This window comes from Arthrobacter terricola (genome assembly GCF_004354015.1).
Lineage (GTDB): Bacteria > Actinomycetota > Actinomycetes > Actinomycetales > Micrococcaceae > Arthrobacter > Arthrobacter terricola.
This window is the reverse complement of the sequence record NZ_SMRU01000033.1, coordinates 1-52,184: the sequence shown is the minus strand read 5'-3', so window position 1 is coordinate 52,184 and position 52,184 is coordinate 1. Positions and strand designations below refer to the sequence as shown.

The following is a 52,184-nucleotide window of genomic DNA, read 5'->3' as shown; positions in this document are numbered from 1 at the left end:
GACACGTGCAGCAGCCTCCTTCCGGGACGTCCCGGAGGACCGTAACCGGAAGAACTCCTCACGCCCCGGGTGAGGGCCGGCTCCCCGTTTTCCCCGGCCTTTCAACCCGGCCTTCCGGACCCAGGATGCTCCGGTCACCGGATTGATCCCGCATTCCCTCGCGGCCGCCGTCGTATTCTGCAAACGATCAAACACCGCGAAGAAAGCAGCCTTCTCTTCCAGCCCATAACGGCTTGAACGAACCACGGTCGTTGCAACTCCCAAAAATCAGGGTGTTGCAACGACCGCTAGAACCCGCCCGTTTTAAGGGGGCTCACCTGTACACAAACTCCGTCGCTGGGCTGCCTCCCCGGCCTTCGGGGTCACTTGTTGCGAAGAGTGCGGGCAGCCCAGCGGGCGGAGGGGTTCTTGGGTAGGGCTGTTCAGGCGGCTACGAGTTCTTCCTTGGTGGCTTCTTCGCGGGCTTCGGTCAGGTAGCGGGCGTAGGCCGGGATGGTCAGGAAGGTGGGGAATTCCGCGGCGAGGGTGACTTCCTCGAAGATGCTGCGGGCATCGTTGAAGCGGTCGTCGTCAAAGCGTTCAAGGCGGGCGAATTCCTCGTCCAGCAGTTCGTTGATCCATTCCCGGGTGATGATGTCGCCGTGCTCGGTGATGGCGTGCGCGTGGATCCACTGCCACAGCTGCGAGCGGGAGATCTCCGCGGTGGCCGCGTCTTCCATGAGGTTGTGGATGGCCACTGCACCGTTGCCCCGCAGCCAGGATTCGATGTAGCGGATGCCCACCTCGATGTTGTTCCGGATGCCCTGTTCGGTGATGGTGCCCGTGGTGGAAGCGACGTCGATCAGCGCACGGTCGTCGGGAACGACGTCCTCGCGTGAGCGGTCCAGTTGGTTCGGGCGGTCGCCGAGTACGCCGTCGAACACCTCGCGGCAGACCGGGACCAGGTCCGGGTGCGCCACCCAGGAACCGTCGAAACCGTCGCCGGCTTCACGGGTCTTGTCCGCGCGGACCTTCTCGAATGCTGCCGTGTTGGCGGCCTCGTCCTTGCGGTTCGGGACAGCCGCGGCCATGCCGCCGATCGCCATGGCGCCGCGGCGGTGGCAGGCCCGGACCAACTGCTCGGTGTAGGAACGCATGAACGGCTGGGTCATGGACACCTGGGCGCGGTCAGGGAGCACGAAACGCGGACCGCGGGTGCGGAAGTTCTTGATGACCGAGAAGATGTAGTCCCAGCGTCCGGCGTTCAGGCCAGCGGCGTGGTCCCGCAGCTCGAACAAGATCTCCTCCATCTCGAACGCGGCCGTGATGGTCTCGATCAGCACCGTGGCGCGGATGGTTCCCTGCGGGATTCCGAGCAGGTCCTGCGCCAGGACGAAGATGTCGTTCCACAGCCGTGCCTCGAGGTGGTTCTCGATCTTGGGCAGGTAGAAGTACGGGCCCTTGCCCTGTGCCAGCAGGCGGCGGGCGTTGTGGAAGAAGAACAAGCCGAAGTCCACCACGCCGCCGGCCACGGGCTTGCCGTCGATGAGCATGTGCTTCTCAGGCAGGTGCCAACCCCGGGGCCGAACCACGATGGTGGGCAGTTCCTCGGCGGCCTTGAGCTTGTATTCCTTGCCCTCAGGCGAAGTGAAGTCGATCCGGCGCTCCAGCGCATCCGTCAGGTTCAACTGCCCCTGGATCACGTTGCGCCAGGTCGGGGTCGAGGAGTCTTCCATGTCGGCCAGCCACACCTTGGCGCCCGAATTGAGCGCGTTGATGGTCATCTTCCGGTCAACCGGCCCGGTGATCTCCACCCGGCGGTCCTCCAAACCCGGAGCCGGGGGAGCGACGCGCCAGCTCGGGTCATTGCGGATGTCCGCCGTCTCCGGGAGGAACCGCGGATCCTGCCCGGACGCGATCTGGTTGCGGCGCCCGTGCCGGGCCTGCATGAGCTCCTGGCGGCGCTCCGCCGTCGCGCGGTGCAGCTTCGCTACGAAATCGAGTGCGTCCGGAGTCAAAACCTCGTTCTGCCGGTGAATAGGTTGTGCGGTCAGCGTGATGCCATTGATCGTGTAATTGTCAGTGAAGCTGTTCATGTCAATCTCTCCTCAAGAGAAGCAAAGGTTCGACGGCGGGCTGCGGCTAGGTGCCTGATGGGCCGAGGGTGCGGGTGCCGGGTTGGGTGCCGGACAAGGCAATCCTCCGCGTGCTATCCCCATCTCCGTCCTAAGGCCTCGCAAAGCTCGGCCGAGGACGGTGACAGGGCCCCTTTACGCACGCTTCCGGATCACCTTGCCCGGCTGCCGGAAAGGCGCCTTACGCTCGAGGCCGGAAGGCCGGTATTGCGGCAGCCTGCGTAAAGGGGCCCTGTGCCCACCCTCGACCGAGTTCTACGAGGTCATGGGGTGGGCATGGGGATAGCAGGCAGAGCATTGCCGGTCCGCAGGCCGGCGGTGACCAGGGTCGGTGGTGACCAGACCGCTGGTGACCAGACCGCTGGTGAAGCCCGGTCCGCCGTCGGAAGTGGGTTAGTGGAATTGGCCTTCTTCGGTGGATCCCACCAGGGCCAGGGTGGATGCGTTCGGGTTGAGCGCAGTGGCGATGTCGTCGAAGTAGCCGGTGCCGACTTCGCGCTGGTGCTTGGTTGCGGTGTAGCCGCGGGATTCGGAGGCGAATTCCTTTTCCTGGAGTTCGACGTAGGCGCTCATGCCTTCGCGGGCGTAGCCGTGGGCGAGGTCGAACATCGAGTAGTTCAGAGCGTGGAAGCCGGCCAGGGTGATGAACTGGAACGTGAAGCCCATGGCGCCGAGTTCGCGCTGGAACTTGGCAATCGTGGCGTCGTCGAGGTGCTTCTTCCAGTTGAAGGACGGCGAGCAGTTGTAGGAAAGCATCTGGTCCGGGAAATCGGCCTTGACGGATTCGGCGAACTTGCGGGCCAGTTCCAGGTCCGGGGTGCCCGTTTCCATCCAGATGAGGTCGGAGTACGGGGCGTAGGCCTTGGCGCGGGCGATGCAGGGTTCGATGCCGTTGCGGACCTTGTAGAAACCTTCAGCGGTGCGTTCGCCGGTGATGAACTGCTGGTCCCGCTCGTCGACGTCGGAGGTGATCAGCGTTGCTGCCTCGGCGTCGGTGCGGGCGATGACGACGGTCGGGGTGCCGGCGACGTCGGCTGCCAGGCGGGCGGCGTTCAGCGTGCGGATGTGCTGCTGCGTGGGGATGAGGACCTTGCCGCCGAGGTGGCCGCACTTCTTTTCCGAGGCGAGCTGGTCTTCCCAGTGCACGCCCGCGGCGCCGGCCTGGATCATGGATTTCATGAGTTCGTAGGCGTTCAGCGGGCCGCCGAAACCTGCTTCGGCGTCGGCGACGATCGGGACCAGCCAGTCCCCGACACTCTGGATGCCCTCGGAAAACTCGATCTGGTCCGCGCGCAGCAGGGCGTTGTTGATGCGGCGGACAACGGTGGGGACCGAGTTGGCCGGGTAGAGCGACTGGTCCGGGTAGGTGTGGCCGGAGTTGTTCGCATCGGCCGCGACCTGCCAGCCGGAAAGGTAGATGGCGCGCAGGCCGGCCTTGACCTGCTGGACGGCCTGGTTTCCGGTGAGGGCGCCGAGCGCGTTGGTGTATCCGCCTGTGGGTGCTTCCTCGGTGAGCTGCTTCCAGAGCTTTTCGGAACCGCGGCGGGCCAGGGTGTGTTCTTCGGAGACGCGGCCGCGGAGGCGGACGACGTCGGTGGCCGAGTAATCGCGGGTGACGCCTTCCCAACGCGGGTTGGCAGCCCATTCGAGTTCCAGCGCGGCGGCCTGCTCGGTTGCGGTCTGCTGAGCGGACGTGGGCTGCGCTGGTTCAAATGCTGCGGTCATTGTTCTGTCTCCTTCGACGCTGCTGATGCGTGTTTTCTGGTTTGTCACCCCGGCCGGACGTCGCTGCGCCTTTGCAACGGGTCCGGTCGGGGTTTCCGTGGTTATTACTTTTCAGCACTTCCAAAGGTCTTTCTAGAGGAAAACCATGGAAAGAAATGCACTTCTTCGCGTATTCTCAAGAAATGTCACCTGTGAGCTGGAACCGCGAAGTACCACCGCCGTCGCCGGCGTCCACCGCCGAACTGGACGTCATCAGCCTGGGCCGCCGCGTGCGCCATCTCCGCAAGCAGGCGGGACTGACGCTCGACGACTTGAGTGCCGCCGTCGGGACCGCTCCCAGCCAGTTGAGCCTCATCGAGAACGGCAAGCGCGAACCGAAACTCGGCTTGCTGAAACAGCTCGCCGCCGCATTGAACGTGGGCATCGACCAGTTGCTCGGGGCCGAGCCGCCCAGCCGCCGCGCCGCCCTCGAAATCGAGTTGGAACGGTACCAGCGCGGACCCCTGTATGAGTCGCTGAACCTGCCCAAAATCCGCATCAGTTCGCGGCTTCCGCTCGACGTGCTGGAGTCGCAAGTGGGGCTCCTGCAGGAGCTTGAACGCAAGCTCAACGAGCAGGTCGCGACGCCGGAAGAAGCCCGGCGTGCGAACGGCGAGTTGCGTGCCATGATGCGTGAGCGCGGCAACTATTTCCCCGAGTATGAGGCCGAGGCGCAGAAGGTGCTCAAGGGCGTCGGCTACACCTCCGGACCGTTGAGCCAGCACGTCATCGCGGACATCGCCGAGAACCTCGGATTCACGCTGCACCATGTGGGTGATTTGCCCCATTCCACGCGTTCAGTGACCGATTTGAAGAATCGCAGAATTTATCTCACGCAGAGCCAGCGGCAGGACCATGACCCCCGTTCGGTGCTCCTGCAGGCCTTGGGCCACTACGTCCTGGGCCACGAGACGCCGCGCAACTACGGCGATTTCCTGGCGCAGCGCGTGGCCACCAACTACTTCGCCGCGGCGCTGCTCCTGCCCGAGCATGCCACCGTCGAGTTCCTCCAAAAGGCGAAAGCGGCCAAGGAAATCGCCGTCGAGGACATCCGGGACGCCTTCGCGGTGTCCTACGAAACCGCGGCTCACCGCTTCACGAACCTCGCCACGAAGCACCTGGGGATCACCACGCACTTCCAGAAAACCCACCAGAGCGGGATCATCTACAAGGCCTACGAGAACGACGGCGTGGCGTTCCCCCAGGACCACACGGGCGCCATCGAGGGACAGCCTTCGTGCAGGGCATGGACATCGCGGGCCGTGTTCGACGTCCCGGACAAGTTCAGCGCCTACAGCCAATACACGGACACGGTGTCCGGCACGTATTGGTGCACGGCACGCACGGAGCGCTCGGCGGCGGGGGAGTTCTCGCTCAGCATCGGGGTCCCGTACCAGCACGTGAAGTGGTTCCGCGGGAGGGAGACGACGGCGCGGGCTACTTCGACGTGCCCCGACCCGAACTGCTGCAAGCGCCCGCCGGCGTCGTTGGCTTCTTCGTGGGCCGGCAACGCCTGGCCGTCCGCGCGGGCCCATTCGCACCTTCTCGCCGCCATGCCTCCGGGCGCCTTCCCCGGCGTGGACGAGACCGAGGTGTACGCGTTTTTGGAGGCGCACTCGCGGTAGCAGCCGGTGCGCTACCGGCCGACCGACATCGCCCATGACAGGGCAGCGTCGCGGCGAGGTTCCGCCGGATCGATGAGCCTGATCCTCGCAACCAGTTCGGAAGGAACGATGAGCGATGATTCGATGAGGGCCACGACGAAGGCGTGGTCGGTCGGCCGTCCGGCAATGAGTTTCGCGGCGCAGAGATCGTACGGATCGAGGCAAAGTCCGGTGCTGTTGCGGGTCCGTTCGCTGCGCACCCCTACCAGCCGGTAGTCCCAGTCCGCCGGGAGCACAGCCGTTTCCCTTTCGGCGGCTTGGATGTAGAAGCCGAACTCCTTATGGAACGGGGACCATTCGCCCAGGGCGGCATCGATGCTGTCCGCCAGGGAGCCCGCCTCGTCATCGGAAAACGGGGCGATGTCCACGGCGTCGGACGTGACAATCGATGCGGGCAGTTGCTCCTCGGTGTAGGAACCAAGAATGGATTGGCTGCCAAGCACGATCACCCGGTCCTCATGAATTACTTCGGCGGCAGCCCGGATCGCGTGTTCAAGGTCATCGCGGCGCATGGCTGTACCGTACGCCCGCGCACGACGATTGTCAGTAGTGGCCAGCTCAGGCCCAGTAGCTGGGTTCGCGCTTCTTGATCCAACCGATCACCAACGATGTCACCGGAACCAGGACGTATTGCACCGCGACCTTGTAGACGAAGCCGACCAGGACGTAATTGACGAAGCCGGCGAAGTCCGTGATGCCGATGACCGAAGCCGCAATGCTGCAGAAGATGAGGGTGTCGACGAATTCGCCCACTCCGGAGGAACCCATGAGCCGGGCCCACAGCGTTTTTTCGCCGGAGCGGGCTTTCATCTTGACCAGGATCAGGGAATTGATGGTCTGTCCGGCGAGGAACGCGAGCAAGGATGCGAGGACGATTTGCGGAACCGGTCCGAGCGCACCTTCGATGGCGGCCTGCTTGGCGGTGCCGTAATCGTCGGTGAAGCCGGGCAGAGCGATGATGATCCAGTAGCACAGCGAGGCAAACGCGGAGAGTGCGAACGAGGTGATGATGGCCTTGCGGGCAACCTTGAAGCCGTAGATCTCGCTCATGACGTCGCCGAGGATGTAGGCGAGCGGGAAGAGGAAGAAGCCGCCGTCAGTAATGATGGGACCGAACGCCACGCCCTTTGACGCGCCGATATTGGACAGGATCAACACCACGGCCATGATGGCCAGCATGATGCCGAAATAGGGCGAGCCGATCGAGGCGAAACGGGGCGCGGGTTTCGTCGCGGTTTGGGGTTCTAGGGGCGAGGTCATCGGTTGTCCATTCGTAGTGGTTCGCGCAGGCGCCGGAGTGATCACGATGCCCCGCTGTATTAGCACTGGAGGGTGGACCCGCTGGGAAACCGCGGAGCCTCACCAATTCTTGCACCGATGGCGCGGGCGTCGGCCCACGAGTCCCATGGGAATCGCAAGGAAGTCCGGTAGTTTCGAACCATGAGCCCGAGGACTGCCGTGTTGACGGCCGAGAATCTTGTTGCAGGTTATGGCGAGCACGCAGTATGCGGCCCGCTCGACGTCGAAGTTTTCCCCGGCCAAGTGCTCGGGATGGTGGGGGAAAACGGCGCCGGAAAATCAACCCTGCTCCGAACGATGATCGGCGCCCAGGCCGCGGTCGACGGCGATTCCCACGTTTTGGGGTTGTTGCCCGACGACCGCTCGGCCCTGTTCCGTCGTCGGGTTTCGGTGCTGTTGGACGAGGACGCCTACTTCGACTCGCTCACGGTCCGCGAGCACCTCTCGCTCGTGGCGCGCGGGCACGGACTGGCCAACCCGGACAAAGCTGTGGAGGGAGAGATCGATTTCTTCGAGCTCCATCCCGTGGCAGACGCCTTTCCGGACCAGCTTTCCTCCGGCCAACGCCGCAAGCTCCTCTTGGCTTCAGCATTTATCCGGCCGTTCGATCTCCTTGTCCTGGACGAACCCGAGCAGCGGCTCGACACCCGCATGCGCGGCTTGCTCGCGCAGCGGATCGCCCGCACCGCGAAGGCGGGTGCCGCCGTCGTACTGGTCACCCATGATGCCGACGTCGCCCGGGCGTCCTGCACCTCAGCGGTCATAGTCGACGACGGCGGTGCGCGCCTGGTCGATACCGACGCCGCAGTTGCGAGGATCCGCCAGTGAGCATGTCCAGCGCAGCCGTGGCTTCCTTGGAGACAGTGAGCTTCGACCCCGAGCGTGCCACGCGACGGGTCATCCGCCCGCGTGGTCAATCGCTGTGGTCACGGCTCGGCGAACTCTATGTGCAGTTCCTGACATTCGGCGTTGCCCTGATCTACGCGACCGGTTTGCTCAACGGTCTTACCGCTGCCGCGAACCACGGCTTTGGAGGCCATCTTCTCCGCGAGGGTTACGGAGTAGTTCCGGTTGAATACGGCCTTGGGGCCACGTTCGCGCTCCTCGGCCTCGCAGCGTTCTGGGTCGCCGGACGACTCGGGCCTTTGGCCATTACGGCGAACCAACGCCATTGGTGGTACTCACTCGCGATTGACCGCGAACCTCTCTTGGCCCGGGGCCTGCGTCGGGCGATGGGCGCCGCGGCTGTGGTCGGTGGCCTTGCAACCGTGCCGGTCGCGATTGTGCGTGGTTCGAGCGCAGGAGTGCTCGCCGGACAGATTTTCGCGGGTGCGCTCACCGGTGCCGCGATCCTTTCCTTGGCCGCGTTCGCGCAGTCCCGTTTGTCGGCGTTGCCAGCCCGCACGCCCGGTCGGCAGCAAGGCCGAGCCATCACAACCGTCGCAGCGGTGCTCGCGGCCGGACTTGGCGCCTTGCTGTTCGGAACGCTCGAAGGATCGTGGCTTTTTGCCATTGCCCCTGCAGCGGTCCTGATCGCGACAGCCGTGGGCATGCGAAACAAGCTGTCCAATGTTCGGACCTCGTCGCTGCTCAAGGCCGGGGCTGCCAGGGGACATGTCCAAGCTGCGCTGACCCTGATGGACACAGGCGAGTTGAGTGCGTCCCTCTCCAGCGGTGGCAAACGCAGCAGGGCCAAGCTCCCCGGAGTGCCCACCACACCGGCCGGCGCGTTGTTGCACGCCGAAGCGACGGTCCTCGTACGACAGCCCGCAAGGTTGTGGCGCTGGGTCCTGGGTCTCGCCGTCGTTCCATTGGTCGGGTTGGTCCGGACCTTTGGTTCGCCCATTGTCTTGCTCCCGGTATTGCTGGCCGCGGCGGTCTTCTCCTCCACAGCGATCGCGGGCCCGCTGTGGCAGTTGCGCATGGCCCCGAGCCTCGACGCCCTCCTGCCCATCTCCAGGACGACCTCGCGCTGGATCCACGCCACGCTCCCGGTGGTGCTCATGGGGATATGGACGACGGCGGCTGCCGGATTTTTCGTGCTGGCTGGCGGTTTCCATGCCGAACTCATGGTCCTGGGCGCTGCCGCAGGTGGTGGCCTCGGAGCGGGAATGCTGCGCCGTGCCTTCCGTCAACAGGAAGACCTGACCAAGCTCGTGTACCTCATGCAGCTGGGCAGGAGCGGCCCCGCGATGTTGGGCACGAGGATCCGAGGCTACGTTTTGTGCCTCTCCGCCTTGGTTCCCTTGGCCCTGGGAATGCTGTTCAATGCCCCGGAGCCCTTGGTGATGCCGGCGGTGGTCCTGAACCTGGTGCTCTTGGTGATCGGCGTGACCACCGCGGACCGCCCCTGAGGGCTTCGCAGGCGCGAGTTCGCTGGAATGGTGCCGGCTCGCCCGAACCTTTCGGCGACCCGGGCGCATTCCAGCGATTTCGACGGCGGTGGTCTATCGACGGAGCGCATTCAGCACTCGGTTCTTGAATTCCTGCTCGCGAAAGAGTTGCTTCCACTCCACACGGACGAAACGCCAACCGTCCTCGATAAGGGCCTTCTCCCGGCGTCGCTCCTCGAAGATCACCTTGGCGGTTGGCTTGAAATCGAAGTACTTGGTTTCGCCATCGAATTCCAATGCGACCTTTGCCTCCCGCCAGGCAAAGTCCATCCGATGCCGACCTGCCCGGCTCAGCACCTTGACTTGCGGTTCAGGCATGGGCAACTTCAGCCGCGAGATGAGTTCGCGGCACAAGGTTTCGCCGGCCGACTCGGATCGCGGATCGGCGTTGAGCAAGGCTTTTCGAAGGTACCTGACGCCGCGTCGGCCATCCAACGCGTCAGCCATGGCCTGCAATAGCCCACGATCAGCGCCAAGCCTGAGCGCATGGTCCATGAGCACCAGCGCGTGCTTGTAGCTCAGCAGCATGCCGCAATCCACTGCCGTCCGCTCCAAGGACGTGACCCGTAAGCTCCCGATTGTCACGATGTCCGTCTCGTCGAAAGGCCTGGTGTGTCCGCGAACGTCCTTGCCAAGGCGCTCGCTGGACGGCCGGACCCGCAGCAGGATGTGGATGAGGTCGTCAACATTCCAGAGGAAGAGGCGGTGGAGCCGCGCTGCCGAGGTGTGGCTATATGCGAAGTCTCCCGCCGACGTCGTGAGCGTTCCGTGCGCATGCGCGTGTATCAGCTGCCTGCTGCGGACCGACGCGGATTGCTTCTCCCAGATCGTGCCGCGGATGTAGCAGCCGTATCGTAGCCGGACAAGCTTGCCGTGACGCACCAGCAGCAGGATTGCACGGGAATTGAGGCCGTATGCGTGGAGTTGATCGGTGCGCCAGAGGTCTCCCTTTTCAGGGAGCGAAGGTGGCTGGGAAGGCGTCATTGATCCAGCCTCGCTGGTGACCTAGGGCCGCGGAAGCCACTTGCTCGCCTATGTGGAAAACCCGAGTTCGCCGGAACGACGCCAGATCGCCCGAAGGCTCCGGCGAACGGGCACCGTTCCAGCGATTTCGACGGGGAGCTACGAGTAGTACCGCCCCAGGGTCTCGGCCTTGAGCTCGAAGAAGTCCCCGGACTCAATAGCCAAGCGGGCGTCGTCCACCATCTTCACCACGAAGCGTTCGTTGTGGATGGAAATGAGCGTGGCCGAGACTATTTCGTGGGCTTTGTACAAGTGGTGGATGTAAGCCCGCGAATAGTTGGCGCATGTGTAGCAATCGCAACCGTCATAGAGTGGCCCGAAGTCGGACTTGTAGCGCGCTCCGGAGAGGTTGAACCGGCCGGAGGGAGTGTAGAACGCGGAGTTTCGGGCAACCCGGGTGGGTGAGACGCAATCGAAGGTGTCGGCCCCGTTTTCGATGGCCGTGAAGATGTCGTCCGGCTCGGAGATGCCCAGGAGGTGCCGAGGCTTGTTCTCGGGGAGCTCTTCGTTGCACCACCGCACAATCGTGCCAAGGTTCTCCTTCTCCAGCGCCCCGCCGATGCCGAACCCGTCGAACGGCATCCCGCCGAGGTCGCGGCAGGCTTTGCGTCGTAGGTCCTCGTACTGGGCGCCTTGGATGACCCCAAAAAGGGCCTGGTACGGCTTCCCCACGCGGGACGCGGTCAGGCGTTCATGCTCGACGACGCAGCGCTCGGCCCAGCGTCGCGTCCGCTCGAGGGATTCCTCTTGGTAGCCGCGCGAGTTTTGCAGCGTGGTCAATTCGTCGAAGGCGAACATGATGTCCGCCCCGATCTGATGCTGCACCCGCATGGAGATTTCCGGCGAAAACCGGTGACGGTCGCCGTTGAGGTGCGATTTGAACCAGACCCCCTCCTCGTCCACGTGCGCGAGCCGCTCCTTGCCGGGAGCCACGGCGTCGTCCGGCCCGGAGGTGTCCACCGAAGTCATATCGATGACCTTCTTGAATCCCGAGCCAAGGCTCATCACTTGGAAACCGCCGGAATCGGTGAAGGTGGGGCCGTCCCAGTTCATGAACGCGCCGAGCCCGCCCGCCGCGTCGAGGATTTCGGGTCCGGGCTGAAGGTACAAGTGGTAGGCGTTCGCCAGCAGGGCTTGCGCGCCGAGTTCCTTCAAGGACTCAGGCAGCACGGCCTTGACGGTCGCTTTGGTCCCGACGGCGATGAACGCGGGCGTCTGGATGGTGCCGTGCGGCGTATTGATGGTTCCCGTGCGGCCGAGGAAGTCGCCCCCGTTGGCGTCCACGAGTGCGGACGACGGCGGACACGTTTCAGTGAGCCGCGTGCCCACCTCGAACGAAAACCCGGCCGATGGAAGGCCGGCATCGAGGCGGGGCGGCATGGAATCGTACGGGCTGGAATCGGGCGTGAACGTATCGGCTGGCACCGTTACAGTCTGCCAGCCCTAAAGCCCGGATCCAGCCGTAAAGCCCGGGTCGTCAGTGCGAAGGCACCTCCGCGGGGGAGTTCTCGGCTTTCCAGCTGGCCCAGTGGCTGCGGATGGATTCCAGGTCCGCGGCACCCAGGTCGTAGGTCGTAGCGATTATCATGGTGCCGCCGTCGGGCCTTTTCTCTGGAATCACGGGCTGGTCCGCCACGATCAGGAGCCCGTCTCCGTGCTCCGCGTAGCTGTGCACCGTGAGGCCCACCTGGTGGTTGCTCCGGCACCAGACCTTGCCCGAAATCGTCTCACCGGTCGTCAAGGTCAACGAGTATTCCTCCCCGGGAGCGGGCAGCTCCGACAGGCCGAGCTTCTGGATCCCGGACCCGCCGCCGGGCACGGAAACAAAATGCGTGCGCCGGTGGCCATGCGGATGGTGTTCAAGGGTGAAACGGAGCTGGTGAAGGAATGTCAGCCAGCCCTGGGTGATGTCCTCGTCCCAGGCGGCCCATTCGGAATCGTGGTCCAGGGCGGCACGCGTCACCCGGACTTCCGTGCCGCCGCTGACGGGGGTGAGCTCGAAAACGTCCCCGCCATTCACGGTGAGGCTTGTGTGGTCGGGGCCTTCGACAACGTCGTTGCTGAAGTAGATTTGGTTGATTTCGTCGCCCAGTTCATCGGTTTCCCAACCGTGCCATTGGGCCACGAGCGACGGTTCGCGCAGCATCGTCCAAACTTGCTGCGCGTCTGCATTAATCACAACGCTCAGATTGTTCGTCATGGGCACGAATCTACCGCCGTTGGGACGGGCAGGACAGAGCTATCCGCGGACTGCCTCGAGTTCGTTGTGGATCCGGTTGTCGAGTTCGTCAAGGCTGATGGTGTCCGAACCGCCGTGCGAGCGCAGGAACATGAGGGCTTCCAGCCGGAGAAGGCGCCATTCGCGTTCGGCGTCGCGGTTGCCGTTGTCGATGGAGCGGAAGATTTCCTTGTCGTAAAGGTTCGGTTCGTTCAGCCCGCGTTGACGGACTTTCGCGGCAATCCGGGCCTTGAACGGATCGGTCTCGAGTCCTTCGGGTGCCCGCAGGAGCTGGTCGTAGACGTCGCCGCGATCGGTCTGGCCGAGTTCCCGGCAGATCAAACTGGAGAGCGCGAGCGACCGTTCGACGGACATCCACCGGTCGCGGTTCCCGTCGAACGGGAGGACGTTGAGGATGTCGGCGAGGGCCAGGGCGTTTTCCGGGTCCCGCAACTCGATGAAGAGGTCGTGCGCGAGGTCGCTGAGATCCCGTAGGCAACTGCCGGATTTCGTGTTGATTCCCTTAACGAGCCTTTCGCTCAGCACCGCCACGCCGTTGCGTCCCGGGTGTGCCGTGGCCGCCGCCGCGACGAGGTTCTCGGGCGTATTGCCGGGTTCGGGAATGAGGGCAAGTTGCTCGGCGGTGGGCCCTGCGGACGGGCTGACGGTCGGCGCCGTCGCGGGCAGCGGTGGTACGACGACGGCGGGAACCGGCTCGGCGGAGTCGTCGCCGTCGTCGGGGGTAACGTCGTCGAAGACCGGATTCAGAGGAACGACGGCCGCATCCCCGACCGGCACTATGGAACCGACCCCGATCCGCACGCTCGCGCCGTCCACCGTGGTCGCGACGACGAGGGCCGGCACGTCGAAATCGTCGTGTTCGAACTCGATGTGCGCGATTTCCTCTGCCGGCCCCTCACCGGGGAGGTACAGGAAGTCCCCGATTTGCAGGGCCCCAGCCTGCAGTTCACGGTATTGCTGGTGGGCTGGGCTGTGAGTCATCGGAAATCCTTTGGTTCTCTTGGGGTCCGCCCAACAGTCTATGCAACCCCGCGCCGCAAGTGGGGGATGCCGACGCCCCTATCGCCCTATTGTCCGACGCCGGCGAACGCCAGGGCTTGCCGTACCAGGTTGCCGCGACCCCCGGTGAATTCTTGCTGGACGTCGTCGCTGAGGATTTCCTGCGGGGTCATCCAGGTCAGCTCGAGGGCGTCTTGGCGAGGATCGCACTCGCCCGTCACGGGAATGACGTAGACGAGGGACACGGCGTGTTGGCGGTCGTCGGTGAAGCCGGTCTGCGACGGCGCCGGGAAGTATTCTGCCACCGTGAACGGCACGGGGCTGACCGGGAGCTGGGGGAACGCCAGAGGGCCGAGGTCTTTTTCCATGTGGCGCAACAAGGCGGCGCGGATGGTTTCGCGGTAGAGCACCCGACCCGAGACGAAGGAACGAACCATGCTGCCGTCGGCGTCGCCTTGCAGCAGCGTACCTACCTCGTTGACGAAGCCGAGCGGATCCAGGCGGACGGGAACGGCTTCAACGTAGACCATGGGGAGTCGGCCACGGGCTTCGAAGAGATCTTCGTCGGAAAGCCAGCCGGAGTAGGGGTCGGGGGTTCGCACATTCATGGTTAAGTTCTACCGCATCCGTTGCGGTTCCACGCTTTTGGCGACTGTATCTGAGCGGGCGTTCGTGGAATGGCCGTCATAGCTGAGCGGGCGTCGGGCGCGGGACAGCCACGCTGATGCTGGCTCCTCCCGGTGCCGGGACTCTGATCGACTCGCCGTTCCGGGCAGCGGTGAGGCCCGCGGCGGCGAGCCGGGCCTCGAGTGCTGCGGGGTCGCCGTCGTACTCGAAAGCGAGCGGACCGGAAGCGGTGGTGCCGGACTGGCGCACCTGAATGATGCCGCCGTTCTTGCACGTAAAGTCCGCCTCATCGGTGGACATGTTCCGTGCCCGCGCCCCGATGTTGCGCATGTCCCGTGCGGCTTGCGGCACGTCCGGGGCAAGCCAGGTCCCGACGACGGCGAGCGCCGGATCCGCGTCAGGGCTCGTTGTGCGGCTGGTCGCCTTGTCCGCGAGGAACGTGAAGTCGTCGTGCGCGGTGATGCGGACGGCCTGGCCGTGGTCGGCATCTATCAGCTCGGCGCGGGTTCCGTCGGCCACGGTGCGCCGGGCGAACTCGGCCAGGTCGCCGACCTCGACACCGAAAACAGCGGCGTCGGGCGATCCTGTGGGGGAATGGTGGAGCGCGACCCTGCCCGAACCGGCGTCGAACTCCATCCAGCCGCCCTGGTCTTGGACGCACACGAGGCCGAGGGCTTCGAGGAAGTGTTTCCAGGCGGAGATGTCAGCGGTGAAAAGGATGGGGCGCACGCGCAGCATGGAACCTCCGGCGGTCAGAGAGGGACTTTCGTCCCAGCCTAGCGGGAGCCAGAATGGGGCAATGGCTGTTGAACTCGAAGAATTGATCGTCAAGGACGCGGCGGAATGGCGGACGTGGCTCGAAAAGAACGGTGCCGACAGTCCGGGTGTGTGGCTCGTGCTGCACAAGAAGGGCGGCAACGTGACGGAGTTGGACTACGCGGCCGCCTTGGATGAGTGCTTGTGCTTCGGGTGGATCGACGGCCAGGGCAGGAGGCGCGACGACGAGAGCGTCTTCCAACGCATGACCCGCCGCGGTCCGAGGAGCCCATGGTCCAGGCGGAACGTGGGGCACATCGCCCGCTTGGAAGCGGAGGGGAGGATGACCCCGGCGGGACGAGCCGCCGTCGAGAGCGCCAAGGCGGACGGCCGCTGGGAGGCCGCCTATGTTGGCCAGGCGGACGCGGAGGTTCCGGCGGATCTTGCCGCGGCGATTGCTGCTGATCCGGATGCCCAGGCGATGTTCGACGTTTTGACGTCGGTCAACCGTTATGCCCTGATCTACCGCACGAATTCGGTGAAAAGGCCGGAGACCCGGGCCAAGAAGATCGCGGGTTTCGTTGAGATGCTGGCCCGCCAGGAAACGCCGCATCCGCAGAAGAAGAAGCCGTCTGTGGAGGGATAGTGTGCCTATTCAGGCTTCTCCCGGGACAACGCGACGATCCAGTCAGGAGTCGTTTCGCCGAGCCGCTGGTCTAGCGTGATCCTCGCCTTGGCCGCGGCGATCTGGACCCTGTGGTCCTCCGGGGCAGGAGGGCCTGGCGGGGCAGCAGGCCCAGGCGGTTGGACGGTCCGCGGTGCCGGGGCCGCCGCGGCTGCCTCGAGCGCGTCTTCGGTCCCGACCCTGAGGAGGGCGAGTTCCTCGTGGCTCGCGAGTTCGCTCCGGCCAAGGATGTCGATGGCCCTTTGCCCCATTTCGGCCTCGGAGCGGCTGCGGGACAGGCAAGCGTCCAGGGCCCATTGGGCGCGCCGCCACCATTCGGACCGGTTGTCCGACCTCGCCTTTTGCCGCAGCGTCAGGAGGCCGACGGAGGCCGCGACGATTGCGGCGACCAGGACTGCCAGTGGGCTGAGCGCGCTAACGATTTGCCACCACTCCGGGGGCGCGGCCACCACCGTCACGGGAATCGGACTTGGCACAGGGTTCACGGAATAAGAGTAGGCCTCATTCGATCCGCGCCGCGGCTTCCAGCACCATCCACGCCTGCAGTTGCGTTGAGAGTTCGACGGCGGTGCCCGGCGGATATGTTTCGATGGCCGGCCGCTGTGGTTCCATCGAGAAAACGGTCCACTCGCCGTCGTCGTACCGCCCGGTCCACAGCGCTTCGGCGGTCCCGAACACCAACTGCCGGGAGGTGTCCCGGGACGGCTCTGGAAGGCGTGGGTCTGCGGCGGCTAGCGCGAGGTAGCGGACAAGGATCCCGGTGAAGAGGCCGCGGTCGCCCGTTCCTTCCCCGCGGAGGACATGTCCATCGCCCGCCAAATGGGTGGCGATCGACGCGATCAACCCGGCCGCCCGGTCAAGGTTCGCGTCCCCGCCCAGCTCCAGCAAGACGCCGAGCACAGGTCCTTGGTTATAGGTGTAGATCTCGGGAGCGATCACAAGCTTGCCGCCTTGCATGCGGGCGCCGTCGAGGTATAGCCCGCTGGCGGGGTCGATGAGCGTCGCGTTGAGCCAGTCCAGCAAGCCTTGCGCCCGTTCGGGGTTTCCGGTCCGGGCGAAGTGCAAAGCTACCGGCGCTGTGGCCGGGGTGTTCTTGAAGTCGCGCGCGGTGCTCCAGAAGGTTCCTCCGCCGAGGTCGTCCGTGGAGGCTGATTCGAATTGCGGAGTGAGGATTTCCTGGATGCGGGCGTTGCGGCGGCGGCCCGGTTTGCCTGCCTTCGCGGCGAGCGCGTCCAGACGGAGCACGGCGAGGGCGAGCCAGGCCATGTCGTCGTAGTAGCTGTTGACGTAGCGCAGTCCGTTGCGGAGCCGGATGCTGGTGACCAGGCGGGAAGCGAGGCGTCCCGCGCTCGGCCGGCTGCCGCCGTCGAACGCTGCACCGGAGGCGAGTTCGCGCGAGTCGGCGTCGACGAGGCAATCGACGTAATGCGCTTGCCACCAGTAGTTCCAGGGCGCGAACGGCGAGGGAAACGGCCGGAGCGGCGCGGCAATGTGCGTTCCCGGAAGCCAGAGGAGGCGGTGCCCGAAATGCCGCGTGACGGAACGGGCAGCCTGGTTGGCGCGTCCTGCCCAGTCCGGATTTCCGGAGGCGCCTGGAGGGACTTCGGGGCCGGCCATGCTGCCAGCCTACCGTGCACAATCGATGTGTTTCAGTTAACATGCATTAACGGATTTGGTTCCACGCTGAGTACGAAGTTCTGCATCAAGGAGGATGGATGGACATCAAGGGCACAGTGGCATTGATTACGGGAGGGGCTTCCGGGCTCGGTGCCGCGACGGCCAGAAGATTGCTCGACGCCGGTGCCTCCGTGGTGCTGCTCGACCTCCCCTCGTCCCACGGAGAGGCCTTCGCCGCCGAACTGAATTCCTTGGGAGCCGCCGGGAAAGCGGTCTTCGTCCCGGCCGACGTCACCAACGAGGAACATGTCCAGGACGCCGTCGACGCAGCCGTCGCCATGGGGCCCCTGCGGATCTTGGTCAACTGCGCAGGCATCGCGACCCCGGGCAAGGTGCTTGGAAGGGACGGAGTCCTGCCCTTGGAGGACTTCAACAGGGTCATCCAGATCAACCTCGTGGGGACCTTCAACGTGATCCGCCTCGCGGCGGCCGCCATGATCCAGACGGAGCCGGCAACCACGGAAATCGGGGGAGCGGAGCGCGGAGTCATCATCAACACGGCTTCCGTTGCGGCCTTCGATGGCCAGATCGGCCAGCCAGCCTATGCCGCCTCCAAGGGAGCCGTGGCAGCGATGACCCTGCCCTTGGCGCGCGAACTTGCGCGCTCGCTGGTGCGGGTGGTGGCCATCGCCCCCGGAATCTTCGAAACCCCCATGCTCGCGGGCCTGCCGCAGGAAGCGCAGGATTCGCTCGGCCGGCAAGTGCCGCACCCCGCCCGCCTCGGCCGCCCCGCCGAATACGCGAACCTCGTGGCGCACATCGTGGAAAACGCCATGCTCAACGGCGAAACCATCCGCCTCGACGGCGCCATCCGGATGGCGCCGAAGTGAGCGCACTGCGTGACTCTTTGGCCGACTCTTTGCCGGGGGCAGATTTCTTCGATTTCGAGTCCCTCCTCAGCGTCCAGGAACAACGCAAGCTCAACGAGCTCCGGGAATTCCTCGCCACGGAGATCGCCCCCTACGCCAAGGATTGGTGGGACAAGGCCGAATTCCCATCGCATATCCTGCCGAAACTCGCCGCGCTTCGCCTGAGCACCCCGACCCACCGTGGGTACAGCAACCTGTTCGCCGGGCTCGTGATCGCCGAGATGACCCGGGTGGACACCTCCATCGCAACGTTCTTCATGGTCCACCACGACCTCTTTGTCGAAGCACTGTACGAGTTCGGCTCCAAGGAGCAGCAGGACCGCTACCTTGACGACGCCTCCAACCTGCGGACCACCGGCGCTTTCGCGCTGACCGAACCTGATCACGGTTCAGATGTGGCCGGCGGCCTCCAGACGGTGGCTCGGCGCGTGGCCGGAGGAGCCGACGACGGAGGCGACCACTGGGTGCTCAACGGCGCCAAGCGCTGGATCGGCAACGGGACGTTCTGCGACCACATGCTTGTCTGGGCCAAGGACGAAGCCAACGGCTTAATCCGGGGGTTCATCGTGGACGCGAGCCTGCCCGGAGTGACCCGGACCAAGATCGAGAACAAGATCGCCCTGCGCACTGTCCAAAACGCCAACATCGTGTTGAAGGACGTGAAGATCGCGGAGTCGGACCGCTTTGCCGGTATCGACAGTTTCACCGACACCAACCACTTGCTGCGCGGCTCCCGGCTCATGGTCGCGTGGCAGAGCGTCGGCCAACAACTGGCAGCGTTCGACGTCGCACGGCAATACGCGCTCGAACGGACGCAGTTCGGCCGTCCCTTGGCGAAGTTCCAGCTTATCCAGCAGCAACTGGTGGACATGCTCGGAAACGCCGTGGCCAGCATGGGCATGATGGTGCGGATCGCGCAGTTGCAGGAAGACTTGTACACGGACAGCAACGGCGTGCGGCACAGGGGTGCCAATATGGCCCAAGTGGCACTGGCCAAGTCCTATTGCAGCGCCCGGATGCGCGAGACCGTAGCGATGGGCAGGTCCATCCTGGGCGGAAACGGGATCGTGACCGACTACAGGATGGCCAAGATCTTCGCCGATTCCGAGGCGATCTACACCTACGAAGGCTCCTACGAAATCAACTCGCTCATCGTCGGCCGGGCCGTGACGGGGGTTTCGGCGATCGTTTAACCGGCTCCCGAACTACACGATCCGCCCGACCGGCAGCTTCTCCCCGGCCTCAACCGCAACGTCGATCGAATTGCCCGCTACCGGCATGGGGCATGTGCCGTACGGGGTGAAGGCGCTGGGGTAGTTGATGGCACGGTTGAAATCGAGCACTACCGAGCCATCCTGCCGGGGCCGAGCCACACCAAGTTTGCGCCATTCGTCCGTAGTGTTGCCGTTGGTCTCGTCGTGGAATGTGACGTTGAGGGCGCCGAGCTTCTCGGCCTCCGCATGCAGCCGGACCTCGTGGGGGAGCCCCGGAACGCGGAAGACTACTTCGCCCACGGATCGGTGAACGCCGTCCACCAAGGGATTGGCCGTCCCGATCGGTACATCCACAGGCTCGGGGTAGGCCTCGAAACGGCCCTCCAGCACCCAGTCCGGGTTGTACTCGTAGGTGGGAACGGCGTCGAACTCCGTCAGTACTGCTGAGCCGTTGTCCCTCGTGCGGATGGCATATTTGTCCGCGCGCATGGCGAGTTCAACCACCACCTGCGTGCCGTCCGCACCACCGAATTGCACCCACATGAGCGATTCCTCGTCCTGGAGGGTGGCCGAAATCGTGCCATCCACGGGAGTCCCGGTGCCCACGAGCGTGAGCCCGGCCGCCGCGCTCGCGGTGAGCGTCGCCGTCGTGCCGTCTGTTGACCAGAGCCCCGGGACGAGTTCGACGGCGGCGGGTTCCGATTCGAGCCACTGGAAGGAAGTGAGCGTCAGCCAGCCATGGTCGGCTGCGAGTGCGGAGTTGCGTCCGTTGCGGAAGCGCTCCCAGCGTTCCACCTGGGCCTTGGGTGCGGGGGCTGTTGTGCTCATGGTTCCTCCAAGTCGGGGCGTCAATATCTGAGACAGATTGCCACCATCGGAATGGCTGTGGGTAGGATTTTCTTGGAAATATTAGTAAGCAGGCTCACAGTATCCAGCGCAGTGTACGGGCCACTCCAACGCCAGAAGGTATTTTTCATGGTTCACACTGCACATCTGAGCACCGACCTCGCCGCGGAACTGCGGGCCGACGTCCGCCGGGTCTCCACGCTGTTGGGGGAGTCCCTGGTCCGCCAACACGGGCCCGAGCTGCTGCGCCTCGTGGAGCAGGTCCGCTTGCTCACCAAGGAGTCGAAGGAAGCCGCCCGCGGCGGCGCTGACGCTACCGGTCCGTGGAGCGCGCACGACGTCGTCGCCCAGGTCCGCGAGTTGCTCGCCTCCCTGCCGCTTGAGGAAGCCACGGAACTGGTCCGTGCCTTCGCATTCTACTTCCACCTCGCGAACGCCGCCGAGCAAGTGCACCGCGTCCGCGGATTGCGCACCCGCCAGGAAAAGGACGGCTGGCTGGCCAAGGCAGTCGCCGAGATCGCGGACGAAGCCGGAACTGCGGCCCTCCAGGACGTCGTGAACGAGCTCGACGTCCGCCCCATCTTCACCGCGCACCCCACCGAGGCGTCGCGCCGCTCGGTGTTGGACAAGATCCGCAAGCTGTCCGATGTCCTGGCCGAAACCACGGTTGAGGGCACGTCAGCCCGCCGCCGGCAGGACCGCCAGCTCTCCGAGATCATCGACCAGATGTGGCAGACGGATGAGCTCCGCCAGGTGCGTCCCACACCGGTTGACGAGGCCCGCAACGCCATCTACTACCTGAGCAGCATCCTCACCGACGCCATGCCGGAAATGCTCACGGACCTATCCGAACTGCTCGGTGAACGTGGCGTCGTCCTGCCCGCGCACAACGCTCCCGTTCGTTTCGGTTCCTGGATCGGTGGAGACCGCGACGGCAACCCGAACGTCACGGCATCGGTCACGCGCGAAATCCTGCAGCTTCAAAACCAGCATGCCGTGCGGATCAGCATCGCGATGATCGACGAACTCATCTCCATCCTCTCCAACTCCACCGCCCTTGTGGACGCGGAGCAGGAGCTCCTGGACTCGATCGACGTCGACCTCAAGAACCTCCCCGGCCTGGACAAGCGCATCCTGGAGCTCAACGCCCAGGAGCCGTACCGCCTCAAGCTGACCTGCATCAAGGCCAAGCTCATCAACACGGGCCGGCGCGTGTCCGCCGCCAAGCACCACGAACCCGGCCGCGACTACGCCTCCACATCGGAGCTGTTGGCGGAACTGGATTTGTTGGAAGACTCGTTGCGCAAGCACTCCGCCGTGCTGGTGGCCGACGGCGCCATGTCGCGCGTCCGCCGCGCGATCGCGTCCTTCGGGCTGCACCTGGCCACCCTCGACATCCGCGAGCACGCCGACTACCACCACGACGCCGTCGGGCAGCTGGTTGACCGGATCGGCGCCGGCACTCCCTACGGTGAGTTGAGCCGCGAGGCGCGCTTCGAGCTCCTGGGCAGGGAACTGGCCTCGCGCCGTCCGCTGTCCGGCCACCCCATCAAGCTCGACGGCGACGGCGACCGCACGTACGACGTCTTCCGTTCCATCCGCCAAGCCCTCCAGACCTACGGTCCGGACGTCGTCGAAACCTACATCATCTCCATGACGCGCGGCGCGGACGACGTCCTGGCCGCTGCCGTCCTGGCGCGCGAAGCCGGGCTGATCGACCTGTTTGGCGCGGCCCCCTACGCCAAGATCGGTTTCGCGCCGCTCCTGGAAACCGTGGAGGAACTGCGCGCTTCGGCCGAAATCGTGGACCTGCTGCTCTCGGATCCTTCCTACCGGGAGCTGGTGCGGCTGCGCGGCGACGTCCAGGAAATCATGCTCGGTTACTCGGACTCCAACAAGGAATCCGGCGTCATGACCAGCCAATGGGAAATCCACAAGACCCAGCGCAAGCTGCGTGACGTCGCCGCGAAGCACGGCGTGAGCGTCCGCTTGTTCCACGGCCGTGGTGGTTCCGTTGGCCGTGGCGGCGGACCCACCTACGACGCCATCATGGCCCAGCCCAACGGCGTCCTCGAAGGCGCCATCAAGTTCACCGAACAGGGCGAAGTCATCTCGGACAAGTACTCCCTCCCGGAACTCGCCCGCGAGAACCTCGAGCTCTCCCTCGCCGCCGTGATGCAGGGTTCGGCCCTGCACCGGGCGCCGCGGACGTCCGACGACGAGCGCGAACGCTACGGACAGGTCATGGAAATCATCTCCGACGCCGCGTTCGCCCAGTACCGCTCGCTGATCGACGATCCCGACCTCCCCGCGTACTTCCTGGCGTCGACCCCGGTGGAGCAGCTCGGATCGTTGAACATCGGCTCCAGGCCGTCCAAGCGCCCGGATTCCGGCGCCGGACTCGGCGGCCTCCGCGCCATTCCGTGGGTTTTCGGTTGGACGCAATCGCGGCAGATCGTTCCCGGCTGGTTCGGCGTGGGCTCGGGCCTGAAGGCCGCCCGCGAGGCCGGCAACACGGCGGAACTGGTCGAAATGATGGAGAAATGGCACTTCTTCCAGTCCGTGATTTCCAACGTGGAGATGACCCTCGCCAAGACGGACATGGACATCGCCGGGCACTACGTGTCCTCCTTGGTTCCCGAGGAACTGCACCGCTTGTTCAAGGCGATCCGTGCCGAGTACGAACTCACTGTTGCCGAAGTTGAGCTCCTGAGCGGCGAAACCGAGCTCCTCGAAGCCCAGCCGACGCTCAAGCGTTCCCTCGAAATCCGCGACCAATACCTCGACCCCATCAGCTACCTTCAGGTGGAGCTTTTGCGCCGCGTCCGTGAAGCCTCGATTTCCGGCGCGGAGATCGACGAACGGCTCCAGAGGGCCATGCTCATCACAGTCAACGGAGTCGCCGCAGGCCTGCGCAACACGGGCTAGGGCGCGCCGGCGTTAGGGTTGAGGGATGCCTTCGTTTCAGACCAAGTTGAAGATCGCCGGCCTGAAACCGGGCAACCCGCCGGAGTCGGTGATGGCCGCAGCGGTGGAGGCTTTGGAAACCCGGCACCACGTGGAATCCAACCAGTTGGACATTGTCGGCGGGGTTCCCCAGATCAGCCTCCGATTCCTCGTCGAGGCACGCGACTACCCGGGCGAGAACAGCGAGGCGCGCCAGTCGGCAGCGATGATGCGCGACGCCGTCGAACGCGTAGCGCTGACCGGAAGCCTATACGTGCTGCGCCGCAGCCGCGGCAAGTGGGCGCCGATCTAGTCGCCAGCCTCGTCGAGAGGCTCGTCGACTGGCGAGCGGTTGCCCCGGCGGCGCGTCACGATCACGCCGAGCACGACGCCGATCAGCAAGCCGACGCCCACGCCGATCAGGGAGCTCGCCCAAAACGGAAGCCCCGTCGTGGAACCGGCAAAGTAGCCCAGCCCGGCCTGCCATGCCGCCCACAAGACGCCTCCCAAAGCGGCGCACAGACTGAAGCCGCGGGTCGAAACCTCGGCGATTCCTGCAGCGGCCGACGCTGCGAGACGCCCTCCGGGGACGAAGCGCGCGCCGATGATCGCACCGTAGGTAGACGAGCGGCCCGCCTTCGCGATGGTTCGATGGATGCCTTGGTGGACTTTGCGTCCCCAGTCCCATCGATCCAGCACATGTGAGAGCCGGCGCTTGAAGAGCTGGAAAACCAGGAGGTCGCCCAGGCAGGAAGCCACCGCGGTCATCAAACCCAACAGCAGCAGGTTGACCCGGCCCTCCGCGGCCAGTGCGCCACCGGTGATCACCAACATCTCGGACGGGATGGGCGGAAAGACGGCGTCGCCGATCACCATGGGGAAAATCCACGCGTAGATCGCGGCTCCCCACCCTTCCGTGGCGGTGGCGTCCATGGCCACAACCTACTCCATTTTTGGTGCATTCCCTGCGGCGCCGTGGAAGACTGGCGCCATGCGGCTCGAGATCCTGCAAGGTGACATCACAACGCGCGACGTCGACGCCATAGTCAACGCCGCGAACTCGTCCTTGATGGGCGGCGGCGGAGTCGACGGTGCCATCCATCGAGCGGCCGGTCCGGAGTTGCTCGCAGCGTGCCGGGAGGTGCGCAAAGAGTACCCGGGCGGCTTGCCTGTGGGCCGGGCCGTCGCCACTCCGGGATTCAACTTGCCTTCCCGGTGGGTGATCCACACGGTCGGTCCCAACCGGCACGCAGGGCAAACCGATCCCGGGCTCCTGGCTTCGTGCTTCCGCGAGAGCCTCGCCGTGGCTGAGTCCCTCGGAGCGCGGTCTGTAGCCTTCCCCGCGATCAGCGCCGGCATCTATGGTTGGGACGCGCGCGAGGTCGCCACAGTAGCGTTCGACGTCGTCCGGAACTTTGGCGCCGACGGTTCCCCTGCGCTGGAACTCGTCGAATTTGTCCTGTTCAGTCCCGAAATGACGACCGTGTTCCGCGACGTTTCCGGGGCCTGACGGGCCTGGCCGGCCTGGCCGGCCTGGAACTTAGGCGCGGGATTCCTCCAGCACGCTCTTCAGCGTGCCAAGCTGCCCAACCTCCGATTCCATGGTTTTCGCGATCATGGATCCCATGAGCTTCATGAGGCCCTTGGGCTGGAGGTCCAGGGCGAAGCGCAGCGTGGTGGCGCCGTCGTTCTCGCGCAAGGTGAAGGTTCCGGTAGGACGCGCGGGTCCGGCAATGACGTGGAATTCGATCAGCTTCTCCGGCTCGGCCACCGTGATTTCATAATCGCCGGCAATCGAACGGCCGCCGGGGCCCGACATGGTCTGGGAATACACAGCGCCCTTGGTGCCGGCTTCTCCGCTGGCAAGCGCGACCTCTTGCACCCCTGGACGCCACAACTTGTTGTTCAATCCATCGGCCAGGAAGGCGTAGACATCGCGTGCGGGGCGGTTGATCGTGACTTCGTTTTCAGCGTGGGCCATGGGGTTCCTTTTCGCGAGACCGAACACCGCCCGTGGGATCCGGGCCGGCACTCCGAGCCTATATGCGCGGCTGGAACGGAGGCTAGGGACGCGCTGGACGTGCTCAGGCGGGCCGGGCTTCGCTCAATTCGAGCCCACTGCGGTATTCGACCTCGCGCTTGCTGACCGGGTCCACGAAACGGATCCCGCGGGCCAGCAATTGAAGGGGCTTGGAGTAGTCGTCCGGTGCCTTGTCCAGGAGATCCGGGTAGAACGCGTCATTCACGATCCCCAGTCCGAGCGATGCCATGTGCACGCGCAGTTGGTGGGTCTTGCCGGTGTGCGGCTCAAGCCGGTATAGCGCGCGGCGACCGTCGGCACCTTCGCCCGGGCCGCCGTCGTGCTTTCCTCCGAAGGTGCGCAGGCGCTCGATGCGGGTCTCCGCATTGGGTTCGCCGTCGAGTACTTCGGCGAGGAGGTAGCTGCGCGATTTCGTCATGCGGTTGCGGACGACGGCGGGGAACTCGACGGCGGGATAGCCCGCCGCGGGTGCCGCGGCAGAGACGCATTCGTACTCTTTCTGAACCTGCCGCTTTTCGAAAAGGACCTGGTACTTGCCGCGCGTCTCCGGGTTGGTGGAGAGCAGGAGCACCCCGGCGGTCATGCGGTCGAGGCGGTGCATCGGGATGAGGTCGGGCAGATCCAGTTGGTTGCGGAGGCGGACGAGTGCCGATTCCTGGATGTAGGTGCCGCCCGGGGTGGTGGGCAGGAAGTGCGGCTTGTCCACCACAAGGAGGTGCTCATCCTGATGCAGGATGCTGATTTCCACGGGCATCCGCGTTTCGGGCGGGAGCGTGCGGTAGTACCAAATGAAGGTGTGCGCATCGAGGGGAGTGCTGCGATCCAAAGGCGCACCGCCCTCGCCGACGATCTCGCCGGCGTCGAACCGGTCTTCGATCCCCTGGGGGTCGATGTGCCCCCAACGATGCATCATGTAGTCCATCGCGGTGTCCCAGGGCCCCTCGTCCGGGAGCCGCAAACGGGTGGCGTTGACGCCGTCGCGCACGGGGAGGGGGGATTGCATCACCGGTCCATTCTACGGGGGCTGCTACTGCGACCATCGCCGGCCCTAGTACGTGGCTGCACTAATACGTGGCTGCGCCGGGAAGAATGATGGGCTTGATGGGCGGCTGGTTGAAGTCGAAGTCGTTTACCAGGTCGCCGAGCAGGGGGTTGTCCTCACGGACGTCTGGCCGGGGGTCGGGCCGTCCATCCGTGGCCGGGTCAAGGCGTTGCCCGTGGAGGAAGTCGTCTTCGATGAACTTGGCGTATGCGTCGTGGCTGAGCACCTGGTGGTCGATGTTGCCCTGCTTGGCGTAAGGGCTGATGACTATTCCCGGGACCCGGAGGCCGTAACCGTTTTCGTCCACTGTTGGCGGAACGACGTGGTCGTAAAAACCGCCCCAGTCATCCCACGAAAGGAAGATGGCGGTGCTGCCCCAATCCGGGCTTGCCATGACCGCGTTGATCAAGCCGGTGACGTAGGCCTGCCCGGTGCTGATGAGTGCCGGTGGATGTTCGCTGACGGCTCCGGTGGGATCGATCCAGCTCACGGCAGGGAGCGTGCCCTTCTTGGCAGCGTCGTAGAAGTTGCTCAGGGACTGGATGTTACCCAACTGGCCATCTTGCTTCACGGTGTCGAAGTAGGGCAGCGGATTCCAGATGCCCGGTGTTTTCGCGTTCTGGGCTACGGGAGCGCAGGTCATGGCTTCGTCATTTTGGCAGTCGGGTTCCGTGCCGTTGAAGACGTAGTAGGCCCAGGGCACGTTCTGCTTGTGCAGGAGGTAGGTGAGATCGGTCCAAGCATAGTCCGGTGGTGCGAGCAGATTGGCGGCAGCCAGGAGTCTTTGTTTGAGGGCTTCGGGGAGGGAAGCCTTATCGATCGCCGCTTGGCAGCTCGCGTAGGAATCGGAGGCTGCGCAGTTCTGCGTGATGAGGGTGTGCAGTTGCGCGGCGAGGTCGGGGGTTATCCCGATCGCGGACAAAGCGTCCTGGCAGGCTTTGGTCTGCAGGCCGGCGCGGCACTTGCCGATGAGGGTGGACTGGATCGAGGTGGTGAAGTCCGGAGGGTTGGCCGGATTCTGGAGGGCATTCACGCACGATTGAGGGTCGCCGGCCCGGCTGCACTTCGCCGACCATTCCGAGACCATGTACAGGTGGGCGGGCAGGCTCCAGGACGAGTTGGGCTCGAACATGTGGTCTTGGAGTGTGAAGTCCTTGGCGTACGCCCAATAGTTGGGCAGGTCGCGGGCGTCATGGTAGCCCATCACGTCGCTTTGGTTGCCGCCGGCGCAGGCAGGGGCATTCGGAGCGCAGTTCGACGAGGCTTTCTCGGCCTGCGCAATAAAGCCGTCCATCTTTCCACCGTCGATGTCCGCCTTGGCGTTGTTCTGGCTGTGCGGGCCGCCGGAGTTCCGGTCTGAGGGGTCGTAGTACGGCTTCACACAGGAACCATGGGCCGGATCCGGTACGCACACAGCGGGGGAGCCGTTCTGCATCGGTATCCCGTCTGCGCCGGGGAACGTGCCGAAGTAGCTGTCGAACGAGCGGTTCTCTTGCATGATGACAATGACATGTTGGATCTTCGAAATGCCCGCATCTGCTGCGGGCCTGTCGGCCGAACCCGAGGATTGGGAGTCGCCGAAACGGACGGCAACGCCCACAAGCGCAACGACTGCTGCCATGCACAGCGTGGCTAGGGCCGGGTGACGGACTGCCCAGGCCCGCATCCGCCCGCTGGGACGCCGTTTTGGGCGATCGGCTCCGGACTCGGTGGGCGGAATATTGACCCTCATCATGCACCTCACGGACGGGATAACCGCAGGGTACTCCTTCGCTGACTGCACGGATACTGGCTGTGTTGTCCTTCCAACTCAACGGACAATTAAAAAATTCTTGACAAAAAAAGTTGTCGGTAGGCACAATTGAAGCATGTTGGACATCGAAGTGATCGAGGACCCCGCGGCGGCCGAAGCGTCGCTGGACCCGATCCGAACCCGCATCCTGCAGGAGCTCGCCGAGCCCGCTTCCGCCACGCAGTTGTCCACCAAGGTGGGCCTGCCCAGGCAGAAGGTCAACTACCACCTCAAAGCCCTCGAACGGCACGGCCTCGTGGAATTGGTCGAGGAGCGAAGGAAGGGCAACGTCACCGAACGCGTCCTGCGTGCGACGGCGGCCTCGTACCTGATCTCGCCGGTGGCACTCGCGTCGGTGGCGCCTGATCCGCGCCGGTTCTCGGATCGCTTTTCCGCCTTCTGGCTCCTGGCGCTCGCCGCGAGGACAGTCCAGGAGATGGGCAAGCTGATCGCGGGAGCAGCCGCGGCCAAGAAGAAGCTTGCAAGCTTCGCGATCGACGGCGAAATCACCTTCCGCTCGGCGGCGGACCGTGCCGCTTTTGCCGAGGAACTCGGCGTCGCGGTGACCCGCCTCGTGGACAAGTATCACGACGGCGGAGCCGACGCGACAGCGAGCGGCGCACGCAAGCACCGTCTCGTCGTCGTACTCCATCCGGCACTCAAGGAAAACATGCAGCACTCACCAGAAAAGGAACAGGACAATGACTAGCAACCGTGAATTCGAAATCGTGGCGGACACTGAGCTGCCCGGCACCCCCGAACGCGTATGGCAGGCCATCACCGCGGACACTCCTGCCTGGATGTTCCCCACGGACCAGTGGCCAGCCGTGAAGACCGTGGACGAATACCCCTCTCACTTGGTGTCGCGCATGGAAGGCCCGGACGGCTGGTTCAACCAGTTGGAGCACGTACTCGAACCGCTCGACGGCGGCCGCGCCAAGCTGCACTACATCCACAGCGGAATCTTCGCCGACAACTGGGATGAGCAATACGACGGCGCCAGCAAGCACACCGAGTTCTACCTCCACACCCTGGGCCAGTACCTGCAGCATTTCGACGGAAAGCCCGTGGTCTTCACGGACATCCAGGGTCCGGCTGCCTCGCAGTCGCCGGACGGATTCGTCCAGCTCAAGAAGGCGTTGGGTGTTGACGATGCTGCGCAGGGCGAAACGGTCGAGGTGGACGTCGACGGCGTGGGGCGGCTGAGTGGCGAGGTCGACTTCTCCAACCAGTACTTCCTGGGCCTGCGGACCGCCGATACCCTTTACCGCTTCTTCGGCCGGAACTCCTTCGGTGCTCCGGTGGGAATGACGGTGCACGACTTCAGTGGCCACGGCGACTCCGACGCCACTACGAAGGCATGGGGCGGATTCCTCGAGAAGGTCTACGCCTAGCGACGCGGGACCTGCTCAGCGACGCGCGAATGGCCTGGCGCTACTGGAATTCCGGTAGCGCCAGGGCATTTCCGCATCCTGGGTCAATTTGTGCGTCGTGGTTATGCCCAGCCACGGGCGATGGCGTCGATGGCTTCGGAGTAGAAGGCGTCCCAGTCGGTGCCGGGAGCGCCGAGTTCCGCGAGTTGGAGGCTAACCAGGCCATGGACCTGGCCCCAGATGGCGACCGCAACGGTTTCAGTGGGCAAGTCGCGGATGGCGCCGGCGTTTTGCGCCGAGGTGACCGCCTCGATGAGGGGAGCCATCGCGTCCGAGGCGACGGCCGGCGTCGGGCTGCAGTCCACGTAGGCGGCAAGGGTCCCGCCGAACATGAGCCGGTACAAAGTCGGATGTTCCAGCGCCCACTCCCGGTATGCGAGGCCGAGGCCGCGAAGACCGCCTCCGGACGCGCTGCGTTGCGCGTCGCCGAAGGAGCGGAAGCCGTTGTCCACGACAGCGGTGAGCAGCTGGGACTTCCCGCCGAACAGTGAGTAGACGGCCGTGGTGGACGTCCCGGCTTCCGCGGCTACCTCGCGCAGGGTGACTCGTGCCGGGCCCATGCGGTGGACGAGGTCCGCGGTGGTGTCGAGCAGCCGCTCTTTGAGGGAATCGTCGTGCAATACAGGTCTTGCCATGTCCTCCATTATTTCATAACGTTGTTTTGTAACGACGTTATGAAACCAATTCGGAGCAACAAGGCAGGGGCAAGTCATGGCGCAGGAAATCTTTCCGGGCCGCTTCACGGCGGACGCTGGACGTGAATCAGTGACCGTTTTCCTCATTGGAATGCGGGCCAACCGTTGGTGGAAGGTGGGGAAGGTGATGCGCGTGGCGTCGGAGATGCCCACCATGCTGCGGCATCTCGCGGAACATCCCGAGTCCGGAATGCTGGGCTGCGAGCAGTGGTTCGGGCGCACCACCATGCTTCTCAGCTATTGGGAGAGCCCTGAACATTTGAGGCGTTTCGCCGCGGACAGGGAATCCCCGCACCTGGCACCGTGGCGGAGTTTCATGAAGGAGGTATCGGGCAGCGGCGACATCGGGGTGTGGCACGAGACTTACCAGGTCCCGGCGTCGGGAATCGAAGTGGTCTACAACGGCATGCCGCTGTTCGGCCTCGCCAAGGCGACCTCGCATGTCCCGGTAGGCCCGGGCAGCAACACCGCCAAGCAACGGATGGGATCGCGTCGGGCAGCAAGCGCGGCCCCAGCGGCTCCGGTGGCTTAGCGACCTTTACGCCACAGCCGCCACTTCCTTCGGGGCCTTGAGGGTTCGCCGGAGCTGCGGCGAAGCGTCAAGCTTGGCCTGGGCGTCCCGCAACGCCAGCACTGCAGTTTCAAGCCGGGCCGGCGGCAGCGTGTACGGGACGCGCATGAAGTGCTCGAAAGCCCCGCCGATCCCGAACCGGGGGCCGGCTGCGAGCCGCACCCCGAAGTCGGGGGCTATTACGGTCAGGGCAGTGCTGGACGGGGTTGGCAACCTGCACCAGGCGGTAAGGCCGCCGCGGGGACGTTCCACTTGCCACTCGGGCAAGTGCTCGGCCAGGAGTTCCAGTAGGGATTCCCGGTTGCGTCGAAGCTCCGCAAGCCTGGCGTCGAGCGGTTCGGTGAACGCTCGGACCAGCCGCGCGGCGGCCAACTGCTCGACAATCGGCCCGCCCAGGTCCATGGTGGTCCGGGCTTGGATGAACCGGCTGATCAGTTCTTCGTCCGCACGGATCCAACCGGTGCGGAGGCCGGCCCAGTGGGACTTGCTGAGCGAGCCAATGGACACCACGGCGGGACTGAACGCCGCGAGCGGCGAGGTGCTGACGCCGTCGAGGTTGAGTTCCCGGATGGTCTCGTCCACCACCAGGACCGTGCCGGTTCCCGCAGCTTCACGGACCAGCCTTCGGCGCTGGAGATTGGACATGATCCGCCCGGTGGGGTTGTGGAAGTCCGGTACGAGGTAGGCCATGGCCGGCCGTTGATGGCGCATGGCCGCCACCATGGCGTCGATGTCCCAGCCCGCCGCATGCGGCATCGGAACCGGCACGGCGCGGGAGCCCGACGCGCGGATCGCATCGAGCGCGTTCGGGTAGCTCGGATGTTCCACGAGGACTTTTTGCTGCCGGCCGGCGAGGGTTTTCAGGACGATGTTCAAGGCGTGCTGCGCTCCGGACGTCACCAGGATTTGCCCGGCGGACGTGGGGACGCCGGCTGCCGTATAACGCTCCGCGATCGCCTCGCGCAGAGGCAGGAGCCCGACGGCGTCGTATCCAAAGCCCGGCAACAGGGCCGGCAGGTCGAGCAACGCGTCGGCGAAAGCCCGGTGCACCACCTCGCCCGTCGCGGGTAACGATGCGTAGGCGAGGTCCAGGATGCCATCCGGAACCGCTAGTCCTGGCCCGCTGATGGGGGCCGCGCGGTGCGGAATGCCTGTCCGGCCCCGGCTGCCTTGGCCGCCCGAGAGGAATCCTTGCTCGCGCAAGCTCGCGTAGGCGGCCGTGACCGTGGTTCGGCTGAGGTCCAGCGCGGCCGCGAGCGCCCGCTCGCTGGGCAGCGCGACGTCCAGGGGAATGCGTCCGTCCATAACTAAAAGGCGTACGACGTCGGCAAGCTCGCGGTACGCGGGCGCGGCGCCGGTGCTCCATGGACCAAGGAGGCGTACCAAAGCTGTGGGGTTAAGGGAGCCGGGCATAAGACCAGTATTGCAAACTGGCTATGGAAAGCAATGCCAGTTCTCGACGATCATGGTGAGCATGATGACCCGCAGAATCACCCAGCTCCTCATTGGCCTCGCTATGTACGGCGTTTCCCTGGCCATGTTCATCCGGGCCGGCCTCGGCTTGGATCCTTGGGATGTGTTCCATCAGGGACTTGCTGGGAAGCTCGGGTGGAGCATCGGCACCGTGGTGGTGGTCGTGAGCTTCCTCGTGCTGCTTCTCTGGATCCCGTTGCGGCAAATGCCCGGTTTCGGAACGCTCGCGAACGCTGTTCTTGTGGGGGTCTTCGCGGACATCGGCTTGGCCTTGATTCCCGCGTTTTCGCACATGGGAGGGCAGATCGCCATGCTCGCCGGGGCAGTGGTCCTGAACGGCATCGCCTCGGCCTGCTACATCGGGGCCCGTCTCGGCCCGGGTGCCCGTGACGGGCTCATGACCGGCCTTGCCCGCCGAACGGGCTGGTCCGTGCGGTTGTCCAGGACCCTGATCGAGGTGGTTGTCCTGGCTGTGGGCTGGCTGCTCGGCGGATCCGTCGGAATAGGAACCGTGGTTTACGCCTTGGCTATCGGTCCTACCGTGCAGTTGCTGTTGCCGCTGTTCACGGTCCCGGAGAAGGCTTCCCGCAGCTCCAAAGAAACTGTGGTCACGGAACCGGCTGGCACCTAGGACAGTAGTAGATGACGCGGTCTTCCATCCCGGAGGCGGGTCCGAGCATTCCGCGGTGGGTGGGTGTGCCGCAGCGGTGGCACGGTTGATGTTCCCGGCCGTACACCCAGTAGCCGGGGCGCGGAACCCCGCGAACACCGCGCAGGGGAGATTCGCGCGTCACCCGCCGCGCTGAACCGAGGTTGGCCTCGAGCAGTCTCTTGGCGTCGGCGAGCAACCCGGCCAGGTCCGGCACGGCCGAGACCGGTGCCGCAGGATGGACCCCGGACAGGAAGCACGACTCGCAACGGTAGATGTTCCCGATGCCCGCGAGGTTCTTCTGGTCCAGGAGGGCCAGCCCGATCGGAATATCCGGAGCGGCTTTGATGCGCCGAACGGCCTCCTCCATGTCCCAATCAGGGCCGAGGAGGTCCGGTCCGAGGTGTCCGACCACGTGATCCTCGTCCGCTGTGGGGATCACTTCCAGGATCCCCAGGGAGAATCCGACGACGTCGGCCGTCGCCGTGCGGAGGACGCACCTGGCCGTGTGGCCGGGCTTCCGCCACCGGCCGCTGGGAGCGTAGACCTGCCAGCTTCCCTCCATCTTCAAGTGCGAGTGGATGGTCAGCGTACGCCTCCCGTCATTCCCGGCCTCGCCGGATTCCAGCAAGCGCATCAGCAAATGCTTTCCCCTGGGCACCACTTCTGACACCGTCCATCCGGTCAGGTTCAGGGTGGCGAAGCGGGGCACGCGGAAGTCCGAGGCCGTGAGCGTCTGGCCCGCCAGGGCTTTGTGGAGTTCCGCGGCGGCACGCCATACCGAATCGCCCTCAGGCACGGACCACTACTTCAGGCACGGATCCTCAATCCTTTCGGCGTGGAGTAGGCCCCGGCCGCGGTCAATGCTGCGGCCACTGGAGTGTCCAGGAGGTCGTGGCCGTTCACTTTCTCCATGATGAGCTTGTCCACGGCTCCCCGATGGACCACGCCGACCAAGGCAGCGGCGGCTGCCGCCAGGACGCCGGCGTCATCGGTGAAGGTGAGCAGCGTCTTTCCGCCGCGTTCGACGTAAAGGACCAGCGCGCCGTCGACCATCACCACCAAAGCCCCGGCCTTGCGACCCGGCCGGTGGCCTGAACCTGCGTCCACGGCCTGGGCAGGCCACGGGAGGGCGGCGCCATACGGATTGGCCGGGTCCGTGGCCGCCAATGCCAAGGCGACGGGCTCGGCTTTGGCGAGCTGGGCATCTTCCGTGAAGGAGCGCAAGCGGTCCACTGTTGCGGGCACGGCGAATTGGGCGGCGCCAAGGTGTTCGATGAAGTAGCCGCGGCGGCAGCGGCCGACTTCTTCGAGCCGCGCCAGGACTTTGTACATCAGCCCGAATCCGCCGAGGATGTTCTCCGCCATCACGGAACCGCGGGTCACGACGCCGTACCTGTCGAGGAGCAGTTCCGCGGTGCCGCGCGCATGGACCGTGGGGTCGAGGGCGGGAGTGGGAAGTGCCGACCAGCGTCCGACGGCTACCGGGGGAGTGGGCGATGCACCGGTCGGTGATCCCATCAGGCCGGTCCCGTGAGAGCGTCCGAGCCTGCTCATCCGCAGCGACCTGGCCCGCGGTGTCCGGGAAGGCTGCCTGTGCGCGGTGCGGCCGGCGGAAATCATCGCGCGTACGGGAGCGAAGGTATCGCCCGTAATGCGTCCGGCCCACGCCAGGTCCCACAAAGCGGCAACTACGGCGCTGTCACTCAGCACCGCGTCCATTCCGCCGGCAACCTCGGTGAGCTGCCGGAAGAAGTAGGCGCCACCGGACTGCAGGTATTCCAGGAGGCGCAACTGGGCATCGCCGGGTTCGAAGTCGGGGCTCGGATTGAGCGTGAGTTCGGCGGCTTCGGCCACGTGGAGGCTGATCCATCCGTCATTTCCGGGCAGCGACCCCGCGCCGGACCAGACGACTTCCCCGGCGGCCATGAGTTCGTCCATCATGGCCGGTTGGTAGTCCGACACCCGGCTGGCGAGGACCAACGGCTCCCACGCCGACGCCGGAATCGGCACTCCGGAGAGTTGGTCAACCACCGTCATGATGCCGTCCAGGCCACGGAGGGCCGAAGCGCCCCGGCCACCGGAAGAACCGGGACGGCCCGCGGCCGGAACCGCGACGTTTTGCCACGCGGGCAGGAACCGCCCGTACGCGGAAGCGTCCACAGGTTCCACTTCGGCGCGCAAGGCTGCCAAGGAACGGCGCCGGAGCTTGCGAAGGACCTCGGCGTCGCACCACTCGACTCCCGGAGGAACGACGGGCAGGTCCAGCACGGCGGGAATCTCTGTCGAAGCAGGCGGCACTGCCACGTTCCCGTCCGGTACGCTCGGATGGGGACGGAACTCGCCTTCCACCACCCTGCCGTCGGCCGCCAAGCGTTTCAACGCGGTGCTTACGACGGCGACTCCGAGTCCCAGCCGTGTGGCGGCCTCCTCTGCCGTAAAGGGTCCGTGGGTCCGGGCGTAGCGGGAGACGAGGTCGCCGAGTGGATCATGAACGGGCTCGATGAAGGCCAGCGGAACGCCCATGGGCAGGGGAACGCCGATTGCATCCCGGAGCCTGGCCGCGTCTTCGATGGCGGCGAAACGTTCGGTTCCGCCGAGGGTGATGGCAAGGGCGCGGTTGGCTTTGCGCAGGGCGGCGAGGTGCTCCGAAGCGACCGTCGGCGACACGGGGTTTCCGTCCTCGGCCTGCAACCGCTCGGCGACCTCTTCCGGGTTGAGTGGCCCCAGCAGGCGCAACAAGTCCGCAACGCCTTCCATACCGCGGACGCGCCGATCGGGAGTGAGGCGCTGGAGTTCGCGCTCGGTGGCTTCGATGACTTTGGCATCGAGGAGCTCGCGCAGCTCCACCCGGCCGAGGAGCTCGTTGAGGAGCGTGGAGTCGAGGGCCAGTGCGGCTGCCCGGCGCTCCGCGAGCGGCGAGTCCCCTTCATACAGATACTGCGCAACGTAGCCAAATAGAAGGGATTTGGCGAAGGGGGACGGCTGCTGGGTGGTGGTCTGGACGAGGCGCAGTTCGCGTCGCTCAATCGACGCGGCGATGTCTTTCAGCGCCGGGAGGTCGTAGACGTCCTGCAGGCATTCGCGCACGGTTTCGAGAACGATAGGGAAGGAAGGGTATTTCCTCGCGACATCGAGCAATTGTGCCGAACGCTGCCTTTGCTGCCAGAGTGGTTGCCTTTTCGCCGGGTTCTGCCTTGGCAACAAGAGGGCCCGGGCAGCGCATTCACGGAAGCGGGAAGCAAACAGCGCGCTGCCGCCTACTTCTGCGGTAACGATCTGCTCAAGTTCCTCCGGCTCGAAGAGGAACAACTCGGCACCGGGCGGTTCGTCTTCCATCATCGGGACGCGAAGCACAATCCCGTCGTCGGCAGCCATGGCGGAACCGTCCAGGCCGTAGCGCTGCTGGAGCCGTTGCCCCACGGCGAGTGCCCACGGAGCATGGACCGGCATGCCAAACGGACTGTGCAGCACCACGCGCCAGTCGCCGAGTTCGTCGTGGAACCGTTCCACCACGAGCGTGCGATCGCTGGGGACAATTTCCGTGGCTTGTTTCTGTTCGTTCAGGTATTGGAGCAGGTTGTTGGCGGCGTAGTCGTCCAGTCCGCTGGCCTTGCAGCGTTCCAGCGCCGGACCTTGGTCCGAGGAGGATAGTTCGCGCACGAACGCGCCGAGCGCCCGGCCCAGGTCCACCGGCCGGCCCAGGGAATCGCCTTTCCAGAAGGGCAGCTTTCCTGGTTGCCCGAAAGCCGGCGAAACGAGCACACGATCGTGCGTGATGTCCTCGATCTTCCAACTGGTTGCGCCGAGCGCGAAGACGTCCCCCACCCGGGATTCGTACACCATTTCTTCGTCGAGCTCACCGACGCGCCGGCCGCCTTTTGCAGCGCGCGACGTCGAACCGGGTGCCTGTGCGCTGTCCTCTTCCGTTCCGATGATGTAGACGCCGAAAAGGCCGCGGTCGGGGATGGTTCCTCCGGACGTCACGGCAAGGCGTTGCGCCCCTGGCCGCCCTTCGATGGTCCCGGCATTCCGGTCCCACACGATGCGCGGGCGGAGCTCGGCGAACTCGTCCGACGGATACCGCCCTGCGAGGAGGTCCAGGGTGGCGTCGAACGCGGAACGGGGCAGGGTGGCGAACGGCGCGGAGCGGCGCACGGTGGCGAACCATTCCTCGACGTCGATGCTTCCCAAGGCAGTGGCGGCCACGGTCTGTTGGGCGAGGATGTCCAAGGGGTTCGCGGGAACATGGAGCCGTTCGATCCGGCCGCCCAACATCCGTTCCACCGTGATGGCGGTATGCACAAGGTCTGCCCGGTGCTTGGGGAAGAGCACGCCTTCGGAGATTTCACCTACTTGGTGGCCTGCGCGGCCCACGCGCTGCAGTCCGCTGGCCACCGACGGCGGCGACTCGACCTGGATCACCAGGTCCACCGCTCCCATGTCGATGCCGAGTTCGAGGGAAGATGTGGCCACGACGCATCGCAGGCGCCCGGACTTGAGGTCGTCTTCGATCAGGGCGCGCTGGTCCTTTGACACGGATCCGTGATGAGCCCGAGCCAAGACGGGGTCTGCGCCGCTCGTGCTCCCCGCTTGAGCCATCATGTGCGCTGGAGTCGCTGTTGAAGCTGGTGGTCCAAAATCAGGCGGCGTCGATTCCAATGCCGCCGTGGAGAACACATCCAGCGCCATCAATTGGCGCTCCGCGTAGATCTCGTTCAGCCTGGCCGTGAGCCGCTCCGCGAGCCGCCGCGAGTTCGCGAAGACAATAGTGGACTGCTTGGACAAGACGAGGTCGACGATCTTTTCCTCCACATGCGGCCAGATGGACGCTTGTGGCTGGAGCCCGGACGCAGGCCCGGAATCGAAAGCACCGGCCGCGCCCGCGAGGTCCGACATGTCCTCCACAGGCACGCTGACTGCCAGGTTCCAGTTCTTCCGGGACGGCGGAGCGACGATCTCCACGGGAGCGGAACCGGCGAGGAATTGCGCCACGAGCTCCCGCGGTTCCACCGTGGCCGACAGGCCTATCCGCTGCGCAGGTTTCGGCAGCAACGCATCAAGCCGCTCCAAGGAAACTGCCAAGTGACCGCCGCGCTTGGTGCCCGCAACGGCGTGGACCTCGTCCACGATCACGGTGTCTACTTCGCTGAGCGTCTCGCGCGCCCGCGAAGTCAACATGAGGAACAACGATTCGGGCGTGGTGATGAGGATGTCCGGCGGGCGGCTGAGCAGCGCGCGGCGATCCGCCGTCGTTCTATCTCCCGAACGGACGCCGACGCTCACCAGGGGCGCCGGCAACCCGAGCCGCTTGGCCGTTTGCGTGATGCCGATGAGGGGCGAACGGAGGTTGCGTTCGACGTCCACGCCGAGCGCCTTCAGGGGAGAGATATAGAGGACGCGGGTCTTGCGCTTCGGGCCTTTGCTGTCCACGGGGACGGCAGGCACCGTGGAAAGCAGCCTGTCCAAAGCCCACAGGAACGCCGCGAGCGTCTTGCCTGAACCGGTAGGCGCCACTACCAGGGCGTGCGAACCGGACGAAATGGCGCGCCAGGCACCGTCCTGTGCAGGAGTGGGCGCCGAGAACGCGCCGAGGAACCACTCACGCGTGGCACGACTGAACCGGTCCATGGCGGACACGCCAGGACCGTTCAGTGAACCACTCTCCTGCATTCCTCCATCATGCCCCAAGGCAGTGACAGAATAAGGCCCCTCAGCCCGCCTGGAAGGCCTGGACGCTCAGCAAGTTGATGGTGGAGTTGCTGCAAGCGTCCTGTTGTTGCGCGACGAACAGGGACGCGGTGTCCTCCGGCGGGTAGATGCGGTAGCCGGCTGCGGGTGTGCGGGTGCAGTCGGGGTAGTTGCCGGCCTGGGTGTAGCGGAGCTGGGCTACTCCGGTCTTCCCTGGTGCAAGGACCACGTCCGTCACCGGCACGGAATCGTCGCGCGTTGCGGCGGCACCGATCGGATCCCCGGTAGGCGATGCCGTCAGCGAGACGCCCGGGTAGCCACTCAAGACGCACGAGTCAGTGCCCGTGTTGGTCACGATGAGCTTCATGTAGACGCTGCCCGCGGCTCCGCCGCCCTTCGAATCGAGGCTGGCCGTCAGCGAGGCTGCCTTGCAAAGGCCGGGGCCGCCAGCCATCGAGGTGGTGGGGCTGGATGAGGGAGAGCCGGCAACCGAGGTGGTCGCGCTCGCCGAGGACGAAGCGGACGGGGAACTCGACGGGGTTGCGCTCGCCGTGCTTGACGGCCCGGATTGGGACTGGCTCTGGAAGCAGCCCGAAAGCAGGAATACAGAAGCCACTGCCGCAGTGAGCAGGAGACCATTCTTGACTTGCATATTCGTCATGCGCACAGCCTGTCGTCGTCACTTGCCGGAGTCAACTGCGGCGCGGTAGTGCCGCGGGATTGGCGCCCGGATCGTAATGTTCCGGGCGCCCTCCAGCGGACTCGCTACTTGGCCGCCGGCACCTTGGCGGACCGCTTGCGGAAGAAGGCCGCGGCTCCGAGCACAAGCCCTGCGACGCCGGCGACCAGGCCGGCCCAGCTACGTGCCTGGGAACCGTCGTCGCTCACCGAAGCCATCTGCTCGGTTGAAACGGCAGTGGTGGATACGGCAGTGGCCGCGTGTCCATCTGCAGCGGCGGCCGCAGTAATGGCGACCGACGGGGCCGGTGCTTTCAACGAGTGCGGATCCTGGCCTGCGGCCGGGATTTCAGCCCAGTTCGTTTGTCCTTGTTCGCAGTTCTGCAGGGTGGGGAAATAGATGGTCTTTCCCGCGGCATCAGGCAGTTTCACCGACAGGACCAGGGCGTCGCGCAAGTGCGGATCCAACGGCGTCTTGGCGGTGTAGACGATCTGGCTGGTGCGCTTGGTGATGGACGTGCCGTCCGCCAGCTTCTTCGGCTCAGGCAACGTCTGGGTGACCTTCTCGACAGTCCAGTTCGGGTTCACCGTGGGGGTGGCGTCCGTCAGTTCGTCGGGGAGGTTGATGGTCACCTTCGTGGTGGCCGAGGCGTCGCAGCCGTGCGGGACGCCGAACGTCAGCAAAGCGTACGAGTTCGCCGCGGTCTTGTCCGGATTGATCGAGACGTGCGCGGAGGCGCCGGCGAGGCCGGCCATCATGAGGGCTGCGGTTCCGCCGGCGATTGCGGTTGCGGAAAGGGTACGGCGGAGCGATGACTTTTTCATGGGTGGGTTGCCTTTCAGGCAGCGCGCGAAAGCGCGCCAAAGTGCGGGTGATGGAGCCCGTCACCTGGAGGCGGTGCCGGGCGGAGTCAGGGAAGTACGACGACGGCGGGAGGGCCGCGCCTACTGTCTTGCCTGAGGTTCCGCCAGGGTTGGGGGATGAAAACGTCGGGTGAGCCGAGTACGCGGGGTGCGGTCCCGGCGTCGGGCCTGAAAACCAGCCGAATGAGCTGGAAAAGGGGACGGAGCCACGCCTCCAATTGCCACAGGGCCTTCTCGCCCCACGCCAAGAGCAGCGCGGAAGCGGCCGTCGCAAGGACGTGGCCACCAAGCATGAGCCAACTCAGGGGAGTATCGAGTTCGTGGAGGCGGGCCTCTCCCGCTTCAAGCCCGGAAAGCAGGTGTTCGCCGGAAGAATGGTGGCTTTCCGGACCGGGAGCAGCGACCTTGATGGGGCTGAAAGCCGTAAAGGCTTCGTGCAAGGCGAACTGGCTGGCTCCCAGGAGGGTGCCAACGGCCAGGAAACCGAGTTTGAACCGGGTAGCCAGCGTCGTGGCGAGCCCGGTTAAAGCAATGACGGCCAGCAGCACAGGCGCGGACGGAAGCTCACCGCCCGCGAAAACGTGCGCGGCTGCCGCCAAGGACACCATCGTGATGGCCATCGCGCCCGAACGCAAGGCATGGAAGGGCGCGCGGACAGGCAAAGCGTGCACGGTTCCTCCCTTTTTAGCGGTCTCATGATGATCGACTGTTCAAGACCGCCGGTCAAGCCGTCAATTCTAGTAGTTGCGAAACTCAGGCCGTTGCTGTTGAGCCGCCCGCCGTCCCGGCCACGGTCCCCTTGCCCGTTTCGTCAGGCTTTGCATCCGAGAACGTGCGGGCAGCCCGGGAACCGGCGAGCGTGCTTGCGCCGATGCTGATGAGGGCTCCCAGGATCATGGCGGCGGCTTCTCCGGGTTCCAGCAAGTGCAGTTGCGTGCCGATGGTCGCCGCAGCGACGGGTACTCCCAATTGCGAGGCTGCGAGGATGGCGAGGGGGAGCGGCTGGCCAAGCGCCCGCAATGCGCCGTGCACCAAGAGTGTTCCGAAGCCCAGGCAGATGCCGAGGAGGATCATTCGGGGGCTGCCGGCGAGGGTGCGGAGGTCAAGCGACGCGCCCAGCCACACAAAGAACACCGGTCCCAGGAAACCGTCGCTCACCGCGAAGAGCTGGTGGGCAAGGCGCCGCGGTTCGCCGACCGCCGAGACCACCAGGCCGAAGGAGAATCCGGCCAGCATGATGGATACGTGGCCTGAAACCGCCAAGCCGCCGAGGGCGAACAGCAAAGCCAACTGGACGCGCAATTCCAAGGCGAACTTCCGGTCTTCGGAGACGTCATGGACACGTCCCCTTGTGCCGCTGGTTTCCAGCCAACGGAGCACGAAGAACAGGACGGCCGCGCATAAGGCGACGACGGCCGCTCCTGCCGCGGCGCGCAAGGCATTCGGCGGGTCCACGGCCAGCGGAAGCGCCACGATGCAGGCGATATCGGCTATGGCGACCTGCGCCGTCGTCGTGAGGACTTTCGGTCCGCCCAACCGCAAGGAATCGACAATCGGCAGGACCAAGGCCGCCGACGACGACGCGAGCAGCACGATGTAAAGAGGGGCATGTCCGGTGCCGAAGGCGAAGGCGATGGCGATTCCGACGGCGACCGCCAGCACCGCTGCGACGCCGGCACGCAACGCTCCGCTCCCCAGCGCCGGACGGATGGCTTTGTCCCGCACGGGCACGTGCGTTCCGGCGACGAACATGATGAGCGCGAACCCGACGTCGGCCATGAAGGTAAACGTGGGATCGGACGAGTTCACCAGGGCGAAACCCGTACGCCCGATCACGATACCGGCCAGCAGTTGCCCCAACACCACGGGCAAGTGCCATTTTCGCGGAAGCGCCAGCAAAGGCCCTAGGAGCGCAACTGCGGCGATCAGCGACAGCTGGAAGAAGGACACGCGTTCCTCCTATCGCGGCGCGTCTGCCAGTTTGAGCGGGATGTCCGTGTTCTCGTCCGTGTAATAGCTCGCGCACACCCGGTGGTAGCCATCGGCCACTTGGGCGGGAATGCCGCGGGCGAGGTCGCCCTTGACCAGCAGGATCGGCGAGAGCTTCTTGCCGTCTTTGATCTTCTTCAGGTCCGAGGCCACGTGGGCGTTGTCTTCGGGAAGCAGCGCGAGCCTCGCGGCCCGCAGGATGTCCTTCGCTTTGCGGTGCACGATCGGCGCGGACTGCAAAGCGGCGACCACCGTGGCAACGACGTCGTCGGACTCAAGCATGGAAAGGTAGTTCGCCGCGGCCGGGTAGTCCTGGTCCTCGGGTTCGGGCAACCAGCGGACTTCCCCTTTGTTGTTGTCAGGCATGCGTTGTGCTCCTTGGCCAGCGGTATCGGCTTGCAAAAGTGGGTGGTGCCGGGCGGGGGACCTTCGAGGGGTCCGCGCCTGGACGCCGTCGTCGCAATTCAAGCGCCAGCGCCTCCCGGCCTTGCGCCATAGCCCACTGGTGGTTCGCTGAAAAGGCGGGCTTGAGCAGCCAGCTTAGCCGCCGGAGAAGGGGTTTGGCAGCGCTGACGCGCCAATCGTAGGTGACCACCGTTTCCGGCCCGTCCTGTTCGAAAGTCCAGCGCCCGACGCCGTTCAGGTCGCCTCTCGCGGAGATCGCGAAACCGCGCTCGGTGATCGGTTCGGTGACCGTGAGCCGCCACTTGAGGGTGTACGGCAGCCAACCTTTTGTATGCAATGAGAACGCCTTGCCCGTGCCGTCCGGGGTTCCGGGGTCCAACGGCACCACCCTCAAGTACACGGACGGCCACCACTGGGGCAAGGTGCCGACGTCGCCCAGGATGTCCATTACCTCGCGCGGGGTAGCTGCGACGCGCCAGACGGTCAAAAAATCGTAGTCGGTGCTGCTCTTGGTATTGCCGCCCATTTACTACTCCCGGACCGTCACGGTCATCCGTTGGACGTCGTTGTTTCCCATGCCCAGGTAGTTCCATTCCGGGGCGTCGGGTTGGGTCCCGCCCATAGAGTCCGTGGCCCGGCACGCGAGCTCGTGGGTGCCCGGTGTGGCGATCCAGGTGAAGGTCCAACCGCGCCAGGCATACGGGCCGGCCGGCGCCTGGAGTTGGGCTTGCTCCCACACCCCGTCCACGCAGACTTCCACCGTCTCGATGGTCCCGTTTCCCGACCAGGCGCGGCCGCTGAGCTGGACCGGCCCGGCGTCCACGGTGCGCTGCCGCGTGAAGAAATCCGGAATGCCGGGCGGGGCCATGAGCGATCGGACCTTGATCCGCTGGACCGGTTCACCGGGGTCGTCCGGGCTTTGGCTGTACCGGTAGGAACGGAGCTGCTGGTAGCCATCGAAACCGTGGTCGATCGCCTCGACCGACCGCAGCCATTTGACACTCGTCATGCCGTACCATCCCGGAACCAGGAGCCGGACAGGGTAGCCGTGCTGCGGTGGCAAGGCCTGGCCGTTGACCTCGTAGGCGAGCAACACGTCGTCGGACATTGCGTCCGCCACGGACAGGCCGCGGGCGTACTGCTGCTCCACGCCGCCTTGGATCCCGCGGTCCGCCCCCGTGAAGACGAGTTCGACGGCGTCCGGCGAGACACCGGCGTCGAGCAGCAACGGCGCCAGGGGAGTTCCCGTCCACTCGGCCGTCCCCACACCGCCTTGGTCCCACGGCTGGCTCACAGGCCGGGGTTCCATGCGCGAACGGCCGTTGCCGGCGCATTCCATGGTGACGGCGTAGGTGCGGCGCTCGCGGTGTTGGAGGTCATGCAGCGTGTATTCGTGGGGATGGTCCACAAGGCCGCCGATGTTCAACCGCCACGAGACGGGATCTATATGCGGAACGTCGAAATGCACCAGGAGGTAGTGCATGCCCACGGGTGTGATGGGCCAGTTGAGCATCTCCAGGGGCAGGGCGTGGTTGCGCGAAGCGAGCTGCAGTTCCTCGCGCGAGATGGGGCCGCTGGTTGGGGCGGTCGGTGCGATCGGGGCGGTGGTGTCCGGGGTGGCAACAGCGGCGCCCTCCGCTGTGCGGCGGGTCTTGACGCTCATGATCCCAGTATGGGCGCCGTCCGCAGGGGTGTCATCAGTCGGCTTGCCCGGACTGCCTGCGCGCCTCACGGACCAGCCCGTGGTTCGACGGTAGAAAGGGGAGGCCGGCCCACCACCCATGACAGGAACCATGATTTTCACAAGCAAGACCCGAGTCCTCCTCACGACCATCCTGATCGGGATCCTCGTTGCGGCAGGCCTCTGGTACCTTGGCCGGCAAGCCCAAGCGATCTCGGGGGCGTCCCCTGCCACGGCCACCGCTAGCGCGACGCCGGACGCGGCCACAGGGGACGACGTCGAGCCCGTCCAGCCGGGGGACAGCGGACCGGCTGCCGTCCCCGACGCGGCGGTGGCGCAGGGAAGCGCGCCGAAGGCCATCCACTCTCCGGACAAGGTCAGCCGAGACCTCACCCTCACTCCGAACCAATGCAAGGTGCGGATCCTGGACGCCGTGAAAGGCGAGATCCTTCCGGACGCATCGTGCACGCCTGGCGCCATCGATCCGGCCGTGACCGAGGCGAATATCAGCAGCACGATCTGCAAGTCGGGGTACACCACCACGGTCCGGGCCCCCGTCTCGGACACTGACAAGGTCAAGAAGCTGAGCCTCCAGCAATACGGCCTGGCACCGTCGTCCTCCACCGAGTACGACCACCTCATCAGCCTTCAACTCGGCGGCACGAACGCCGTCTCCAACTTGTGGCCCGAACCGAACCGCGAAGGGGCTCCGGGGACCACCAACCCGAAAGACGCGATCGAGACGCGCCTGAACAAAGCGGTCTGTTCCCACCGAGTCACGCTTGCCGACGCCCAGAAAGCCATCGCCCGCAACTGGGTCACCGCGGAAAAGGACCTTGGCCTGTAAGGATTTCCCCGTGGTGCTCCGCTGATAGCTTGGTGGTACCCCACCCAAGGAGACCCCGCCATGGCGCGCCCGCTCAAACCGTTGATTTCCCTTGACGCCGTTGTCACAACGGCCCTGGAACTCATTGACGAGACCGGCGATTTCAGCCTGCCCAAATTGGCCGCGCGGATCGGGGTGAGCCAGTCGTCCATCTACAACCATGTGTCCGGGCGGGAAGAGATCCTGGAGTTGGTCCGGGGCCGCATCACGGAAGGCGAACCCTTACCGCTCCCAGCGGACGCCAATTGGGAGGATGTGCTGCGGTCCGAGATCCGTGCCTACCGGGAGAATTTTGCGCGGCATCCCCGAACGGCACCCCTCTTGGTCATGCAGACCGTCCGGCACGCCCATGTCATCGCCTTGTATGAGCGGATGGCTTCGGCTTTGGAGGACGCGGGTTTCGCCGGGGCCGACGTCGGCTCGGCCCTCGCGATGATCGACAGTTTCGCCCTCGGGGCGGCGTTGGACCTGGCAGCTCCGGGCAACGTCTGGGAGGTGGAGCCGGGGAACGATTCGGCTTTGGGGCGCGCCGTGGATGGAGTTTCGGAGCTAGCGGACAGGGCCGAAACGGCTTTCGAATTCGGCCTTGACGTGTTGATCGAGGGCCTGCGCTTGCGGAAGGACAGGGCCGGCCGAAGGTAGGGCCGGCGTCTCCCTCTTACCGAACAGTTGTGTTGTAGGTCATTTGCGTGGATACTAAAACGAAAGCCTTTCGGTTAGTGATCCGTTCCTCACTGGCCACGGCGAAGAGTCGCAACGGTGCGACCCCCAAGACGTGGAGATTCCTTTGAACACTTCCCCTCCCCAAGACTCTGCAGGCCGGGTAGCCCTGACCGCCAGGCGCGGAATCTCGACCTTCGGCATCGGCGTCGTCGGCTTCATGGCCGCCAACCTCGTGCCGTTCATGATCATCGCGCTCGTCGACCAACACGGACTCACGCCCACTGAGGCAGGAACAGTCATGACTGCGTGCTTGTTGAGCACCGCCATATCCTGCCTCCTGACCTCCCGCTGGACAGCCCTGAGCGGCAGGCGCACTGTTGCCCGCATCGGTCTCCTGCTTTCGGCCGCCGGATTCGGCATCGCCGCCCTTGTTCCCGTGACTCCGCTGGCCATCGCCGGGATCATCCTCGGCGGACTTGGCGGCGGCGGGGCCATCTCGTCCAGCGGGGCCGCGCTCGCGGCCCTCCGTAACCCGAACCGCATGTCCGGCATCAGCGGACTCGCCAACCGGGCCATCGTCACGGTGGTGCTGGCCCTCATTCCGCTGCTCGGCGTCGGAATGCTGAGTGCCTTCGGCCTCCTCGCGATCCTTGCACTCGCGTTCGCCGCCACCGCGGGGTGGATGCCGGACACCGCTGGGGACGGTTCCGTGCCCAGGAACGGAGGGTCCGACGTCGGACGCTCGCCTGAAGCGGTCAAGCCGCCAGTGCCGGGCCAGGCCGCGGGCGCATCCCGCCGCGTGATGATCGCCGGAGTGAGCCTCCTGACCTGCTTCGGACTCTGGGCGGTCGGCGAGGATTCACTGTGGGCCGTCGCGGGGTCCATGGGAGCCGCCCATGCCGGGATCGGCGACCAGGAGATCGGGCTGATGTTGAGCATCTCGACGGCGGGTGGCCTGGTTTTCGGTGCGGTGGTAAGTTACGCGGGCGAACGCCTCGGCAGGACACCCACTTTGATCGTCCTGCTGCTCCTGGGTGGCGGCCTCAAGTTTGCCGCGGGCCTGACCAATGATCCGTTCTGGTACATGCTGGTGATCATCGCCTGGAACACGGTATATGCCTTGGCGTTCATGTACGTGGTCTCGGTTGCAGTCGCCTTGGACGCCCGCGGATTCTGGTCGGCCGCGCTGAGCGGCACTTACCTGATCGGCTCCGCCTTTGCGCCGTTGTTCGGCACCTTTGTTGCCGAGGCCCTGGGCTATGTTCCGTTGACCGCCATCCTCTCGGCTTTCAGTTTCATCCTCCTGGTTCCCTTCGTGCTGGTCTCCCGCGTGGCCGCGAGCGTCGAGGCACGCGCCCGCGCTGAGGCACAGGAACCAGCCATCAACGTCCACCACGCAGCAGCCGTCTAGCTGAAGCAATCGTCCAGAGAAGGAATTCTTGTGAGCACACGCACCCTGTACCGAAACGCCAGGATCTTCACCGCCGAAGTTGCCGCTGGCGTCGCCGAAGCCATGATCGTCGACGGCGACAGGCTCGCCTTCGTGGGCAGCGAGGCGGAGGCCCTTCGCCTGGTTGCAGCTGATGCGGAGGCTCCTGCCGATCCGGCGGGTCCTGCCGCCGTCGTCGACCTCGGGGGAGCGTTCGTCCTGCCCGGCTTCATCGACGCCCACACCCACTTGGAAATGATGGGCGCCACAATGCAGAAAGTGGGCCTGCGCGACGCCGCCGACCTCGAGGAGATCCAGCTGCGGATCAAAGAATACGCAGCTGCAAACCCGGACGCGCCGCGCATCCTCGGAACGAGTTGGCTTTTCTCGGCCATTCCCGGCGGTGCGCCGACCGCGGCGATGATTGACGCCGTCGTACCCGACCGCCCGGTGTACTTGGACGCGAACGACCTCCACTCGATGTGGGTCAACACCGCGGCCCTGGCCGAAATGGGCATCGACAAGGACACCCCGGACCTGATCGGCGGCAGGATCCTGCGCGATCCGGAGACGGGCGAGGCCACCGGTTTCCTTGAGGAGACCGCGATGCACCACTACGCGTGGCCGAAGCTGGCGTCGCTGACCACAGACCAGCAGCGCGATGAGCGCATGGCCACGGCGTTCGAACACTACTTGTCCACAGGCGTCACCGGCGCGATCGACATGGCGCTTGGCGAGGACGAGTTGGCCGCCTTGCTGCGGCTCCTCAAGCGCGGGGAAGGAACGCTTCCGTTGCGCGTCAACGCGCACTGGCTCGTGGCCCCGAGCGGAAACCAGGAGGAGAATCTTGCGCAAGTGGCCCGTGCCGCGGAGCTAAGCCGGGAGATCGATACGCCCTGGCTGCGGGTTGTCGGGATCAAGATCATCGCCGACGGCGTGATCGACGGGTGCACTGCCGCCATGAAGAAGCCGTACTCCGACGGCAGCAACGCGGACCTCATTTGGCCCGCGGAATATCTGAATCCGGTGGTCGCCGCCGCCGATGCCGAGGGACTCCAGGTGGCCATCCATGCGATCGGCGACCTCGCGTCCGAGGTAGCGCTCGACGCCTTGGAGTACGCCAACAGCGTCAACGGCCCGAACGATCGGCGGCACCGGATCGAGCATATGGAGACGGTCACGGAAGAGAGCATCCAGCGTCTCGCCCGCCTGGGCGTCGTGGCGTCGATGCAGCCCGTCCACGCCGATCCGGCCGTCCAGGAAAACTGGCGCGCAATGCTCGGCGACCACCGCGTGGACCGCGCCTACCCCTGGACGGAATTCACCGACGCCGGGGCCACCCTCGCGCTGGGATCGGACGCCCCCACCGCACCGCATGAACCCCTGCCGAACATGTACATCGCCACGACGCGCAAATCCGCGCTTGATCCAAGCCTGCCCGCCAACCTCCCGAAGTACGCGCTGACCCTGGCCGATGCCCTGGGCCACGCCACGCGCGACGCCGCCTACTCCTGCCGTCGGGACCACGAATTGGGCCGCCTCGCCGCGGGTATGCTCGCCGACTTCGTGGTTTTGGACACCGACCCGTTCGACGCCGGACTCGACTCGCTGCTGACCGCTTCGGTCGCCCTCACGGTAGTGGGCGGGACGGTTCGCTACCGGGGTAGGGTTGGGATTCGGCAGTGCTGAACACCTAAGGAGACATTCATGAAGATCAGGGCCCCTCGACTCGACGTGAGCGGTGTACTCGTCGTCTGGGCCCTGATTTTCGGCTTGTGGCAGCCATTCGTGTGGTGGCGGGAGATTGTGGCGGTCGCCTGCTTGATCATCGCGCTGTGGGGCGCGACCGCCTGGCTCAAGCGCCGCCGTCGTACTCAAAACCACTAGCGGGCGCGCCCGCCGGAGCAAGCCATCCGGCCGCCCGCCGACCGGGCCGCCGGGTCAAAATCCGAGTGCGCGTACAATGGGGGATATGCCGGACATTGAGCGTTGGCCCACCGGGCGCTTGCTTTCTACAGCGGCCCGGCTCGTGGAACATTCCTGGGATGAAAACCTCAGGGCAATCGGCCTGACCCACGCTGGCGTTATCGCCCTGGAAGTCCTTGCCGTCACGGGCCCCATCACGCAGACCATGCTGGCCCAGATCGTGCGGGTACAGGCCCAAACTATGGGTCAGACCCTCAACAGGCTTGAAGTCCACGGCCATATCTCCCGCCGTCGCAGTTCCGAGGACCGTCGGGTGCACGTCGTCTCTATGACGAACGACGGCAGCCTGGCACTTGAGCGCGCTGCCGAGGCTGAGAAGCGTGTCCTGGCGGACGTACCCATCGATGTATCGATGTTCCGGCAGGAGTTGAAGGTAGTAGTCCGCGAACTCGCCGACCGCCAGGTGCCGGTTCCCGCCGGAGCCGCCCTCAATGGGCATCACGCGCCTTTGATGCCTGAGGAATAGCGCGCCGCTTGTGGGCTTGCGTCGGGAATTACGACGGCGACCCTCGGCGCGCGCGGTCCGCTTACCCGGCCAGGTCCGGCTCGGGTGTTATCACTTCGGCGAGTTCGGCACCGGCTCGGCGGGCAGCGATTTCTTCCCTGACGGAGTCGTACCAGGACTGGGCACCAAACTCGGGTTCACCGGCGTCGAGGTGCCTGAACAGGGCGTCTGCCAAAGCGGCAAGGTCTTCGTCCGACAATCGCTCGAGTCCGACGACGGGATCCATCTCGCCATTGAGGCAAGAAGCAAGGAAGGCATTCATCGTCCGGCTACCACCGTGGTTGCGGCGGAGTGCCGGTCAGCCACACGATAATTGGGGACGACGGCGGGAAATGGGTACGGCATACTGCGGATCAAGGATCACTCCGTGGAAAGAGTTCCGAGGGCCGGCTGCATAACCCACCCTGACTCTATCCGCGGAACGAGGCACACAGCAACATGCCCCGTCCCGTGTGGAGTACTGCGGGAAGGAGCGTTATGGTCAACCTTACTCAAATACTAAGCGTGCTTATTTTTATTTCTCGTTTTTGATCGCTGGCCGATCTTTGTGCTGGCTTCCTTGGGATTCGGTTTCTTTGTGGCAAGCTCCGCCAACTACAACAAAACCTACGGGGCCATCGGCGGTGTGATCGTGATGCTCCTTTGGCTTTGGAGCCTGAACATGTCCCTGCGTTCGGAGCCGAACTCGGAGCCGAACTCGGCGCCGAAACCGAACGCGGCCGCGAACTCAGGCCGGAATCAACGCCGAGGAAACCATCCAGCTCCGCCCCGCGGGCGACTAAGCGCAGCGCTGAAGAACAGGAGCGCCATGGAGAATCTGCAAGTTACGCGCAGACCGCTGGTGGGAAGCGGGGATCGAGAGCGACGAGCGGCTTCCACGAGAAGCGGCACCCCCGCCGTCGGGGTTCAAGTGCGGGCCGACCGCGTTTTGATGCGGGCCGTCTGCGCCTCAAAGTTGGCGTCCGCGCTTATCCCAGTCAGCTCGACGGGCCTCTTCGGCGTCCCCAAAGCGTTTGTCGTGATGGCGGACGAGGAGTAGCCAGGCGAGGCCTGCCAGAGGAGCCATTAGAGCTTTAACTGAGACATATTCAGCGATGTCCCGGGGCCTATCCGACGTGCATTTAGCGGAATCCGCGGCGGGTCATTTTCGGGGCCCCAGCGCTTGATTCACATTCCGTCGCTTGAAGCGCCGGAATGAAAAACGAGAACTGCCGCAGGTGGGGGTGGCCCTTTGATGTCGGGCCCGTGGACCGCTCTGTTTACGGACGGGATTGGGGGAGCGGATTTGCCGACGCGGCAGCTTAAGACGGGCACGTCTTCGGTTAATGGCTCGCCCAACGCAAGAGTGGGCGACGCCGGGCGCGATCCCGTCGCTTGAAGCGCCGGAATGCCGAACAAGAACTGCCGCGGTGGTGCGGGTCCTCTTATTGTCGGGGTCTTCTGAATGGCTTTGAGCATGGACGGGACCGGGAGGGAACGGGTTTGCGGACGCGGCAGCTTGCGGCCGGCGCGTATCCGGGTGGTTGTTCGCGTGACGCAGGTCGACGACGCCGGCCGCGGTCCCGTCGCTTGAGGCGCCGGTTTTGAAAACAAGAGCCGGTTTTTCAAACAAGAACCGCCGCGGGTCGGGCGGGGCTTATTTTGTCGGTGCCTTCTGGAAGGCTTTGGTTATGGACGGGATTGGGGGATCGGTTTTGCCGACGCAGCAGCGGGCGGACATGCCTTCGGGCGATGACAGGAGCCGTGATGCTGCCGTTCGTGGTGCCGGGTCGCCGATCGCCGCTCTTCCCGGGACTGATCCCCGTCCTGCTCCTGGTGCAGATCCGTTCGTCCTGATCGAGGCGGCGATCGCGGCGGTGGTTGCGTTCCGCCCCGGCACCCACACCGCCTTGACCGATACCACCGAAATCCCCGCCACCAGCACCAATGAGCCCGGCACCACCGCCACCGCCACCGGCACCGGCACTAGTGACCCAGACATCACCGCCACCACCGCTAACGCGGGGGCGGGTGTGGAGTTGATTGCTCAGTTGCGCCTGTTGGAGGATTTGAAGTCCGCGATTGCCGGGGCGCAGGCCCGGATCACTGTTGCGTTCGACACTGCCCGGCGCCGTGCCCACGCGAACCTGGGTGTTCCTGCCGCGGAGCAAGGCAAAGGCGTCGGCGCGCAGGTGGCCTTGGCGAGGCGGGAATCCCCGGCCAAAGGCTCCCGCCTCCTGGGCCTGGCCCGGGCGTTGGTGGTGGAGATGCCCCGGACCCTGGCCGCCCTGGAGACCGGACAACTCAACGAATGGCGTGCGACGCTGCTGGTGAAGGAAACCGCCTGCCTCACTGCCGTGGACCGCGCCGGTGTCGACGCCGAACTGGCCCCCGACACCGGAACCCTCAACGGTGCCGGAGACCGTGCGGTCATCGCCGCCGCCCGGGCGGCCGCGTACCGACGTGACCCGGCCTCCGTCACCCGCCGCGCCGCCCGCGCCGTGACCGAACGGCACGTCAGCCTGCGCCCGGCCCCGGACACCATGACCTATTTGACAGCGCTGCTGCCCGTGGCCCAGGGCGTGGCCGTGCACGCCGCCCTGTCCCGCCACGCAGA

The 52,184-nt window shown here is 65.3% G+C and carries 50 protein-coding genes; 21 read left to right on the top strand and 29 right to left on the bottom strand.

The features are described from left to right. Positions 1-422: 422 nt before the first annotated feature. The gene (gene aceB / locus E1809_RS21870) at positions 423-2,075 is read right to left on the bottom strand and encodes a malate synthase A (RefSeq protein WP_133206354.1); all 1,653 of its coding nucleotides are present in this window, start codon (positions 2,073-2,075) and stop codon (positions 423-425) included. A 432-nt stretch (positions 2,076-2,507) separates the two neighbouring features. Then, positions 2,508-3,839, bottom strand: a complete 1,332-nt coding sequence (gene aceA, locus E1809_RS21865) for an isocitrate lyase (protein ID WP_133206353.1) — start codon at positions 3,837-3,839, stop codon at positions 2,508-2,510. A 155-nt stretch (positions 3,840-3,994) separates the two neighbouring features. Here aceA and E1809_RS21860 point away from each other — a divergent pair, with 155 nt between their 5' ends. After that, entirely contained in the window at positions 3,995-5,503 is a 1,509-nt protein-coding gene (locus E1809_RS21860; RefSeq protein ID WP_133206352.1) for an XRE family transcriptional regulator, read from the top strand. Between the two features lie 11 nt (positions 5,504-5,514). Here the strand turns inward: E1809_RS21860 and E1809_RS21855 are convergent, their stop codons facing one another. Together E1809_RS21855 and E1809_RS21850 are read right to left on the bottom strand one after the other, a co-directional pair. After that, a complete protein-coding gene (locus tag E1809_RS21855; RefSeq protein ID WP_133206351.1) occupies positions 5,515-6,054 on the bottom strand; it encodes a DUF6036 family nucleotidyltransferase in 540 nt (179 codons plus the stop codon). Positions 6,055-6,100: 46 nt separating this feature from the next. After that, complete coding sequence (locus E1809_RS21850; RefSeq protein ID WP_133206350.1) at positions 6,101-6,802, bottom strand: queuosine precursor transporter; 702 nt, start codon at positions 6,800-6,802, stop codon at positions 6,101-6,103. Between the two features lie 180 nt (positions 6,803-6,982). Between E1809_RS21850 and E1809_RS21845 the strand changes: the two genes are divergently transcribed. Next, positions 6,983-7,669 (top strand): ABC transporter ATP-binding protein, encoded by a 687-nt coding sequence (locus E1809_RS21845; protein ID WP_133206349.1) that lies wholly within the window; start codon positions 6,983-6,985, stop codon positions 7,667-7,669. 2 nt (positions 7,670-7,671) lie between these two features. Further along, positions 7,672-9,195: a DUF6297 family protein gene (locus E1809_RS21840; RefSeq protein WP_235835722.1), complete on the top strand. Its 1,524-nt coding sequence runs from the start codon at positions 7,672-7,674 to the stop codon at positions 9,193-9,195. A gap of 93 nt (positions 9,196-9,288) precedes the next feature. Here E1809_RS21840 and E1809_RS21835 read toward each other — a convergent pair whose 3' ends face one another. The 6 genes from E1809_RS21835 to E1809_RS21810 all read right to left on the bottom strand — a co-directional run bounded on the left by E1809_RS21835 (position 9,289) and on the right by E1809_RS21810 (position 14,860). Then, positions 9,289-10,218 carry a type IV toxin-antitoxin system AbiEi family antitoxin domain-containing protein gene (locus E1809_RS21835; RefSeq protein WP_133206347.1) on the bottom strand — a complete coding sequence of 310 codons (930 nt, stop codon included), beginning with the start codon at positions 10,216-10,218 and terminating at the stop codon, positions 9,289-9,291. Between the two features lie 138 nt (positions 10,219-10,356). Further along, positions 10,357-11,637: a tRNA guanosine(34) transglycosylase Tgt gene (gene tgt / locus E1809_RS21830; protein ID WP_205754296.1), complete on the bottom strand. Its 1,281-nt coding sequence runs from the start codon at positions 11,635-11,637 to the stop codon at positions 10,357-10,359. Positions 11,638-11,734: 97 nt separating this feature from the next. After that, positions 11,735-12,457 (bottom strand): SRPBCC family protein, encoded by a 723-nt coding sequence (locus E1809_RS21825; protein ID WP_133206345.1) that lies wholly within the window; start codon positions 12,455-12,457, stop codon positions 11,735-11,737. 39 nt (positions 12,458-12,496) lie between these two features. Further along, complete coding sequence (locus tag E1809_RS21820; RefSeq protein ID WP_133206344.1) at positions 12,497-13,477, bottom strand: DUF6707 family protein; 981 nt, start codon at positions 13,475-13,477, stop codon at positions 12,497-12,499. Between the two features lie 86 nt (positions 13,478-13,563). Then, positions 13,564-14,103: an NUDIX hydrolase family protein gene (locus E1809_RS21815; RefSeq protein ID WP_133206343.1), complete on the bottom strand. Its 540-nt coding sequence runs from the start codon at positions 14,101-14,103 to the stop codon at positions 13,564-13,566. Between the two features lie 76 nt (positions 14,104-14,179). After that, positions 14,180-14,860, bottom strand: coding sequence for a VOC family protein (locus E1809_RS21810; protein ID WP_133206342.1), 681 nt, complete (start codon positions 14,858-14,860; stop codon positions 14,180-14,182). A 61-nt stretch (positions 14,861-14,921) separates the two neighbouring features. On the opposite strand from E1809_RS21810, the gene E1809_RS21805 reads away from it, so the two are divergent. After that, positions 14,922-15,524, top strand: coding sequence for a YdeI/OmpD-associated family protein (locus E1809_RS21805; RefSeq protein WP_133206341.1), 603 nt, complete (start codon positions 14,922-14,924; stop codon positions 15,522-15,524). Between the two features lie 5 nt (positions 15,525-15,529). Here E1809_RS21805 and E1809_RS21800 read toward each other — a convergent pair whose 3' ends face one another. Then, positions 15,530-16,048, bottom strand: a complete 519-nt coding sequence (locus tag E1809_RS21800) for a hypothetical protein (RefSeq protein WP_133206340.1) — start codon at positions 16,046-16,048, stop codon at positions 15,530-15,532. Positions 16,049-16,064: 16 nt separating this feature from the next. After that, entirely contained in the window at positions 16,065-17,180 is a 1,116-nt protein-coding gene (locus E1809_RS21795; protein ID WP_133206339.1) for a glycoside hydrolase family 76 protein, read from the bottom strand. Between the two features lie 98 nt (positions 17,181-17,278). Between E1809_RS21795 and E1809_RS21790 the strand changes: the two genes are divergently transcribed. Further along, positions 17,279-18,070 carry a 3-hydroxyacyl-CoA dehydrogenase gene (locus tag E1809_RS21790; RefSeq protein ID WP_133206338.1) on the top strand — a complete coding sequence of 264 codons (792 nt, stop codon included), beginning with the start codon at positions 17,279-17,281 and terminating at the stop codon, positions 18,068-18,070. Continuing rightward, positions 18,067-19,302 (top strand): acyl-CoA dehydrogenase family protein, encoded by a 1,236-nt coding sequence (locus E1809_RS21785; RefSeq protein ID WP_235835721.1) that lies wholly within the window; start codon positions 18,067-18,069, stop codon positions 19,300-19,302. The genes E1809_RS21790 and E1809_RS21785 overlap by 4 nt, the downstream gene beginning before the upstream one ends. Before the next feature lie 12 nt (positions 19,303-19,314). On the opposite strand, the gene E1809_RS21780 is transcribed toward E1809_RS21785, so the two are convergent. Next, positions 19,315-20,151, bottom strand: coding sequence for a DUF1684 domain-containing protein (locus E1809_RS21780; protein WP_133206337.1), 837 nt, complete (start codon positions 20,149-20,151; stop codon positions 19,315-19,317). 147 nt (positions 20,152-20,298) lie between these two features. Here E1809_RS21780 and ppc point away from each other — a divergent pair, with 147 nt between their 5' ends. Both ppc and E1809_RS21770 read left to right on the top strand, forming a co-directional pair. Continuing rightward, positions 20,299-23,097, top strand: a complete 2,799-nt coding sequence (gene ppc / locus E1809_RS21775) for a phosphoenolpyruvate carboxylase (protein ID WP_133206336.1) — start codon at positions 20,299-20,301, stop codon at positions 23,095-23,097. Between the two features lie 25 nt (positions 23,098-23,122). Beyond that, entirely contained in the window at positions 23,123-23,428 is a 306-nt protein-coding gene (locus tag E1809_RS21770; protein ID WP_133206335.1) for a hypothetical protein, read from the top strand. Here E1809_RS21770 and E1809_RS21765 read toward each other — a convergent pair. Beyond that, positions 23,425-24,048 (bottom strand): DedA family protein, encoded by a 624-nt coding sequence (locus E1809_RS21765; protein ID WP_133206334.1) that lies wholly within the window; start codon positions 24,046-24,048, stop codon positions 23,425-23,427. The two genes, E1809_RS21770 and E1809_RS21765, sit on opposite strands and share 4 nt — an antisense overlap. 58 nt (positions 24,049-24,106) lie before the next feature. Between E1809_RS21765 and E1809_RS21760 the strand changes: the two genes are divergently transcribed. Then, the gene (locus E1809_RS21760) at positions 24,107-24,625 is read left to right on the top strand and encodes an O-acetyl-ADP-ribose deacetylase (protein ID WP_133206333.1); all 519 of its coding nucleotides are present in this window, start codon (positions 24,107-24,109) and stop codon (positions 24,623-24,625) included. A 30-nt stretch (positions 24,626-24,655) separates the two neighbouring features. Here the strand turns inward: E1809_RS21760 and E1809_RS21755 are convergent, their stop codons facing one another. The 3 genes from E1809_RS21755 to E1809_RS21745 all read right to left on the bottom strand — a co-directional run bounded on the left by E1809_RS21755 (position 24,656) and on the right by E1809_RS21745 (position 27,819). Next, the gene (locus tag E1809_RS21755) at positions 24,656-25,096 is read right to left on the bottom strand and encodes an SRPBCC family protein (protein WP_133206332.1); all 441 of its coding nucleotides are present in this window, start codon (positions 25,094-25,096) and stop codon (positions 24,656-24,658) included. A 103-nt stretch (positions 25,097-25,199) separates the two neighbouring features. Beyond that, positions 25,200-26,159 (bottom strand): RluA family pseudouridine synthase, encoded by a 960-nt coding sequence (locus E1809_RS21750; protein WP_133206359.1) that lies wholly within the window; start codon positions 26,157-26,159, stop codon positions 25,200-25,202. 61 nt (positions 26,160-26,220) lie between these two features. Continuing rightward, a complete protein-coding gene (locus E1809_RS21745; RefSeq protein ID WP_235835720.1) occupies positions 26,221-27,819 on the bottom strand; it encodes an alkaline phosphatase family protein in 1,599 nt (532 codons plus the stop codon). 247 nt (positions 27,820-28,066) lie between these two features. Here E1809_RS21745 and E1809_RS21740 point away from each other — a divergent pair, with 247 nt between their 5' ends. Together E1809_RS21740 and E1809_RS21735 are read left to right on the top strand one after the other, a co-directional pair. After that, positions 28,067-28,699 (top strand): ArsR/SmtB family transcription factor, encoded by a 633-nt coding sequence (locus E1809_RS21740; RefSeq protein WP_133206331.1) that lies wholly within the window; start codon positions 28,067-28,069, stop codon positions 28,697-28,699. Beyond that, on the top strand, positions 28,692-29,384 hold the full coding sequence (locus E1809_RS21735) for an SRPBCC family protein (RefSeq protein WP_133206330.1): 693 nt from the start codon (positions 28,692-28,694) through the stop codon (positions 29,382-29,384). Before E1809_RS21740 ends, E1809_RS21735 begins: the two co-directional genes overlap by 8 nt. A gap of 101 nt (positions 29,385-29,485) precedes the next feature. Here E1809_RS21735 and E1809_RS21730 read toward each other — a convergent pair whose 3' ends face one another. After that, entirely contained in the window at positions 29,486-30,058 is a 573-nt protein-coding gene (locus E1809_RS21730; protein WP_235835719.1) for a TetR/AcrR family transcriptional regulator, read from the bottom strand. 76 nt (positions 30,059-30,134) lie between these two features. Here E1809_RS21730 and E1809_RS21725 point away from each other — a divergent pair, with 76 nt between their 5' ends. Next, complete coding sequence (locus E1809_RS21725) at positions 30,135-30,650, top strand: DUF4188 domain-containing protein (RefSeq protein ID WP_133206328.1); 516 nt, start codon at positions 30,135-30,137, stop codon at positions 30,648-30,650. Between the two features lie 6 nt (positions 30,651-30,656). On the opposite strand, the gene yczR is transcribed toward E1809_RS21725, so the two are convergent. Beyond that, a complete protein-coding gene (yczR, locus tag E1809_RS21720) occupies positions 30,657-32,102 on the bottom strand; it encodes a MocR-like transcription factor YczR (protein WP_133206327.1) in 1,446 nt (481 codons plus the stop codon). Positions 32,103-32,163: 61 nt separating this feature from the next. Between yczR and yczE the strand changes: the two genes are divergently transcribed. Further along, a complete protein-coding gene (yczE, locus tag E1809_RS21715; protein ID WP_133206326.1) occupies positions 32,164-32,793 on the top strand; it encodes a membrane protein YczE in 630 nt (209 codons plus the stop codon). Here the strand turns inward: yczE and E1809_RS21710 are convergent. The 9 genes from E1809_RS21710 to E1809_RS21670 all read right to left on the bottom strand — a co-directional run bounded on the left by E1809_RS21710 (position 32,771) and on the right by E1809_RS21670 (position 44,101). Then, complete coding sequence (locus tag E1809_RS21710; protein ID WP_133206325.1) at positions 32,771-33,610, bottom strand: Fpg/Nei family DNA glycosylase; 840 nt, start codon at positions 33,608-33,610, stop codon at positions 32,771-32,773. The two genes, yczE and E1809_RS21710, sit on opposite strands and share 23 nt — an antisense overlap. Positions 33,611-33,621: 11 nt before the next feature. Next, a complete protein-coding gene (locus E1809_RS21705; RefSeq protein ID WP_133206324.1) occupies positions 33,622-38,484 on the bottom strand; it encodes an ATP-dependent helicase in 4,863 nt (1,620 codons plus the stop codon). A 40-nt stretch (positions 38,485-38,524) separates the two neighbouring features. Next, the gene (locus tag E1809_RS21700) at positions 38,525-39,163 is read right to left on the bottom strand and encodes a DUF4232 domain-containing protein (RefSeq protein WP_133206323.1); all 639 of its coding nucleotides are present in this window, start codon (positions 39,161-39,163) and stop codon (positions 38,525-38,527) included. Between the two features lie 104 nt (positions 39,164-39,267). Then, positions 39,268-40,005: a YcnI family copper-binding membrane protein gene (locus E1809_RS21695; RefSeq protein ID WP_133206322.1), complete on the bottom strand. Its 738-nt coding sequence runs from the start codon at positions 40,003-40,005 to the stop codon at positions 39,268-39,270. Positions 40,006-40,091: 86 nt separating this feature from the next. Beyond that, positions 40,092-40,715 carry a hypothetical protein gene (locus tag E1809_RS21690; RefSeq protein ID WP_235835718.1) on the bottom strand — a complete coding sequence of 208 codons (624 nt, stop codon included), beginning with the start codon at positions 40,713-40,715 and terminating at the stop codon, positions 40,092-40,094. Positions 40,716-40,797: 82 nt separating this feature from the next. Then, a complete protein-coding gene (locus E1809_RS21685) occupies positions 40,798-41,994 on the bottom strand; it encodes a cation:proton antiporter (RefSeq protein WP_133206321.1) in 1,197 nt (398 codons plus the stop codon). A 9-nt stretch (positions 41,995-42,003) separates the two neighbouring features. Next, complete coding sequence (locus E1809_RS21680) at positions 42,004-42,399, bottom strand: hypothetical protein (protein ID WP_133206320.1); 396 nt, start codon at positions 42,397-42,399, stop codon at positions 42,004-42,006. After that, the gene (locus E1809_RS21675) at positions 42,392-42,964 is read right to left on the bottom strand and encodes an SRPBCC family protein (RefSeq protein WP_133206319.1); all 573 of its coding nucleotides are present in this window, start codon (positions 42,962-42,964) and stop codon (positions 42,392-42,394) included. Before E1809_RS21675 ends, E1809_RS21680 begins: the two co-directional genes overlap by 8 nt. Before the next feature lie 3 nt (positions 42,965-42,967). After that, positions 42,968-44,101 (bottom strand): sulfite oxidase, encoded by a 1,134-nt coding sequence (locus tag E1809_RS21670; RefSeq protein ID WP_133206318.1) that lies wholly within the window; start codon positions 44,099-44,101, stop codon positions 42,968-42,970. Positions 44,102-44,231: 130 nt separating this feature from the next. Here E1809_RS21670 and E1809_RS21665 point away from each other — a divergent pair, with 130 nt between their 5' ends. The 6 genes from E1809_RS21665 (at position 44,232) to E1809_RS21640 (ending at position 49,549) form a co-directional block, all read left to right on the top strand. After that, a complete protein-coding gene (locus E1809_RS21665) occupies positions 44,232-44,966 on the top strand; it encodes a hypothetical protein (protein ID WP_133206317.1) in 735 nt (244 codons plus the stop codon). A gap of 60 nt (positions 44,967-45,026) precedes the next feature. After that, complete coding sequence (locus E1809_RS21660) at positions 45,027-45,647, top strand: TetR/AcrR family transcriptional regulator C-terminal domain-containing protein (protein WP_133206316.1); 621 nt, start codon at positions 45,027-45,029, stop codon at positions 45,645-45,647. A gap of 145 nt (positions 45,648-45,792) precedes the next feature. Next, complete coding sequence (locus tag E1809_RS21655) at positions 45,793-47,079, top strand: MFS transporter (RefSeq protein WP_205754293.1); 1,287 nt, start codon at positions 45,793-45,795, stop codon at positions 47,077-47,079. A gap of 30 nt (positions 47,080-47,109) precedes the next feature. Next, positions 47,110-48,786 carry an amidohydrolase gene (locus E1809_RS21650; RefSeq protein WP_235835717.1) on the top strand — a complete coding sequence of 559 codons (1,677 nt, stop codon included), beginning with the start codon at positions 47,110-47,112 and terminating at the stop codon, positions 48,784-48,786. Positions 48,787-48,804: 18 nt separating this feature from the next. Continuing rightward, the gene (locus E1809_RS21645; protein ID WP_133206314.1) at positions 48,805-48,984 is read left to right on the top strand and encodes a hypothetical protein; all 180 of its coding nucleotides are present in this window, start codon (positions 48,805-48,807) and stop codon (positions 48,982-48,984) included. Between the two features lie 85 nt (positions 48,985-49,069). Beyond that, positions 49,070-49,549, top strand: a complete 480-nt coding sequence (locus E1809_RS21640; RefSeq protein WP_133206313.1) for a MarR family winged helix-turn-helix transcriptional regulator — start codon at positions 49,070-49,072, stop codon at positions 49,547-49,549. Between the two features lie 61 nt (positions 49,550-49,610). Here the strand turns inward: E1809_RS21640 and E1809_RS21635 are convergent, their stop codons facing one another. Then, entirely contained in the window at positions 49,611-49,814 is a 204-nt protein-coding gene (locus tag E1809_RS21635) for a hypothetical protein (RefSeq protein ID WP_133206312.1), read from the bottom strand. Positions 49,815-50,135: 321 nt separating this feature from the next. Here E1809_RS21635 and E1809_RS28055 point away from each other — a divergent pair, with 321 nt between their 5' ends. Continuing rightward, the gene (locus tag E1809_RS28055) at positions 50,136-50,627 is read left to right on the top strand and encodes a hypothetical protein (protein WP_407921060.1); all 492 of its coding nucleotides are present in this window, start codon (positions 50,136-50,138) and stop codon (positions 50,625-50,627) included. A 631-nt stretch (positions 50,628-51,258) separates the two neighbouring features. Then, on the top strand, positions 51,259-52,184 hold a 926-nt coding region (locus tag E1809_RS21625; protein WP_235835716.1), incomplete at its 3' end, for a DUF222 domain-containing protein.

What these genes read in the sequence shown, in the direction of transcription:
- aceB (WP_133206354.1), bottom strand. Translation starts at nt 2,075, where the DNA reads ATGAACAGCTTCACTGACAATTACACGATCAATGGCATCACGCTGACC.
- aceA (WP_133206353.1), bottom strand. Translation starts at nt 3,839, where the DNA reads ATGACCGCAGCATTTGAACCAGCGCAGCCCACGTCCGCTCAGCAGACC.
- E1809_RS21860 (WP_133206352.1), top strand. Translation starts at nt 3,995, where the DNA reads ATGCACTTCTTCGCGTATTCTCAAGAAATGTCACCTGTGAGCTGGAAC.
- E1809_RS21855 (WP_133206351.1), bottom strand. Translation starts at nt 6,054, where the DNA reads ATGCGCCGCGATGACCTTGAACACGCGATCCGGGCTGCCGCCGAAGTA.
- E1809_RS21850 (WP_133206350.1), bottom strand. Translation starts at nt 6,802, where the DNA reads ATGACCTCGCCCCTAGAACCCCAAACCGCGACGAAACCCGCGCCCCGT.
- E1809_RS21845 (WP_133206349.1), top strand. Translation starts at nt 6,983, where the DNA reads ATGAGCCCGAGGACTGCCGTGTTGACGGCCGAGAATCTTGTTGCAGGT.
- E1809_RS21840 (WP_235835722.1), top strand. Translation starts at nt 7,672, where the DNA reads ATGTCCAGCGCAGCCGTGGCTTCCTTGGAGACAGTGAGCTTCGACCCC.
- E1809_RS21835 (WP_133206347.1), bottom strand. Translation starts at nt 10,218, where the DNA reads ATGACGCCTTCCCAGCCACCTTCGCTCCCTGAAAAGGGAGACCTCTGG.
- tgt (WP_205754296.1), bottom strand. Translation starts at nt 11,637, where the DNA reads ATGCCGCCCCGCCTCGATGCCGGCCTTCCATCGGCCGGGTTTTCGTTC.
- E1809_RS21825 (WP_133206345.1), bottom strand. Translation starts at nt 12,457, where the DNA reads ATGACGAACAATCTGAGCGTTGTGATTAATGCAGACGCGCAGCAAGTT.
- E1809_RS21820 (WP_133206344.1), bottom strand. Translation starts at nt 13,477, where the DNA reads ATGACTCACAGCCCAGCCCACCAGCAATACCGTGAACTGCAGGCTGGG.
- E1809_RS21815 (WP_133206343.1), bottom strand. Translation starts at nt 14,103, where the DNA reads ATGAATGTGCGAACCCCCGACCCCTACTCCGGCTGGCTTTCCGACGAA.
- E1809_RS21810 (WP_133206342.1), bottom strand. Translation starts at nt 14,860, where the DNA reads ATGCTGCGCGTGCGCCCCATCCTTTTCACCGCTGACATCTCCGCCTGG.
- E1809_RS21805 (WP_133206341.1), top strand. Translation starts at nt 14,922, where the DNA reads ATGGCTGTTGAACTCGAAGAATTGATCGTCAAGGACGCGGCGGAATGG.
- E1809_RS21795 (WP_133206339.1), bottom strand. Translation starts at nt 17,180, where the DNA reads ATGGCCGGCCCCGAAGTCCCTCCAGGCGCCTCCGGAAATCCGGACTGG.
- E1809_RS21790 (WP_133206338.1), top strand. Translation starts at nt 17,279, where the DNA reads ATGGACATCAAGGGCACAGTGGCATTGATTACGGGAGGGGCTTCCGGG.
- E1809_RS21780 (WP_133206337.1), bottom strand. Translation starts at nt 20,151, where the DNA reads ATGAGCACAACAGCCCCCGCACCCAAGGCCCAGGTGGAACGCTGGGAG.
- ppc (WP_133206336.1), top strand. Translation starts at nt 20,299, where the DNA reads ATGGTTCACACTGCACATCTGAGCACCGACCTCGCCGCGGAACTGCGG.
- E1809_RS21770 (WP_133206335.1), top strand. Translation starts at nt 23,123, where the DNA reads ATGCCTTCGTTTCAGACCAAGTTGAAGATCGCCGGCCTGAAACCGGGC.
- E1809_RS21765 (WP_133206334.1), bottom strand. Translation starts at nt 24,048, where the DNA reads ATGGACGCCACCGCCACGGAAGGGTGGGGAGCCGCGATCTACGCGTGG.
- E1809_RS21760 (WP_133206333.1), top strand. Translation starts at nt 24,107, where the DNA reads ATGCGGCTCGAGATCCTGCAAGGTGACATCACAACGCGCGACGTCGAC.
- E1809_RS21755 (WP_133206332.1), bottom strand. Translation starts at nt 25,096, where the DNA reads ATGGCCCACGCTGAAAACGAAGTCACGATCAACCGCCCCGCACGCGAT.
- E1809_RS21750 (WP_133206359.1), bottom strand. Translation starts at nt 26,159, where the DNA reads ATGCAATCCCCCCTCCCCGTGCGCGACGGCGTCAACGCCACCCGTTTG.
- E1809_RS21745 (WP_235835720.1), bottom strand. Translation starts at nt 27,819, where the DNA reads ATGGCAGCAGTCGTTGCGCTTGTGGGCGTTGCCGTCCGTTTCGGCGAC.
- E1809_RS21740 (WP_133206331.1), top strand. Translation starts at nt 28,067, where the DNA reads ATGTTGGACATCGAAGTGATCGAGGACCCCGCGGCGGCCGAAGCGTCG.
- E1809_RS21735 (WP_133206330.1), top strand. Translation starts at nt 28,692, where the DNA reads ATGACTAGCAACCGTGAATTCGAAATCGTGGCGGACACTGAGCTGCCC.
- E1809_RS21730 (WP_235835719.1), bottom strand. Translation starts at nt 30,058, where the DNA reads ATGGCAAGACCTGTATTGCACGACGATTCCCTCAAAGAGCGGCTGCTC.
- E1809_RS21725 (WP_133206328.1), top strand. Translation starts at nt 30,135, where the DNA reads ATGGCGCAGGAAATCTTTCCGGGCCGCTTCACGGCGGACGCTGGACGT.
- yczR (WP_133206327.1), bottom strand. Translation starts at nt 32,102, where the DNA reads ATGCCCGGCTCCCTTAACCCCACAGCTTTGGTACGCCTCCTTGGTCCA.
- yczE (WP_133206326.1), top strand. Translation starts at nt 32,164, where the DNA reads ATGATGACCCGCAGAATCACCCAGCTCCTCATTGGCCTCGCTATGTAC.
- E1809_RS21705 (WP_133206324.1), bottom strand. Translation starts at nt 38,484, where the DNA reads ATGCAGGAGAGTGGTTCACTGAACGGTCCTGGCGTGTCCGCCATGGAC.
- E1809_RS21700 (WP_133206323.1), bottom strand. Translation starts at nt 39,163, where the DNA reads ATGACGAATATGCAAGTCAAGAATGGTCTCCTGCTCACTGCGGCAGTG.
- E1809_RS21695 (WP_133206322.1), bottom strand. Translation starts at nt 40,005, where the DNA reads ATGAAAAAGTCATCGCTCCGCCGTACCCTTTCCGCAACCGCAATCGCC.
- E1809_RS21680 (WP_133206320.1), bottom strand. Translation starts at nt 42,399, where the DNA reads ATGCCTGACAACAACAAAGGGGAAGTCCGCTGGTTGCCCGAACCCGAG.
- E1809_RS21675 (WP_133206319.1), bottom strand. Translation starts at nt 42,964, where the DNA reads ATGGGCGGCAATACCAAGAGCAGCACCGACTACGATTTTTTGACCGTC.
- E1809_RS21670 (WP_133206318.1), bottom strand. Translation starts at nt 44,101, where the DNA reads ATGAGCGTCAAGACCCGCCGCACAGCGGAGGGCGCCGCTGTTGCCACC.
- E1809_RS21665 (WP_133206317.1), top strand. Translation starts at nt 44,232, where the DNA reads ATGATTTTCACAAGCAAGACCCGAGTCCTCCTCACGACCATCCTGATC.
- E1809_RS21660 (WP_133206316.1), top strand. Translation starts at nt 45,027, where the DNA reads ATGGCGCGCCCGCTCAAACCGTTGATTTCCCTTGACGCCGTTGTCACA.
- E1809_RS21645 (WP_133206314.1), top strand. Translation starts at nt 48,805, where the DNA reads ATGAAGATCAGGGCCCCTCGACTCGACGTGAGCGGTGTACTCGTCGTC.
- E1809_RS21640 (WP_133206313.1), top strand. Translation starts at nt 49,070, where the DNA reads ATGCCGGACATTGAGCGTTGGCCCACCGGGCGCTTGCTTTCTACAGCG.
- E1809_RS21635 (WP_133206312.1), bottom strand. Translation starts at nt 49,814, where the DNA reads ATGGATCCCGTCGTCGGACTCGAGCGATTGTCGGACGAAGACCTTGCC.